This is a genomic window from Pseudomonas putida W15Oct28 (genome assembly GCF_000708715.2).
In the GTDB taxonomy this organism is placed as follows: domain Bacteria; phylum Pseudomonadota; class Gammaproteobacteria; order Pseudomonadales; family Pseudomonadaceae; genus Aquipseudomonas; species Aquipseudomonas putida_R.
The window spans coordinates 55684-111162 of sequence record NZ_JENB01000013.1 but is presented as its reverse complement, the minus strand read 5'-3'; the positions used below and the strand labels follow the sequence as shown (position 1 = coordinate 111162).

Sequence of the window (55479 nt, the reverse complement as noted above, 5' to 3'; positions counted from 1 at the left end):
TACGCACATTACCCTGCGTGTACCGGGCCCCGACCGGCACTTTCTGATCAACCGCTACGGCGTGGCGTTCGAGAAGATGCGTGCCAGCGACCTGGTGCTGATCGACCTTGACGGCAACGTGGTCGACAGCCATTTCAACGGTGGCAAGGTCAATGCGGCCGGCTTCGTCATCCACTCGGCGATCCACGAGGCGCGCCCGGACCTGCACTGCATCATCCACACCCACACGGCAGCGGGTATGGCGGTGGCAGCACAACGTGACGGCCTGCTACCACTGACCCAGCACGCGCTGAAGTTTTACGGCAACCTGGCGTATCACACCTACGAAGGCATTGCGCTGTCACTGGAAGAACGCGAACGGCTGGTCGCCGACCTTGGCGCGCACAAGGCGATGATCCTGCGCAACCATGGGCTGTTGGCCGCAGGCAGCAACGTGGCGGCAGCGTTCCACGAGATCTATTTCCTGGAGCGCGCCTGCCAGGCACAAATCCAGGCGATGTCTGCCGGCGTGGCGTTGAACATCCCCAGTGAGGAAGTGTGCCGGCACACCGCCGCACAGTTCGGGCGCGATGGCATCGACGGTATCATCGACATGGCCTGGCAGGCCGCGCTCAGCCTGATCGACGCGCAGCGCAGCGAGTGGTGCAGCTGACATGGCCAGCCTCGTATTGCTTTGCCAGAACCCGGCGCTGAGTGACTGGCTGGCCGCGCTGTTCGCCAAACACGCCCCGCAGCTGAACGTGTTGCGCCCGGACGATGCCAGCGCACAGCACGCCGAAGTGGCCGTGTGCTGGTTCCCGCCCGAAGGTAGCCTGGGCCGCTTGCCAAACCTGCGCCTGGTGCACTCGATCGGCTCGGGGATCGACCACCTGGGCCAGGACAGCTCACGCGATGCGTCGCTGCCCGTGTGCCGGGTGGTCGACCCTGACCACACCCAGGGCATGAGCGAGTACGTGCATTGGGGCGTGCTGCACTTTCACCGGGGCTTCGACCGGGTGATCGCCGGCAATGCCAGCCAGCACTGGCAGCGCCCGGTGCAGCGCAAGGCAGGCGACTTCCGGGTCGGCGTGATGGGCCTGGGCGCGATTGGCGCACCGGTAGCGCAGCAGCTGGCGGCGGCGGGTTATGACGTGCGCGGCTGGGCCCGCACGCCGCGCCAGCTCGGTGGCGTAACCACCTTCGAAGGCGCAGCTTCGCTGCATGACTTCCTCACCGGGCTGGATGTGCTGGTCAACCTGCTGCCCCTCACCGCCAGCACGCATGGCGTACTGAACCATGCCGTATTCCGGCACATGGCCGAAGGCAGCGCCCTGATCAACTGTGGTCGTGGCCAGCACCTCAACCCGGACGACCTGCGCCAGGCGCTGGCCAGCGGGCAGTTGCGCGGCGCCTTGCTCGATGTGTTCGAACAGGAGCCATTGCCTGCCGATTCGCCGCTGTGGCACACGCCCGGGGTGTGGGTGACACCGCACATGGCGTCGGCCGCGTCCGACCTGTGCATCGCCCGGCAAGTGGCCGACAACGTGTCGCGCCTGAGTGCCGGGCTGGAACTGAACAATCTGGTCGATCCCGAACTGGGCTATTGATCGCACGCGTTACCAAGAGGTGATCCATGAAAGCGTTTTTCCATCCTGCTCAACGCCTGCACCACCCCCGCTCCTACCTGTCGCGTGGCCAGATGCGCCAACCGCAGGAAGTGCCGGCACGCATCGACCCGCTACTGGCCGTGGTCGAAAAGCTCGGCTACCCGCTGCTCGAACCCGCCGACCACGGCCTGGCTCCGCTGGCGGCCGTGCATGGCCAGCCGTATCTGGACTACCTGGGCAGCGCCTACCAGCAGTGGCACGAAGTGCCGGAAGACTGGGGCGATGAGGTGATGTCCAACATCTACATCCGCGAAGGCAACCCCTTGCGCGGCATCCTCGGCAAGACGGCCCGCTACCTGGCCGATGGCAGCTGCCCGATCGGCGAGCACACCTGGCAGGCCGCCTACTGGTCGGCGCAAAGCGCGGTGGCCGCGGCACATGCGGTAATCGAAGGCGACCAGGCCGCTTATGCCCTGTGCCGGCCACCAGGGCACCATGCCCGCGCCGAAGCGGCAGGTGGGTTCTGCTTTCTGAACAACGCCGCAATCGCCGCCCAGGTGCTGCGTGGCAAGTTCGGCAAAGTGGCAGTGCTCGACACCGACATGCACCACGGCCAGGGCATCCAGGAAATCTTCTACGAGCGGGACGATGTGTTGTACGTGTCGATTCATGGCGACCCGACCAACTTCTACCCGGTGGTCGCCGGTTTCGATGATGAGACCGGGGCTGGTGCAGGGGCTGGCTTCAACCTGAACCTGCCCATGGCACACGGCGCCAGCGAAGCGGACTTTTTCGCCTGCATGGATGAGGCAGCAGCGGCGCTGCGCGCCTTCGCGCCGGACGTGCTGGTGCTGTCGCTGGGCTTTGACATCTACGAAAACGACCCGCAGTCCAAGGTCCACGTCAGCCATGAAGGGTTCCGCCTGCTGGGGCAGCGGATCAAGGCGCTGGGCCTGCCTTGCGTGGTGGTCCAGGAGGGTGGCTACGACATTGCGACCCTGGATGAAAATGCCTCGCGCTTCTTTGCCGGCATGACTGCCTGAGGCAAAACCCGATGTGCTCCGGGTTGCCATGGGCAACCCGGCCTACCGAGCAATACAACAATAAAGAGCGCAACTTGCCGCAACCGCAAGTTAGCGATCAGGCCCCCGGCTGCCCGCCGCAGGCGCAGGGGCAATAACAATAAATCTTCACGCTGCCGTTCTTAATCTGGCAATAAGGAAGTCTTCATGTCGCTCAAAAATTTCACCTTGGGGATGGCAGGCGCGAGTGCCTGTCTGTTTGGCTCGATTGCCTGCGCGGCTGAATCGGACCATGGTTTCATTGAAGACAGTACCACCACGGTCGGCTTGCGAAACTTCTACTGGAACGCTGACAACCGCAACGGCAGTTACCTCAACCCGGCGGGCGAGCGACAAAGTTATCGCCAGGAATGGGCGCAAGGCGTACTGGCCAAGTTCAATTCCGGATATACCCAGGGGCTGGTTGGGTTCGGCCTCGACCTGCATTACATGGGTGCGGTAAAGCTTGACGGCGGCAAGGGCCGGGTTGGCGACGGGATCGGCAATGGCGGCATCGTCGCGCGCGACAACCAGGGCGACCCCAAGCAGGAATACTCCAAGGCCGGTGGCGCGGTAAAGATGCGGGTTGGCAGCACTGACCTGGCCTACGGCGACCTGTTCCCTGATTCGCCAGTACTCAAATACGGTGATATCCGCCTGCTGCCGCAAACGCTCCGAGGCTGGAACATTACCGATCGTACCTTCGCCGGGCTGGCCCTTAATGCAGGGCGTTTCACCTCCAGCAGCGACCGGGCAGCAACCAATCACGGCGGCAAGCTGGGTACCGCTTACGGTGGCCGCCAGGCCGACAGTGAGTTTGTCAGTTATTACGGTGGCATCTACACCGGCGTCGACAATGTGAAGGTCAAGCTGTTCGGGTCGGAACTGGACAATATCTGGAACCAGCAGTTTGCCTCCATCGAATACCGTGTGCCTTTGAAGGTGGGTGGTGTGTTCAATACCGGCGCCAATTACTACCGCACGCGTGACACCGGCACCTCGCTGCTTGGCGATATTCGCAACGATGCCTGGAGTGCCCGGGTGGGCTACGCACTGGGCGGCCACAAGTTCGAAGTTGCCTATACCCGCATTGATGGCGACCAGCCTTTCGACTATGTCTGGAACAGTTTCGACATCGAACTGGATGCGGCCTCCCAGGCCAGCGACTTCAACAGCCCCAACGAAAGAGCCTGGAGTGCACGCTACGACCTGGACGCCGTCATCTTTGGCGTACCCGGGCTGAGCTTCACGGCGCGCTACATACGCGGTACCGATATTGATGGCCGCGATGCCGGCGGTGCCTATTCACGGTTCCAGGCGGTCCGCGACGGGTCGCAATGGGAACGGGACCTGTGGGTGAAATACGTGGTGCAGTCGGGGCCTGCGAAAAACCTGTCCCTGCGGCTGCTGCATGCGTCGATGCGCACGGGCGGCGATTACGGCGCAATCGCCAATGACCTGGACCAGACCCGGATCATTCTGGACTACCCACTGGACCTGAACTTTCTGAAATAGCCCGGCAAACCTGCGCGGGGCTATCGGAGCAACGGTCTTGCACCATCACTGCGGCTAACGCATCAACCTGTAGGAGCAGCCTTGTGCTGCGAAGAGGCCGGTAAGGCTGAAGATTATCTTCGCCTGCAATGACCTCTTCGCAGCACAAGGCTGCTGCTACAGGGCTTGTGTTTGCTTTGAGAAAGGAGGATGCCGATAAAACGCAGGCATAAAAAAAGAGGCCCGAAGGCCTCTTCTTTTTTGATCCCGGCGACGCACCGAGGATCGAATTTGGAGCGGGAAACGAGACTCGAACTCGCGACCCCGACCTTGGCAAGGTCGTGCTCTACCAACTGAGCTATTCCCGCGTCGTGATGGGTGCCATTCTAGCGATTTCTAAAACAGCGTCAACCCCTTGATTCAAAAAAAGTTTTATTTCTGCTCAGAGCCTTCGCGCAGGTGCGGCCAGGCGGCCAGCAGGTAGTGCACCATCGACCACAGCGTCAGCCCCGCCGCCACCAGCAGCAGCCCGTAGCCAAGAATGACCCAGAAGGTTACCGCTGGCGGGTTGGCCAGCAGAATCACCAGCGCCAGCATTTGCGCTGCAGTCTTCCACTTGCCAAGGTTGGACACCGCCACGTGCGCCCGCGCGCCCAACTCGGCCATCCACTCGCGCAGTGCCGACACCACTATTTCGCGGCCGATAATGACCGCGGCCGGCAGGGTCAGCCAGAAGTTGGCGTGGGTCTGCACCAGCAGCACCAGGGCCACCGCCACCATCAGCTTGTCGGCCACCGGGTCCAGGAAGGCACCGAACGGCGTACTCTGCTGCAGGCGACGCGCGAGGTAGCCGTCCAGCCAGTCGGTGGCGGCGGCAACGGCAAACACGCTGCTGGCTGCCATATAGCTCCAGTGATAGGGCATATAGAACAGCAGGATGAAGCACGGAATGAGCAGGACGCGTAGAACGGTGAGCAGGTTTGGAATATTCATCGGTACGACTGGCTGCAAGTTGAGCCCGGCATTCTACTCGCTATGCAGGCTGGCATAAATCGACTCGGCAAGCTTTTTACTGATGCCGGGCGCTTTGGCGATTTCATCGATACTGGCGCGGTTGAGCTCCTGCAGGCCGCCGAAATGTTTCAGCAGGTCGCGCCGGCGCTTTGGCCCTACTCCGGCTACATCCTCCAGACTAGACACCCGGCGGGCCTTGCCGCGGCGGGCGCGGTGGCCGGTAATGGCGAAACGGTGGGCTTCGTCGCGGATCTGCTGGATCAGGTGCAGGGCCGGTGAATCACCTTTCAGGGTGAACTCGTGGTGCACGTCGTTCAGGTAAAGGGTTTCAAAACCGGCCTTGCGGGTGACGCCCTTGGCCACACCGAGCAGGGTCAGGTCGGTGAAGCCCAGTTCCTGCATCACATCGCGGGCCATGTTCAACTGGCCCTTGCCGCCGTCCACCAGCAACACGTCGGGCAGCTTGCCCTCACCGTCCTTGATACGCCCGTAACGGCGGGTCAGGGCCTGGTGCATGGCGGCGTAGTCATCGCCAGCAGTGACGCCTTCGATGTTGAAGCGCCGATAGTCGGACTTCAGCGCGCCTTCGGGGCCGAATACCACGCAACTGGCCACGGTGGCTTCGCCGCTGGAATGGCTGATGTCGTAGCATTCCAGGCGCTGCGGCACTTCGTCCAGGCCCAGCACTTCGGCCAAGGCCTCGAAGCGTGCAGCCATGTGCTGGCGGTTGGCCAGGCGGGCATTCAGCGCCTGCTCGGCATTGGTGACTGCCAGCTGCTGCCAGCGGGCGCGGGTGCCACGTACCCGGTGGCTGATGGTCAGCTCGCGGCCCCGCAGTGTGTGCAGTGCTTCGGTGATGGCGTCGAAGTCTTCGTGCACAACATTGACGATCAACTCGCCGGGCAGTTCGCGCTCTGCGTTGCCCAGGTAGTACTGGGAGAGGAATGCGGCCATGACCTCGGCCACCTCCTCCTCGATGCCCACCTGCGGGAAGAAGTTCTTGCTGCCCAGCACCCGGCCGCCGCGCACGCTGATCAGGTGCACGCAGGCGCCACCCGGGTTGACGAAGGCGGCGATGACATCGACGTCACCAGTGCCGCCCTCGATGTACTGCTGGTCCTGCACGCGGCGCAACAAGGCGATCTGGTCGCGTAACTCGGCAGCCTTCTCGAAGTTGAGGGCCATGGCGGCCTTCTCCATCTCGGCATTCAGCTCGTTGCCCAACTGCTGGCTACGGCCTTCAAGGAACATCACCGAGTGGCGCACGTCGTCGGCGTATTCCTCGGCGGTGACCAGGTCGGTGCAGGGCCCTTTGCAGCGTTTGATCTGGTACTGCAGGCACGGGCGGGTGCGGTTGGCATAGTAGCTGTCTTCGCACTGGCGCACCGAAAAGGCCTTTTGCAGCAGGCTGAGGCTTTCACGGATGGCCCCGGCGCTGGGGTATGGGCCAAAGTAGCGGCCCTTGGCCTTTTTCGCCCCACGGTGAATGCCCAACCGCGGAAACTCTCCGTCGGACAGGAACACGTAGGGGTAGGATTTGTCGTCGCGCAGCAGGATGTTATACGGCGGCCGCCATTCCTTGATCAGGTTCTGCTCCAGCAGCAACGCCTCGGTTTCGTTGGCGGTGATGGTGGTTTCAACCTGGGCGATGCGGGCTACCAGCGCGGCGGTCTTGGGCGCCAGGCCGGTTTTGCGGAAATAGCTGGCCAGGCGTTTCTTGAGGTTCTTGGCCTTGCCCACGTAAAGCAGCCGGGCTTCGGCGTCGAACATCCGGTAAACGCCCGGGCGACCACTGCAGGTCGCCAGGAATGCGCTGGCATCAAAAGCTTGGGACATGAGGTTTTACAGGCTTGCGTCGACCATACCGTGGCGAACGGCCAGCAAGGTCAGTTCGACGTCGCTGGTGACCGAGAGTTTTTCAAAGATCCGATAACGGTAAGTATTGACGGTCTTGGGCGAGAGACACAACTTGTCAGAGATGATCTGCACTTTCTGGCAGCCGACGATCATCAGGGCAATCTGGATTTCCCGCTCCGACAGTGTGTCGAACGGTGACCCCTGCGGCTGGAACGGCTTCAGCGCCAGCTGCTGGGCGATTTGCGGGCTGATGTAGCGCTGGCCGGCAAACGCCAGGCGGATGGCCTGGACCATTTCATCAAGGCCTGCGCCTTTGGTCAGGTAACCGGCCGCACCGGCCTGCAACAGGCGCGTGGGGAACGGGTCTTCCTCGCACACGGTGACGGCCACTACCTTGATGTCCGGGTGGCTGCGCAGCAATTTGCGGGTGGCCTCCAGGCCGCCGATGCCGGGCATTTTCACGTCCATCAGCACCACGTCCGGCTTCAGCTCACGGGCCAGCTTGAGCGCGGACTCGCCCGAGTCACCCTCACCCACCACCTGCAGGCCATCGATGTCGGCCAGCATGCGGGTAATACCGGTTCGTACCAGATCGTGATCGTCGACCACTAAGACCCTAATCAAGCACACACCTCGTCAACAGGGCGATTGGATCCCGCCACCTTAACAAAATTTTTCCAAACGGGTCTAACGCATTGCTTCTGTAAGAAACGACTGACGCTCAACAGTGACAGACCTCACTGTTTGCCTGGGCTTTCTATCGCTGCTCAAGCGGCCCAGCAGGTGCCAGATGGCCGCCTGGTCGTCGATGGGCAATTGCCGGAAGGCGCCCAGCAGCCCCGACTCATCCGTACTCAAGCCCTCCAGCGGGGCCGGCGTGCGAATACCGCTAAGCACGTACAGTGCATCCACCCCCCTGGCCGACAGGGCTGCCAGGTAATCGACCCGTGGCGTGCGCTCGCCGCTTTCGTACTTGCCCTGGGCATTGGGTTCGACCCCACCGATATCGCCAAACACGCGCTGGGTCATGCCCAGGCGCTCACGCTCTTCCCGCAGTCGCGGACCAATCCCGTTCATTGTGGGCTTCTCCTTATCCCCTGATCACGCTCATCCCCCGCCGCCCCGTCTGCGGGCGACCGTGAGCGCCTGGGTTTACTATGCCCCTGCGCTTCGGTCGCGACAAGCCATCATTGCGCTACTAGCCAATCGTGCGCTGCATGCGCACAAAGCACGCGTCCTCACCCATTTCGACAAAGCCGTGGCGCTGGTACAACCCGCGCGCCGGGTTGCTGCGAAACACCATCAACCTCAGCAACGGCAGGCGCCGCTGCCCGGCCCACAGCGCCAGCTCCTCCAACACCCAGCTGCCGACACCGCGCCCGCGATGCTCGGGCAACAGGTGCAACTCGCGGATAAACAGTGCCTGGCGGTCCTGACTGAGGCTGCAGAAACCTAACAGGGTGTCGCCTTCGCTGATCAGCCATTGCTCGCGCCAACCCCAGGCCTGGTCGAAGGCGTCCTCGATCCAGAGCAGGTCAAATTCACGGTAGTACGGCAGCATGGCGCGCCGCGTGAGGTCGCGGGCAAACGTACGGTGGCTGTCGTTGGCGGCAATCAGTTGCAGGGGCATCACCACATCACTCATTGGGCATAGCACACGGGTGAACTGCCAGGCCCACGCCGGTCCAGTTCGCTTTCCAGCCATTCGGCCAGCACCCGGGCATTGTTGTGCTCGGTGTCCTTGCCTGCATAAAGCAGGGTCAGCGTGCCTTTCTCGGCCAGGCCCAGCAGCGGGTACCAGTACTCGGGACGGGCAGCCAGTTCATGCTGGTAGCGCTGGGTAAAACCGGCAAAGTCGACGTCCCCCTGGTGAAACGCCTTACGCAAATCATCCGAGGGTGCCACTTCGCGCAACCACTGCCCGTGCAGGTCTTCCTTGCGCTTGTTGCGCGGCCACAGGCGGTCGACCAGCACTCGCTGGCCATCGTCGCCCGTGACCGCATCGTAGACACGCTTGCAGCGGATCATGGGTTTCTCCTGCATTTACCGTCCGTCTTGAGCCTAGATAATTCATTGATCGAGGTCACGGTCGGGTTACGAATTGTTTCTATGCTCAAGGCCTTCGGCAACTTGCCCAACGCCAACCGGAGCCATCATGGCAACCCCGTCACTGGCCAGCCAGCCGCACCTGGCCCAGCGCGACGCCCGCCCGCAGCTTGCCCACAAGCCTGGGCGCGCCACCCTCGTGTTGTTCTTCGGCCTGCTGCTGGCCGGTATCGCCTACACCGCCTGGAGCCTGAAACAGGATGTAAACGCCAGCGGCACGGTGATCACTACGGTCACGCCGTTTCTGCTGCTGGGCCTGGCACTGTTGATTGCCCTGGGCTTCGAATTCGTCAATGGCTTCCACGACACCGCCAACGCGGTGGCCACGGTGATCTACACCAACGCGCTGCCGGCACCGGTTGCAGTGGTGTGGTCCGGGCTGTGCAACTTCCTCGGCGTGCTGCTCTCCAGTGGCGCGGTGGCATTCGGCATCATCGCCCTGCTGCCCGTGGAACTGATTCTACAGGTGGGCTCCTCGGCCGGCTTCGCGATGGTTTTTGCCCTGCTGCTGGCGGCGATCATCTGGAACCTCGGCACCTGGTGGCTGGGGCTGCCGGCGTCATCCTCGCACACCCTGATCGGCTCGATCATCGGTGTGGGTGTGGCCAATGCGCTGATGCATGGGCGCGACGGCACCAGCGGCGTGGACTGGGGCCAGGCCAGCAAAGTGGGTTACGCCCTGCTGTTCTCCCCCCTGATCGGCTTTGCCTGCGCCGCCTTGCTGTTGCTCGCCCTGCGTGCGCTGGTCAAGCGTCAAGCGCTATACCAGGCGCCGCAAGGCCAGACACCGCCGCCTTGGTGGATTCGTGGCGTACTGATCCTGACGTGCACCGGGGTGTCCTTCGCCCACGGTTCCAACGACGGCCAGAAAGGCATGGGCCTGATCATGTTGATTCTGGTCGGCACACTGCCAATGGCGTACGCGCTGAACAAGACCATGCCTAATGAGCAGGCCCTGCAGTTTTCTGCCGTTGCCGAAGTGACCCGCCAGGCGCTGGTGCGCAGCGACCCGCAAGCGGCCCCGGCTGACCCGCGCCAGACGCTGACCGCGTTCATTGGCGAACCCAAGGCCAGCCCGCAACTGGTACCGGCGCTGGCGGCGCTGACCGGGATGATTGGTGAAGAGGTCAAAGGCTACGGCTCGCTCAAGCGCATACCCGCCGAAGCCATGGCCAACGTGCGCAATGACATGTACCTGACCAGCGAAGCCATTCGCCTGATCGAGAAAAACCGCCTGGTGGCATTCGATGCCGCCACCCGCAGCCATGTGCAACTGTTCAAGGCCCAACTGGACGACGCCACCCGCTACATTCCGCTATGGGTCAAAGTGGCGGTGGCCATCGCGCTGGGGCTGGGGACCATGGTTGGCTGGCGGCGCATCGTGGTGACCGTGGGCGAGAAGATCGGCAAGACCCACCTGAGCTACGCCCAAGGCGCCTCGGCGGAGGTGGTTGCCATGTGCACCATTGGCGCAGCGGACATGTTCGGGTTGCCGGTGTCGACCACCCACGTGCTGAGCTCGGGGGTGGCGGGGACCATGGTGGCGAATGGGTCGGGGATTCAGAAGCGCACGCTGTTCAACTTGCTGATGGCCTGGGTGCTGACCCTGCCGGCAGCGATGCTGTTGGCCGGCAGCTTGTACTGGCTGCTGAGCCACGTCTTCTGAACCCGTACTGCGCCCTCTGTAGGAGCGGCCTTGTGTCGCGATAGGGCCGCAAAGCGGCCCCGGGGTTTCAGCACTGACGCATAAATTGCCGGGGCTGCTTTGCAGCCCTTTCGCGACACAAGGCCGCTCCTACAGGGGCCGGTGTCCAGGGCTGGTTCTGCGTTATCAGCCCGGGATTTTCAAGCCGCGCTGCACCGCCGGCCGTTCGAGGAACGTGGCCAGCACCCGCTGCACTTCCTTGAACTGGTCAAAACCCACCAACTCCCGCGCGTTGTAGCGATCTACCAGGTTGCGCACCCAAGGGAAGATGGCAATGTCGGCAATGCTGTACGCGTCCACCATCCACTCCCGGCCTTTCAGATGCCGGTCCAGCACACCCAGCAGCCGCTTGGACTCGTTGACGTAGCGGTCACGCGGACGCTTGTCTTCATATTCCTTGCCAGCAAAGAAATGGAAGAACCCGACCTGGCCGAACATCGGCCCGATGCCACCCATCTGGAACATCAGCCACTGCAGGGTCTGGTAGCGCTGGGCAGGGTCCTGGCTGAGCAGTTGCCCACTTTTCTCCGCCAGGTACTGCAAGATCGCCCCGGATTCAAACAGCGGCAACGGCTGCCCGCCCGGGCCGTTGGGGTCCAGGATGGCGGGGATCTTGTTGTTGGCGCTGAGCGAGATGAATTCGGGGCTCAACTGGTCGTCGTTGTCGAAGCTGACCTTGTGCGCCTCGTAGGCCAGGCCGATTTCTTCGAGCATGATCGACACCTTGACGCCGTTGGGCGTCGGCAGCGAATACAGCTGCAGGCGTTCGGGGTGTTTGGCGGGCCACTTGCGGGTAACAGGGAAAGCACTGAGATCGGTCATGATCAACCTTGCCTGGGGAATGAGCCTTTCACTCTAGAGACATCCCCGGCCGCTGACCACCACCGACCGCTCATCAGCGCTGGCAACTCAGGCCTGGCCGTGGGCCTTGAGTTTGAGCTTTTCGGTATCGACACGGACAAACACCGAGTCGGCCGTCACGGTCAGCACATCGTCAGCCCAGACTTCGCAAATCACCCGGCTCTTGCGCCCCACATCCCCTTCCACCCGGGCCTTGAGCAACAGCTCGACGCCCATCGGCGTAGGTTTCAGGTAGGTCAGGTTGAGGGTGCCGGTAACGCAGTCGATACGCGGCAGGGTGCCCGGCTCGCGGCCTTCGTTGCGGTAGTGGTAGGCCATGGCCGTCCAGTTGGAATGGCAGTCGACCAGCATCGCCAGCAGGCCGCCATAAACCAGGCCGGGCCAGCCGATGAAGGTGCTGTCGGGCGAGTGCCGGCACAACAGGTGAACGCCGTCGGCGTCCCAGTGGCTTTGCAGGTGCAGGCCGCTGGGGTGGGAGCAACCGCAGCCGTAGCAGGTGCCGTCGGGTGCCGCGAGGGCCTGAAGGGAAAGAGGTTGATCGCTCATACGCTTCCTGTGCTTATTGATATGGGGGCGCGCAACGCCCCCATTAAAGCAGATACGTCAGGCGGTCTGGGCAACTACCTTGGCGCGCCGCTGGGTCAGCGAAACCAACAGGATGAATGCTGTCACACCAGCGGTCATCAGGGTTTCGTAGCGGTAGGCATCGCTGAACAGCATGTAGCCCAGCACCATGACGATGGTGCCGATCACCAGCCAGGTCAGCCATGGGAACAGCCACATCTTCAGCTCCAGCGGGCGCCCTTCACGGTCAGCACGGGCACGCATGCGCAGCTGCGACACGGCAATCACCAGGTACACCAGCAAGGCAATGGCGCCGGTGGTGGACAGCAAGAAGCCGAAGACCTTGCCCGGGAACACATAGTTGACCAGGCACCCGGCAAAACCGGCCAGCGTCGAGAAGATGACCGCCACCGTCGGTACACCCGAACCGGAGATGCGCTTGGTCACGCTCAGTGCCTGGCCGCGGGCGCCCAGCGAATAGAGCATGCGTGACGCGGTGTACAGGCCCGAGTTCATGCAACTGGTCACCGCCACCAGTACCACCAGGTCGACCAGCAGCTTGGCGCCCGGCACGTTCAGCACTTCCAGCACGCGCTGGAACGAACCGACCGCTTTCAGCGCAGGGTCGTTCCAGGCCACCAGCGACACCACCAGGAAGATCGAGGCCAGGTAGAAGATGGCAATGCGGTACACCACCAGGTTGGTGGCACGGCGGATCTTGTCTTTCGGGTTGGCGGTTTCGTCAGCCGCAATGGTGACGATTTCGGCGCCGAAGAACGAGAAAATGGTAATCAGCACGCCACCGAGCACAGTGCCGAACCCGTTGGGCATGAAGCCTCCTTTGTCCCACAGCCGGCTGACCCCGGACACCTCGGCCAGCGGCCAGAAGCCGAACACCGCCAGGGTGCAGACGCCGATGAAGCCGATGATCGCCACCACCTTGACCAGTGCGAACCAGTACTCGAAGGCGCCGAAGTTCTTCACGCTGATCAGGTTGGTACACGACAGCAACAGCATGATCAGGAAGGCGAACAACCAGGACGGTACCCCCGGGAAGTAAGCATGCAGGATGTCGGCGCCAGCAATGGCCTCGACCGGAATGATCAGCACCCAGAACCACCAGTACAACCAGCCGATGGTAAAGCCCGCCCAAGGGCCGATGGCCTCGGAGGCATAGGTGGAGAACGAGCCGCTGTTAGGGTTGGCGATGGCCATTTCGCCCAGCATGCGCATCACCAGCAACACCAGCAAGCCGGTCATGGCATAGGAAATGAGGATGGCCGGGCCGGCCGTGGCGATGGCGTTTGAGGAACCGATGAACAAGCCAGCGCCGATGATGCCGGCAATGGAGATCATGGAAACCTGACGGGACGTCAGGCCGTGCTGCAGGGAACGCTGTTTCTTGTTGTCTTGCGAAGCCATGAAGAACCCTCGAATGGGTCGGCCGCTTTGAGGCGGCTGAAGGTCGGAGCAGAATTCTTATAAATTTCTGACAGTCGTTGTTGTTGTTTTGCAGATGCCGGAAGCGGGTACTGACCTCCTCTTCACATGACCGGTTGTAATCGTTGATCCAGGTCAGTATTAATCTATAGGCCGGGGTCAACAAACGACCTTTTCGAACCACATGATTCCGCTTTGGAATGAACTCTTTCCTTTTTTGCTCGGTATTTGCCCGTCATGTCCAAACGCCTGATGCCTTCGACCACCGCCCTTCAGTGCTTCGAAGCGGCCGCCCGCCACCTCAGCTTCACCCGCGCGGCGCAGGAACTGCACCTGACCCAGAGCGCCGTCAGCAAGCAGGTGGCGCAGCTCGAAGACATGCTCTCGCACTCGCTGTTCCAGCGCATTCGCCGGCGCCTGCACCTGACCCCCGCCGGTGCGCTGTACCTCACCGAAGTGAACAAGATCCTCACCCAGATCGACATTTCCAGCCGCTACATCCTCAGCTACGGCGACGAAACCGAAGTGCTGCGCATCGCCACCCAGCCCACCTTCGGCGCGCGCTGGCTGGTGCCCAAACTCAAGGGTTTCGGCGACCGCTACCCGCGCATCCACCTGGACGTGCGCAACGAACTGGAGCCATTCGACCTGGTGCAGGCCAAGGCCGACGTTGCCTTTTTCTTCGGCCAGGGCACCTGGCCTGGGGCAACCTGCATCGAGTTGTTCAGCGAAGAAGTGGTGCCGGTGTGCAGCCCGCAGTTGCTGGCCAACCACCCTTTCGACAGCGCCCAGGCGCTGACCGAGCACCGCCTGCTGCAGTGCGTGTCGCGGCCGGAGGCCTGGCATGAGTGGTTCCTGGGGCTGGGGCTGCACAGCCAGAACAGCTACCACGGGCCGCGTTTCGACACGTTCTACCTGTGCATTCGCGCGGCGATTGCAGGCTGCGGTATCGCCCTGATTCCGCGCTACCTGGTGGCCGAGGAGCTGAGCGAGGGCAAGTTGGTGGTGGCCTGGGACCACCCGGTGGCGAGCAATGGCCGGCACTTCATTGCCCATGCCGAGCATGCGGCCGAAGTGCCCAAGATCAGGGCCTTTGTGCAGTGGATTCGCGAGCGGGTGGCTGAGGGGGATTGATTTAACCTGTGCCGGCCTCTTCGCGGGCTTGCCCGCTCCCACAGGACCACCACAGGTTCGAATACTGTGCAGTACCTGTGGGAGCGGGCAAGCCCGCGAAAGGGCCGACACAGGCAACAAGAATTCCGGCCAGATCACGAATCCAGGGAATGATCGCAATCGAATAATTCGTTTGCGGAATAACCCCTCGACACGCTTGGATAATAAGAAATTCGAACACAGGTCCCGCGTGCCCATGAACCAGGAAAGTATCAGCCAGTCCATCGCCATCGTTCACCCGATCACACTTTCCCATGGCCGCAATGCCGAAGTCTGGGATACCGACGGCAAACGTTACATCGACTTTGTCGGCGGTATCGGCGTGCTCAACCTGGGCCACTGCAACCCTGCCGTGGTCGAGGCGATCCAGGCCCAAGCCACCCGCCTGACCCACTATGCCTTCAACGCCGCCCCCCATGGCCCGTACCTGGCGCTGATGGAGCAACTGAGCCAGTTCGTACCGGTCAGCTATCCGTTGGCGGGCATGCTCACCAACAGCGGTGCGGAAGCGGCAGAAAACGCCCTGAAAGTGGCCCGTGGTGCTACAGGCAAGCGCGCCATCATTGCCTTCGACGGCGGCTTCCACGGCCGTACCCTGGCCACCCTGAACCTCAACGGCAAGGTGGCCCCGTACAAGCAACGGGTCGGCGAGCTGCCCGGGCCGGTGTACCACTTGCCCTACCCTGGCGCCGATACCGGGGTTACCTGCGAACAGGCACTCAAGGCCATGGAGCGGCTCTTCAGCGTGGAGCTGGCCGTGGAAGACGTGGCAGCGTTCATCCTCGAACCGGTGCAGGGCGAAGGCGGCTTTCTCGCCCTTGACCCGGCCTTCGCCCAGGCCTTGCGCCGCTTCTGCGACCAACACGGCATCCTGATCATCATCGACGAGATCCAGTCCGGCTTTGGCCGCACCGGCCAGCGCTTCGCCTTCCCGCGCTTAGGGATCGAACCCGACCTGCTGCTGCTGGCCAAGAGCATTGCCGGCGGCATGCCGCTGGGTGCGGTGGTCGGGCGCAAGGAGTTGATGGCAGCACTGCCCAAGGGCGGCCTCGGTGGCACCTATTCGGGCAACCCGATTGCCTGTGCGGCGGCGCTGGCCAGCCTGGCGCAGATGACCGACGAGAACATCGCCACCTGGGGTGAGCGCCAGGAGCAGGCCATCGTCAACCGCCACCAGCGCTGGAAGGCTTCGGGCCTGAGCCCGTACATCGGCCGCCTAACTGGCGTGGGCGCCATGCGCGGCATCGAATTCGTCAATGCCGACGGCAGCCCGGCGCCGGCGCAACTGGCCAAGGTAATGGAGTCGGCACGGGCCAAGGGCTTGCTGCTGATGCCCAGCGGCAAGGCGCGGCACATCATCCGCCTGCTGGCCCCGTTGACCATCGAAGCCGAGGTGCTCGAGGAAGGGCTGGATATCCTCGAGCAGTGCCTGGTGGAGCTGAACTGAGGCTTACAGGCCCAGTTCTTCGGGGGTGAGCATGTCGGATTCGAAGGCGATCCAGCCGCCTTCGAGTTCGGCATGGCCGTTGACGATCGGGCCGTAGTAGGTCAGGCCGTTCTCCAGGGTCACGCAGATGTGCGTGGCCGTCTTCTCAGGGGCCGCGAGCGTACCGACGAAATGCACCTTCTTCAGGGTTTCGGTCACCGCTTCCAGGCCAACGCGCATCTTGGGGTTTTCCGATGCCTCGGTATCTCCGCCACGGTCTTCGGCGCTGATGGTCACGGTGGCGGTGTACGGGTACTTGGTGCTCAAGCGGGGTTACCTCAGTGGGTGTGTAGGCGTAAGGGCGCGTAGAGTACGGCAGGCGGTCTCTGTTGTCTCTACTGGCCTCTTCGCGGGCACGCCCGCTCCCACAGGGATCGCATGTACGGCCACTGTGGGAGCGGGCGTGCCCGCGAAGAGGCCGGGCCTGCAAAAGGTGATCTGGTGGGCCCGATCTGTTAGGGTGCCCGCCGATGCACGCCACACCACACGAGGATCCCGAGTGAGCGCCGAAGAACCCCTGATCGCCGACCTGTTCGATGTCGACAAACGCCTGTCCCTCAAGCCCGTCGTGGAATTCAACAGCTACCTGCGCAACGCCTTCGGCGAAGGCCCGTGCCGCTGCCACCGCTGCACTGAAGGTGGCGACGAAAGCACCTATAGCCACGCCCACACCTTTACCTTCGAAAGCCGCCAGTGGCACCGTCGCTTCGCCAGCACCTCGGGCAGCGATGTCGCCCAGGTACTGAAAAAGGCCTGGCTCTCGTACACCAAGGCCGACCTCAACCTGGTCGGCACACTGGACCTTGCCACCCTCAAGACCTTCACCGAAGCAGCCTTGCACCCACGCCTGCTGGCCCTGCTGGCGGCCAGTGGCGTTGCCCGCGAAGTGGAAGGCCAGTGGATGCTGCAAGCCCAGGCCGACTGACGGCCCGGCGGCAGGGCAGGATTCCACCGGTCTGCTAACGTGGGGGAATCCGCCCACCCGCAGGTAGTCCGCCATGGCCCGTACAACGCCCATCGAGCTGTACCGCAATATCGGCATCGTCGCCCACGTGGACGCCGGCAAGACCACCACTACCGAGCGGATCCTGTTCTACACCGGGGTCAACCACAAGATGGGCGAGGTGCACGATGGCGCCGCCACCATGGACTGGATGGCCCAGGAGCAGGAACGCGGCATCACCATCACCTCGGCGGCGACCACCGCGTTCTGGCAAGGCTCGACCAAGCAATTCCCCGACAAATACCGCTTCAACATCATCGACACCCCCGGCCACGTCGACTTCACCATCGAGGTGGAGCGCTCGTTGCGCGTGCTCGATGGCGCGGTAGTGGTGTTCAGCGGCGCTGACGGGGTAGAGCCACAGTCCGAGACGGTCTGGCGCCAGGCCAACAAATACCATGTGCCACGCCTGGCCTACATCAACAAGATGGACCGCCAGGGCGCCGACTTCCTGCGCGTGGTCAAGCAGATCGACAAGCGCCTGGGGCATCACCCGGTGCCGATCCAGCTGGCCATCGGCAGCGAAGAGAACTTCATCGGCCAGATCGACCTGGTGAAGATGAAGGCCATCTATTGGAATGATGCCGATCATGGCACCAGCTACCGCGAAGAAGAAATCCCCGCCGAGCTGCAGGCACTTGCCGACGAATGGCGTGCGCACATGATCGAGGCAGCGGCCGAGGCCAATGATGAACTGACCATGAAGTTTCTCGACGGTGAGGAACTGAGCATCGAAGAGGTCAAGGCGGCCCTGCGCCAGCGCACTATCGCCAACGAGATCGTGCCAACCATCCTTGGCTCATCGTTCAAGAACAAGGGTGTGCCGCTGATGCTCGATGCCGTCATCGACTACCTGCCCGCCCCGTCCGAAATCCCGGCGATCAAAGGCACCCACCCGGATGACGAAGAAAAACACCTGGAGCGCCACGCCGACGACAAGGAACCCTTCTCGGCATTGGCCTTCAAGATTGCCACTGACCCGTTCGTCGGCACCCTCACTTTCGCCCGCGTGTATTCAGGTGTGCTCAGTTCCGGCAATGCCGTACTCAACTCAGTCAAAGGCAAGAAGGAGCGTATCGGCCGCATGGTGCAGATGCACGCCAACCAGCGCGCCGAAATCAAAGACGTGTGCGCCGGCGACATCGCCGCACTGATCGGCATGAAGGATGTGACCACCGGCGACACCCTGTGCGACATCGACAAACCGATCATCCTGGAGCGCATGGATTTCCCCGACCCGGTGATTTCCGTGGCCGTGGAACCGAAGACCAAGGCCGACCAGGAAAAAATGGGTATTGCCCTGGGCAAGCTGGCCCAGGAAGACCCGTCATTCCGCGTACGTACCGATGAGGAAACCGCCCAGACCATCATCTCGGGCATGGGCGAGTTGCACCTGGACATCATCGTCGACCGCATGCGCCGCGAGTTCAACGTCGAAGCCAACATCGGCAAGCCTCAGGTGGCCTACCGCGAAAAAATCCGCAATACCTGCGAGATCGAGGGGCGCTTCGTTCGCCAGTCCGGCGGGCGCGGGCAATATGGCCACTGCTGGATCCGCTTTGCGCCTGGCGATGAGGGCAAAGAAGGCCTGGAGTTCGTCAACGAGATTGTCGGCGGCGTAGTGCCGCGCGAGTACATCCCGGCAATCCAGAAAGGCATCGAGGAACAGATGAAGAACGGCGTGCTCGCCGGTTACCCGTTGATCAACCTCAAAGCCGCGGTGTTCGACGGCTCTTACCACGACGTCGACTCCAACGAAATGGCCTACAAGATCGCCGCTTCGATGGCCACCAAGCAGCTGTCGCAGAAAGGCGGCGCAGTGCTGCTGGAGCCTGTGATGAAGGTCGAGGTGGTTACGCCCGAGGAGTATCAGGGCGACATCATGGGCGACCTGAGCCGGCGCCGAGGGATGATCCAGGACGGCGACGAGACGCCTGCTGGCAAGGTCATTCGCGCCGAAGTGCCACTGGGGGAGATGTTCGGCTATGCCACCTCAATGCGCTCGATGACCCAAGGGCGAGCAAGCTACACGATGGAGTTCACCCGCTATGCCGAGGCACCGGCGAGCATTGCCGATACCATCGTCAAAAAGAGCCGCGGTGAGTAAAAAGCTTAGTGGCTCTTGTGGGAGCGGGCATGCCCGCGAAGAACCCGGCGCGGTGGATGGCACCGGCTTCGCCGGTGTTCGCGGGCACGCCCGCTCCCACAGGTACTGCATTTACCTTGAGCCCTGTGGTGACCCTGTGGGAGCGGCTTTAGCCGCGAAGAGGCCAGCACAGGCGACCACCAAGCCTCAGTGCTGCTCGCCAGCCCGCTTCAACAGCTTCTTGCACCGCTCGGACAAATGCACCACGCGCAAATGTTTACCCGCCTTGGCATACCGCTCACGCAGGGTTTTCAGCGCCGCAATCGCCGAGTAATCGACAAAGCTCAAATGCTGGCAGTCCAGCGTGACCTGGGCCGGGTCCTGGGCCGTGTCGAACTGGTTGAGGAACGAGGCGGTCGAGGCAAAGAACAGCGTGCCGTGTACCTGATAACGCTTGCCGCCTTCCGCGTCTTCATGGCTGTCGGCATACAGCTCCCGCGCATGCTGCCAGGCAAAGTTCAGCGCCGCGATGATGATGCCGAACAGCACCGCCATGGCCAGGTCGGTAAACACTGTGACCACGGTCACTGCAATGATCGCCAGCACATCGTTCACCGGCACCTTGTGCAGCACGCGCAGCGACGCCCAGGCGAAGGTCTGCTGGGCCACCACGAACATTACCCCGACCAGCGCCGCCAGCGGAATACGCTCGATCAGCGGCGAGAGGAACAGCACGAACAGCAAGATCATCACCCCGGCCACCACCCCCGACAACCGGCCACGGCCATTGGAGCTGAGGTTGATCACCGTCTGGCCGATCATTGCGCAACCGCCCATGCCGCCGCACAGGCCCGAAACCATGTTCGCCGCGCCCAAGGCCACGCACTCGCGGTCCGGGAAGCCACGACTCTCGGTCACTTCATCGGTCAGGTTGAGGGTGAGCAAGGTTTCCAGCAGGCCGACCATGGCCATCAGTACGGCGTAGGGGGCGATGATCCTCAGGGTTTCCAGGTTCCAGGGCACATCCGGCAGGGCCAGCCCCGGCAGGCCACCGGCGATGTGCGCCATGTCACCCAGGGTGCGGGTGGGCAGCCCCAGCAGGTACACCAGCAGGCCCACGCCGAGGATCGCCACCAGCGCCGGCGGCACCGCACGGGTCAGTTTCGGCAGCACGTACACTACCGCCATGGTCAGCGCCACCAGGCCGATCATCAGGTACAGCGGCGCGCCACTGAGCCAGTGCTCACCGTCCTTGAAATGCTCCAGCTGGGCCATGGCAATGACAATGGCCAGGCCGTTGACGAAGCCGAGCATGACCGGGTACGGCACCAGGCGCACCAGCTTACCCAGCCGTAGCAGGCCGAACAGGATCATCACCACGCCACCCAGCAAAACCGTGGCCAGCAGGTATTGCGCGCCGTGCTGCACCACCAGTGCGACAATCACCACTGCCATGGAGCCAGCAGCGCCGGAGATCATCCCGGGCCGCCCGCCGAACAGCGCAGTCAGGGTACAGATGATGAACGCGCCATACAGGCCCATCAGCGGGTTGAGGTGGGCCACCAGGGCAAAGGCGATGCACTCGGGCACCAGGGCGAACGAGGTGGTCAGGCCGGCGAGCAGGTCGGCGCGTAGTCGGGCGGGTTTCATGGGAATCCTGTGGGGCAGTCCGGGCGAGCGTTACAAAAACGAGGGGCGCGATGTTACGGAATTTGTCTGACAGCGACCACCGCAAAGCGGGCTAGCGCCCGGCGCGAGTCAACCATTCGGCCATGGACGAATCCTCCAGCGCGTACTCTCCACGATTGGCCTTCCATACCAGTTCCTTGTCGCGCAAGGCATCGAGGGCCTTCTGTACGTTAGGCGTGCTGGCGTTGACTTCTGCCTGGGCCTGCTCCAGCTTGCGCCTGATGTCCACCAAGGTCTGCTCAGTGAACGGCGAGAACGGATGTCGGCCCAGCGTGCGCTCTGCCATGACCTCAAGCACTGCCTGTTGCAAGGGTGAGAGTTCGTTCCAGGCACTTTCGTAGTCACTCCACACACCCGCCTGATGGTTGAGTGCCCCGGTGCGCAGCAGATCACCCAAGTTGCCCGCCTCACCCAGGCCAACGCTGACTTCGGCCAACAGTTTGTTGAGCATTTCCGGGCGCCGGCCGACCAGCTCGAAAGCGTACGCCAGGTCCTCTACCTTGAACTGGTTGTTATCGGCCAGGCGCCGGTTCCACAAGTCCGTGATGAATTCGACATATTCACGCCCCAGCAATGGAAATGGCGTGATGCTGGCACCGAAGAACGGCTGCTTGCTCTTGAGCACCAGGTTGGCCAACTTGTCGCGACTGGAGCCGGTGAACACCAGGCGCAAGCCGTCCGGACGGTCACCACGGTTGAGGTGGTCACGCGCAGCTTTCAGCGCAAACATCGCATTCAGGCCATCTTCGCTGTTCAGGGCGTGCTGGGCCTCGTCGATGATCAGCACCACCATCTGCCCTGATACCTCATGCAACACGGCAAGGGCCTGGGCCAGCGTAGTGCCTGCGGGGAGTTGCGGGCGGGTGAAATTCCAGCTGAGGGTGCGCAGCAGGTTTATCTTGTCGATACCGGCTTTCTTCGCAGTCCTGGCCAGCGCCCCTTCGAAGCTGCCCAGTGCAGTACCGATGGCGCCACTGATGAGTTCAGCCGGGGCAGCATCGCGGTCCGACCACAGGTCGAGGTAGACCGGTAGCCAACCTCGCTGTATGCACTCTGGAATGAGGTCGTTGTTGAGGAAGGTGCTCTTGCCCGTACGCCGGGGTGCGGCAAGGAACATACCCGAGCTGTAGTCGACCAGCGACTCGCCGGCCAGGTCTTGGGCCAGCGCGTTTGCCAACTGATCACGACGTAAGAGCGGGCGAACGGGAGACATGTAATTATCCTCAATTATCTTGCTGACTATAATTTATAGCCTACAAGATAAAATCCGATAAATCACCCAGTCATGCCACATCGCCGGCGTGACCCAGGTCCGGCAAGAAGCCAATAAATTTGCCATCATGTTGATTCCACCTGCGGAGATCATGGACATGCCGCTACGCCCCCTTTTCGCCTCCCTGCTGCTGGTTGCCAGCCTCGCCGCCCAGGCCGCCACCGAGGTGTTGCCACTGCAGCACCGCGCCAGCGCCGAACTGTTGCCTGCGGCACAGGCATTCATCGGCAAGGACGGCACGGTCAACGCCTTCGAGAACAAGCTGATCGTCAACGCCAGCCCCGAGCGCATCGACGACCTGCGCGCGTTGCTGCAGCAACTGGATACCGCCCCCAAACGCCTGCTGATCAGCGTCGACAACAACGACAGCAACTTTCAGGACAACCGCGGCAACGCACGCGTCATCCACTACGGCACCAGCAACCGTGACGGCGGCATGCAGCAGGTGCAGGCCAGCGAAGGCCAGCCTGCGCTCATTCAGGTTGGCCAGAGCATCCCTATCACCAGTACCAGCACCGACGGCTACGGGCGCATCCAGAGCAACACCGAATACCGCAACGTGACCCAGGGTTTCTACGTCACGCCAAGCCTGAGCGGTGACACGGTTCGTCTGCAAATAAGCACCAATAAAGACAGGATCAGCCAGGAACGTGCAGATGTAGTGAAAGTGCAAAGTACCGACACGACCGTCACCGGCAAGCTCGGCGAATGGATCACCCTGGCCGGCTACAACCAGCAGAGCCAAGCCGACCGCAGCGCGTCAAGCCGCAGTTACAGCACCCAGCGCGGTGAAAACATGACTTTGCGGGTAAAAGTCGACCTTCTCGACTGAACCCAGGCAACTCAAGGCCTCGACCAAAGGCCTGTAAACTGACCGCCAAGTCGCATTAGACCAAAGATGTAGTAAGTTAAAAAAGCCACTACAAAACATTTGACAGGGTCTTTTTCCCAAGGGCATGATGGCCTCGCTCCCGCTAATCAGGGGCCCTGGCAAGGGCCTTCGAGGCGTGCTCCTCCCACCCCTGGAGGCGCCTCGTGTCTATACGGCCCACAAGGCGGTTCGACGGGATTGCGACTGCAACGAAGAAGTTGTCCCGAGGGACGGAAGCGCATCACCGCAGTACTGGCAATCGCGTCGCACCGCAGCAAGGCAACCACGAGCCGACCTGCCGGAGCACACCTTCGCCTGACCTGCCCACCCTTCCCCCTTCGAGCCTTCGCGTTCGCCGCCGCACTCCTGCGAACAGGACAGCCGCCAAGCGCCCTGATCTGCACCCGAGCATCAGCACAATTAACCCAAGATCGATGCGACGAGGTTTATTTCCATGGCACTGACACGCGAACAGCAAATTGCAGCCCTCGAGAAAGACTGGGCCGAGAACCCGCGCTGGAAAGGCGTGACCCGTACCTACACCGCCGCTGATGTCGTTCGCCTGCGTGGCTCCCTGCAGCCAGAGCACACCCTGGCCCGCCAGGGCGCAGAAAAACTGTGGAAGCTGGTCACCCAAGGTGCCCACCCGTCCTTCCGCCCAGAAAAAGATTTCGTCAACTGCATGGGCGCCCTGACCGGCGGCCAGGCAGTACAGCAGGTAAAGGCTGGCATCCAGGCCATCTACCTGTCCGGCTGGCAAGTTGCCGCCGACAACAACTCGGCCGAGTCGATGTACCCTGACCAGTCGCTGTACCCGGTCGACTCGGTACCGACCGTGGTCAAGCGCATCAACAACTCGTTCCGCCGCGCCGACCAGATCCAGTGGAACGCCGGCAAGAACCCGGGCGACGAAGGCTACATCGACTACTTCGCACCGATCGTGGCGGACGCCGAAGCCGGTTTCGGTGGCGTACTGAACGCCTACGAGCTGATGAAGAACATGATCGAAGCAGGCGCCGCCGGCGTGCACTTCGAAGACCAGTTGGCCTCGGTTAAAAAATGCGGCCACATGGGCGGCAAGGTGCTGGTACCGACCCAGGAAGCCGTACAGAAGCTGGTGGCCGCGCGCCTGGCAGCTGACGTGTCGGGCGTACCGACCATCATCCTGGCCCGTACCGACGCCAACGCTGCCGACCTGCTGACCAGCGACTGCGACCCGTACGATCAGCCGTTCGTGATTGGCGAGCGTACCCGTGAAGGTTTCTACAAGGTCCGCGCCGGCCTCGACCAGGCCATCTCCCGCGGCCTGGCCTACGCGCCATACGCCGACCTGATCTGGTGCGAAACCGCAAAACCAGACCTGGACGAAGCCCGTCGCTTCGCCGAAGCAATCAAGAAGGAGTACCCGGACCAGATCCTGTCGTACAACTGCTCGCCTTCCTTCAACTGGAAGAAGAATCTGGACGACGCCACCATCGCCAAGTTCCAGCGTGAGCTGTCGGCCATGGGCTACAAGCACCAGTTCATCACCCTGGCTGGCATCCACAACATGTGGCACGGCATGTTCAACCTGGCGCACGACTACGCCCGCAACGACATGACCGCCTACGTGAAGCTGCAAGAGCAGGAATTCGCTGACGCCAGCAAAGGCTACACCTTCGTGGCGCACCAGCAGGAAGTGGGTACCGGTTACTTCGATGACATGACCACCGTGATCCAGGGTGGCGCTTCGTCGGTAACTGCCCTGACCGGCTCGACCGAGGAAGAGCAGTTCCACTGATAGTGGCTTGCTGCCGAACAACGGCCCAAGGCTCTCGCGAGCCTTGGGCCTTTCTCTTTGCTGATACCAGACCGACCAGGAATACACGGAACCTGCAGGAGCGGCCTTGTGTCGCGAAAGGGCTGCGCAGCAGCCCCAAGGTTTCGGCGCAGATGCACAAATTGCCGGGGCTGCTGCGCAGCCCTTTCGCGACACAAGGCCACTCCTACAGGGGTGATCGTGCAGGCCTGCGGTATGTCAGTGCTTCATGCCCAGCTCTGCGTCATCCATCAGCGCCTTGGCCATTGCACTCAGGTAGTGAGCAGCCCAGATCATCATGGGCTTTTCCTCCATCAGGCCAGTGATGGTCAGCTCACGGACATAGCCCATCAACTCCGACGACTGCTCACGGGCATCGCGGCAGGGAATGCCGGGTTCGATTCGGAACAGTGGGTGGGTGCCATTTTCGCCTTGATAGAAAGTGGTCTTGCCAACCGTGAACTGGGTGTCTTCTGCTGTCATTGTTCAATCCCCTGAAAATCCTCTAATGCCTGGGCCGGCCCTTTCGCGGGCTCGCCCGCTCCCACAGGTACTGTGCAAGTCTTGAGGCCTGTGGTGATCCTGTGGGAGCGGGCGTGCCCGCGAAGGGGCCGGCCCTGACAACACATTGATCCGCCTTAGTGCGAAGTCCTGGGCTCTGCGGGCATCTGCACCTGAACCAATGCCGACTCCAGCAAAGCCCGCAGCGCCTCCAGTTCATGCATGGAGGTCATCATCAGGATCGAAGCCGGTGATCTGGGCTGAAGCAGCAACGCCTGATGCACCACGGTGGCCGCGCACAGTGCGTAGTCGGTGGCCTGGATCAGGGTGTCTTCGAGGGAATGGGGGTTGTGGGGTGGGTCGGGGACAATTTTCAGCATGACTCGCTCCTTTCTTTCCTGTTTGGCTGTCATCCGCCTGCTGTCAAACGGTTGGGTGGCAGCTATGCGCGGGTTGACAGACCGGTGGAAAGAAAGAAAGACCGGCGCACGCGAACGTGCCCACACGCACAGCCGCCATTGAGGCAAAGCGAGTGCACCTTCTTTCAATTCCGGCCTGTCAAAGCCGTGTCGTTGATGTGCAACGACAGGCCGAGACTAGAGCGCTGCCAGAGGGGCCGCAATGGAAAAAAGGCGGCAAGAGTATGTTTGGGAAATGGCCTACAGGGAAGGGGTTAAATCCGACATTTCAGGTGTTCTGCGCCCGATAGCATCAGGGCGGCGAGGTGATCGGTTTGGATTTTGCGGTGCTGCGGAGATCGAGCGCCGCCCGCGCGGCGCTTCGCGGCACAAGGCCGCTCCCACATCTGTTTCGGGCCAGTCACTCCTGTGAGGCTACCGCTGCCCGCCTTGTCTGTCCCCTTCGATATTGAAGGTTGCATCGCTGCTCCTATCAATCTCCAGCCATGCACCCAGGGTCCGCGCGCCTATGGCACAGGAATAATTGGCCCGAAACAGATGTAGGAGCAGCCTTGTGCTGCGAAGCGCCGCGCGGGCGGCGCCCGGTCTCACAGGCGCCGCATTCCTTTCGCCAAGCCCATGGCAGCCCTGACACAACCCAAAGAGCAAATCCCAGGATCAGGTCTATGCTTGAGGCAGCACAGTAGCAAGGACCGCCCATGCCTCGTCCAAGCCACCTGATGATTCTCGCCCTGGCCGCCGCTGCCCTCTATCTATATGCACTGGCCAGCAACAACACCTTGCTCGCCCTGCTGGCCAAGCCCGTTCCCGTCCTGGCGCTTATCGCCTGGCTGCGCGGCGCCCCCGCCACACCGTATGGCAGGTGGATCTCGATCGGCCTGGGCTTCTCGGTCGTCGGCGACATACTGCTGGCTGTCCCTGCCGACCTGTTCGTGTTCGGCCTGGCCGCCTTCCTCTGTGCCCACCTGGCCTACCTGCGCGCCTATTGCGGCATCACCCTGCGCCCTGCCCTGCCCGCACTGATAGCCAGCGCCATCACCGGCATCTTGCTGCTCGGCGTACTTGCCAGCCACGGCCTCGGCCCACTGCTGATCCCGGTCGCACTGTATGCCCTGGCCATCAGCGCCATGCTCTGGCGCGCCCTGGCCTGTGGCGGGCTGGCCGCAATCGGCGCCGGCCTGTTCGTGCTCTCAGACAGCCTGATCGGCATCGACCGCTTCGTCAGCCCGTTCGCCGCCGCGCCGTACCTGATCATCCTCACCTACTGGCTCGGCCAGTGGGCGATTGCTTCATCAGCCAGTCACCGCTCAACCGATAAAGTATTGACCCAGAGCGGTGCGCGCAGTGTCGGAAGCTGCTAGAACAGGAGTCTTTCGCATTTGCAAGTAGGGGGACTCGCCAGATGAACTTTACAAGGTACAGAACAGCCAAATTACATGGCATCAGGTCAAATGATATTAATTATCATTCCGAAACTTGTAATTCGTTACCAGTCGCAAGAAACATAATTAACAAAATCGCACGCAATGCCCGAATTTCAAGGCTTTCAGCCATTTACGAGTGCCTTTTGTTCTTAATCCTACGAATAAATTTGCGACAGAAATTTTACTTGCACCAGGTTTACCCATAAAATCAGCGCGATTGATTCAGCTGCGACATTTGGTCACTGCACCTGCGACACCACGTCGCCGCTTTACTTATTTCAGACTGCAGAGCTGGGTCTCTGTGTATAAGGATCTTTAGCATGTCCGATTCGGCAGGACTCATCGCCCACAACTGGGGCTTTGCCATCTTCCTCCTGGGTGTCGTCGGCCTGTGTGCCTTCATGCTCGGCCTGTCCAGCCTGCTCGGTAGCAAGGCCTGGGGCCGCGCCAAGAACGAACCCTTCGAATCCGGCATGCTGCCCGTCGGCAGCGCCCGCCTGCGCCTGTCCGCCAAATTCTATCTGGTCGCGATGCTGTTCGTGATCTTCGATATCGAAGCCCTCTTTCTCTTTGCATGGTCTGTGTCCGTCCGCGAAAGCGGCTGGACCGGGTTCGTCGAAGCTCTCGTTTTCATAGCAATTCTGTTGGCAGGTCTTGTCTACCTATGGCGCGTCGGTGCTCTTGATTGGGCTCCCGAAGGTCGCCGCAAGCGGCAAGCGAAGCTGAAACAATGAGGCTTTGGCAATGCAATACAATCTCACCAGAATCGATCCGGATGCGCCTAACGAGCAGTACCCGGTAGGTGAACGGGAAACCGTCACCGATCAGCTGCTAGAGGACCAGGTCCACAAGAACATCTACATGGGGAAACTCGAAGATGTGCTGCGTGGCGCGGTCAACTGGGGGCGCAAGAACTCCCTCTGGCCGTACAACTTCGGCCTGTCCTGCTGCTACGTGGAAATGACCACGGCCTTCACGGCGCCCCACGACATCGCCCGCTTCGGCGCCGAAGTCATCCGGGCATCGCCGCGTCAGGCCGACTTCATGGTCATCGCCGGTACCTGCTTCATCAAGATGGCGCCGATCATCCAGCGCCTGTATGAGCAGATGCTCGAGCCGAAATGGGTCATCTCCATGGGTTCGTGCGCCAACTCCGGTGGCATGTACGACATCTACTCGGTCGTTCAGGGGGTCGACAAGTTCCTCCCCGTGGACGTCTATGTGCCTGGCTGCCCGCCACGCCCTGAGGCTTTCCTGCAAGGCTTGATGCTGTTGCAGGAGTCGATCGGCCAAGAACGACGCCCGCTTTCCTGGGTTGTTGGTGATCAAGGTATTTACCGTGCCGAGATGCCAGCCCAGAAAGACCTGCGTCGTGAGCAGCGCATTGCAGTAACCAACCTGCGCAGCCCCGACGAAGTCTGATCCAGCGACCTGCCGCCCGCTCCCCTGGAGCCGGCGGCCTGGCTTCATTCTTAACGTTGACCCAAAGCGACCGAGACCATGACAGCGGACAACGCTATTTTTATTCCGCCCTACAAGGCTGACGACCAGGATGTGGTCGTCGAACTGAACAACCGTTTTGGCGCCGAAGCATTCGTCGCCCAGGAAACCCGCACCGGCATGCCCGTGCTGTGGGTCAAGCGCGCCCAGCTCAAAGAGGTGCTCAGCTTCCTGCGCGGTGTCGCCAAGCCTTACAGCATGCTGTACGACCTGCACGGCGTCGACGAACGCCTGCGCACCCAGCGCCGTGGCCTGCCGGCCGCCGACTTCAGCGTGTTCTACCACCTGATGTCGATCGAGCGTAACAGCGATGTGATGATCAAGGTGTCGCTGAGCGAAGGCGACCTGAACCTGCCGACCGTGACCGGTATCTGGCCAAACGCCAACTGGTACGAGCGCGAAGTGTGGGACATGTTCGGCATCGACTTTGCCGGCCACCCGCACCTCAGCCGCATCATGATGCCGCCCACCTGGGAAGGTCACCCGCTGCGCAAGGACTACCCGGCCCGTGCCACCGAGTTCGATCCCTACAGCCTGACCCTGGCCAAGCAACAGCTTGAAGAAGAGTCGGCGCGTTTCAACCCGGAAGCCTGGGGCATGAAGCGTCAGGGCGCCAATGAGGACTACATGTTCCTCAACCTCGGCCCCAACCACCCTTCGGCGCACGGTGCGTTCCGTATCGTCCTGCAGCTGGACGGTGAAGAGATCGTCGACTGCGTACCGGACATCGGCTACCACCACCGTGGCGCCGAGAAAATGGCCGAGCGCCAGTCCTGGCACAGCTTCATCCCCTACACCGACCGTATCGACTACCTCGGCGGGGTGATGAACAACCTGCCGTACGTACTGGCAGTGGAAAAGCTGGCAGGCATCAAGGTGCCGCAGAAGGTCGACGTGATTCGCGTCATGCTGGCCGAGTTCTTCCGGATCACCAGCCACCTGCTGTTCCTGGGTACCTACATCCAGGACGTGGGCGCCATGACCCCGGTGTTCTTCACCTTCACCGACCGCCAGCGCGCCTACACCGTAATCGAAGCGATCACCGGTTTCCGCCTGCATCCGGCCTGGTACCGCATCGGTGGCGTCGCCCACGACCTGCCGCGCGGCTGGGAAAAACTGGTCAAGGACTTCGTCGATTGGCTGCCAAAGCGCCTCGACGAGTACACCAAGGCTGCCCTGCAGAACAGCATCCTCAAGGGCCGTACCATTGGCGTTGCCGCGTACAACACCAAGGAAGCCCTGGAATGGGGCACCACCGGTGCCGGCCTGCGCTCTACCGGTTGCGATTTCGACCTGCGCAAAGCCCGCCCTTACTCCGGCTACGAAAACTTCGAATTCGAAGTACCGCTGGCCCACAACGGCGATGCCTATGATCGCTGCATGGTCCGTGTCGAGGAGATGCGCCAGAGTATCCGCATCATCGACCAGTGCCTGCGCAACATGCCGGAAGGCCCGTACAAGGCGGATCACCCGCTGACCACGCCGCCGCCGAAAGAGCGCACCCTGCAGCACATCGAGACCCTCATCACGCACTTCCTGCAAGTCTCGTGGGGCCCGGTCATGCCGGCCAACGAGTCGTTCCAGATGATCGAGGCGACCAAGGGCATCAACAGTTACTACCTGACGAGCGATGGCGGCACCATGAGCTACCGCACCCGGATCCGTACCCCGAGCTACCCGCACCTGCAGCAGATCCCTTCGGTGATCAAAGGCAGCATGGTCGCCGACCTCATTGCGTACCTGGGCAGTATCGACTTCGTTATGGCTGACGTGGACCGCTAAGCATGAACAGCACGCTTATCCAGACAGACCGTTTCGCCCTGAGCGAAACAGAGCGCTCGGCCATCGAGCACGAGATGCATCACTACGAGGACCCGCGCGCGGCGTCCATCGAAGCCCTGAAGATCGTCCAGAAGGAACGTGGCTGGGTGCCGGACGGCGCCATCCACGCCATCGGCGAGGTGCTGGGCATTCCGGCCAGCGACGTCGAGGGTGTAGCCACCTTCTACAGCCAGATCTTCCGCCAGCCGGTCGGCCGCCACATCATCCGCGTGTGCGACAGCATGGTCTGCTACATCGGCGGCCATGAATCGGTCGTCAGCCAGATCCAGAGCGAGCTGGGCATCGGCCTCGGCCAGACCACCGCCGACGGCCGCTTCACCCTGCTGCCCGTGTGCTGCCTGGGCAACTGCGACAAGGCCCCGGCGCTGATGATCGACGACGACACCTTTGGCGACGTGCAGCCCGCTGGCGTCACCAAACTGCTGGAGGGTTACGTATGACCATTACTTCCTTCGGCCCGGCCAACCGCATTGCGCGTTCGGCCGAAACCCACCCGCTGACCTGGCGCCTGCGTGACGACGGCGAGCCGGTATGGCTTGCCGAGTACCAGGCCAAGAACGGCTACGCCGCTGCCCGCAAGGCACTGAGCGAGATGTCGCAAGACGACATCGTGCAGAACGTCAAGGACTCCGGCCTCAAGGGCCGTGGTGGCGCAGGCTTCCCCACTGGCGTGAAGTGGGGCCTGATGCCCAAAGACGAATCCATGAACATCCGCTACCTGCTGTGCAACGCGGACGAAATGGAGCCGAACACCTGGAAGGACCGCATGCTGATGGAGCAACAGCCCCATCTGCTGGTCGAGGGCATGCTGATCAGCGCCCGCGCCCTGAAGGCCTACCGTGGCTACATCTTCCTGCGTGGCGAATACACCACCGCAGCGAAAAACCTCAACCGCGCCATCGATGAAGCCAAGGCCGCCGGCCTGCTGGGCAAGAACATCCTGGGCTCCGGTTTCGATTTCGAGCTGTTCGTGCACACCGGTGCCGGCCGCTACATCTGCGGTGAAGAAACCGCACTGATCAACTCGCTGGAAGGCCGCCGCGCCAACCCGCGCTCCAAGCCGCCCTTCCCTGCCGCCGTGGGCGTATGGGGCAAGCCGACTTGCGTGAACAACGTCGAAACCCTGTGCAACGTACCGGCCATCGTCGCCAACGGCAACGACTGGTACAAGTCGCTGGCCCGCGAAGGCAGCGAAGACCACGGCACCAAACTGATGGGCTTCTCCGGCAAGGTCAAGAACCCGGGCCTGTGGGAGCTGCCGTTCGGCGTCACCGCCCGCGAGCTGTTCGAAGACTACGCCGGTGGCATGCGCGACGGCTTCAAGCTCAAGTGCTGGCAGCCAGGCGGCGCCGGTACCGGCTTCCTGCTGCCCGAGCACCTCGACGCGCAGATGTACGCCGGTGGCATCGCCAAGGTCGGCACCCGTATGGGTACTGGCCTGGCCATGGCGGTGGACGACAGCGTCAACATGGTCTCGCTGCTGCGCAACATGGAAGAGTTCTTCGCCCGCGAGTCGTGCGGCTGGTGCACGCCATGCCGTGACGGCCTGCCGTGGAGCGTGAAAATGCTGCGCGCACTGGAAAACGGGCAAGGCCGCGCCGAAGACATCGAGACGCTGCTGGGCCTGGTCAACTTCCTCGGCCCGGGCCGTACCTTCTGTGCTCACGCACCGGGTGCCGTCGAGCCGCTGGGCAGTGCCATCAAATACTTCCGCTCCGAGTTCGAGGCCGGTGTCGCCCCAGCCAGTGCTGCCGACGCCCTGCGCCCGAACCTGGCCAAGCCAGTGCCGAGCGGGCCGATCGTGGTCGGCGCATAACAAGATGAGCTGCGGGTGGTCCGTGCCACCCGCCAACCTGCAGGCCGGCCCGAATGATTCGCGGCGGGCCGCAGGCGTACAGATTTCCATTAGCCACGCCCGCTCACGCGGGCCAACGAAGAACTTTGAACAATGGCCACTATCCACGTAGACGGCAAAGCGCTCGAAGTCAACGGTGCAGACAACCTGTTACAGGCGTGTCTGTCGCTAGGCCTCGACATCCCTTATTTCTGCTGGCACCCGGCGCTTGGTAGCGTTGGCGCCTGCCGGCAGTGCGCGGTCAAGCAGTACACCGACGAGAACGACACCCGTGGTCGTATCGTCATGTCCTGCATGACCCCTGCCTCCGACGGCACCTGGATTTCCATCGAAGATGACGAGTCCAAGGCGTTTCGCGCCAGCGTCGTCGAATGGCTGATGACCAACCACCCGCACGACTGCCCGGTGTGCGAGGAAGGCGGTCACTGCCACCTGCAAGACATGACGGTAATGACCGGCCACAACGAGCGCCGCTACCGTTTCACCAAACGTACCCACCAGAACCAGGACCTCGGCCCGTTCATCTCCCATGAGATGAACCGCTGTATCGCCTGCTATCGCTGCGTGCGCTACTACAAGGATTACGCCGGTGGTACCGACCTGGGCGTCTACGGCGCCCACGACAACGTGTACTTCGGCCGCGTCGAAGACGGCGTGCTGGAAAGCGAATTCTCCGGCAACCTGACCGAGGTCTGCCCCACCGGTGTGTTCACCGACAAGACCCACTCCGAGCGCTACAACCGCAAGTGGGACATGCAGTTCGCCCCAAGCATCTGCCACGGCTGCTCCAGCGGCTGCAACATCAGCCCGGGCGAGCGCTACGGCGAACTGCGTCGTATCGAAAACCGCTTCAACGGCTCGGTCAACCAGTACTTCCTGTGCGACCGCGGCCGCTTTGGCTACGGCTACGTCAACCGCAAGGACCGCCCACGCCAGCCACACCTGGCCGACGGCACCAAGCTGGGCCTGGACGCTGCCCTGGACAAGGCTGCCGACCTGCTGCGCGGCCGTACCATCGTCGGTATCGGCTCGCCACGCGCCAGCCTCGAAAGCAACTACGGCCTGCGTGAGCTGGTCGGCGCCGAGTACTTCTACTCCGGCATGGAAGCTGGCGAACTGGCCCGCGTGCGCCTGGCCCTGAACGTGCTGAACAACAGCCCGCTGCCGGTGCCGACCCTGCGCGACATCGAAGACCACGACGCCGTGTTCGTGCTCGGTGAAGACCTGACCCAGACCGCTGCCCGCGTCGCCCTGGCTGTACGCCAGGCCACCAAAGGCAAGGCCGAGGCCATGGCCGAAGCGATGAAAGTGCAGCCGTGGCTCGACGCCGCGGTGAAGAACATCGGCCAGCACGCGCTGTACCCGCTGTTCATCGCCTCCCTGGCTGAAACCAAGCTGGACGACGTCGCCGAAGAATGCGTGCACGCCGCCCCGGCCGACCTGGCCCGCATCGGTTTCGCCGTGGCCCACGCCATCGATCCGAGCGCACCTGCCGTTGCCGGCCTGGACGACGAAGCCAAGGCCCTGGCCCAACGCATCGCCGACGCCCTGGTCGCCGCCAAGCGCCCACTGGTTGTAGCCGGCACCTCGCTGGCCGACCCGGCGCTGATCGAAGCCGCCGCCAACATCGCCAAGGCCCTGAAGCTGCGCGAGAAGAACGGCTCGCTGAGCCTGGTGGTGCCTGAGGCCAACAGCATCGGCCTGGCCATGCTCGGTGGCGAGTCCATCGATGCCGCGCTGGACGCGGTCATCAGCGGCAAGGCCGACGCTATCGTCGTGGTGGAAAACGACCTGTACGCCCGCGTATCGGCCGCCAAGGTCGACGCTGCCCTGGCTGCGGCCAAGGTGGTGATCGTTGCCGACCACTCCAAGACCGCGACTGTCGACCGCGCCCACCTGGTACTGCCGGCGGCCTCGTTCGCCGAAGGCGACGGTACCCTGGTCAGCCAGGAAGGCCGTGCCCAGCGCTTCTTCCAGGTGTTCGACCCGCAGTACCTGGACAGCAGCATCCAGATCCACGAAGGCTGGCGCTGGATGCACGCCCTGCGTGCCACCCTGCTGAACAAGCCGGTCGACTGGACCCAGCTGGACCACGTCACCAGCGCCTGCGCCGAAGCCGCCCCGCAACTGGCCGGCATCGTCAACGCCGCACCAAGCGCCGCGTTCCGCATCAAGGGCATGAAGCTGGCCCGTGAACCGCTGCGTTACTCCGGCCGTACTGCCATGCGCGCCAACATCAGCGTGCACGAGCCGCGTACCCCGCAAGACAAGGACACCGCGTTCGCCTTCTCCATGGAAGGTTACTCGGGCTCCGCCGAACCGCGCCAGCAGGTGCCGTTCGCCTGGTCGCCGGGCTGGAACTCGCCGCAAGCCTGGAACAAGTTCCAGGACGAGGTCGGTGGCCACCTGCGTGCCGGTGACCCGGGCGTGCGCCTGATCGAATCGCAAGGCGACCGCCTGAGCTGGTTCAGCGCCATTCCGGGTGCCTTCAGCCCGGCCCGTGGCACCTGGACTGCCGTGCCGTTCTTCCACCTGTTCGGCAGCGAAGAAAGCTCCTCGCGCGCCGCCCCGGTGCAACAGCGCATCCCGGCTGCCTACGTGGCCCTGGCCAAGTCCGAAGCCGACCGCCTGGGTGTCAACGAGGGTGCTCTGCTGAGCCTGAACGTTGCCGGTGTGGCCCTGCGCCTGCCGCTGCGCATCAATGAAGAGCTGGGCGCTGGCCTGGTCGCGCTGCCGAAAGGCCTGGCCGGCATTCCGCCTGCCATCTTCGGTGCATCCGTCGAAGGCCTGCAGGAGGCAGCACAATGAGCTGGTTCACCCCCGAAGTGATCGATGTGATCATCCAGGTCGTCAAGGCTATCGTGGTGCTGCTGGCCGTGGTGGTCTGCGGCGCCCTGCTCAGCTTCGTCGAGCGCCGCTTGCTGGGCTGGTGGCAGGACCGTTACGGCCCGAACCGGGTCGGCCCGTTCGGTATGTTCCAGATCGCTGCCGACATGCTGAAGATGTTCTTCAAGGAAGACTGGAACCCGCCCTTCGTCGACAAGATGATCTTCACCCTGGCGCCGGTCGTGGCCATGAGCGCCCTGCTGATCGGCTTCTCGATCATCCCGATCACACCGGGCTGGGGCGTTGCCGACCTGAACATCGGCCTGCTGTTCTTCTTCGCCATGGCCGGCCTGTCGGTCTACGCGGTGCTGTTCGCCGGCTGGTCGTCGAACAACAAGTACGCCCTGCTGGGCAGCTTGCGTGCTTCGGCACAGACCGTGTCGTACGAAGTGTTCCTGGGCCTGGCGCTGATGGGCGTGGTGGTGCAGGTGGGTTCGTTCAACATGCGCGACATCGTCGAGTACCAGGCGCAGAACCTGTGGTTCATCATTCCGCAGTTCTTCGGCTTCTGCACCTTCTTCATCGCTGGCGTCGCCGTGACTCACCGTCACCCGTTCGACCAGCCGGAAGCAGAACAGGAACTGGCCGACGGCTACCACATCGAGTATGCCGGCATGAAATGGGGCATGTTCTTCGTCGGTGAGTACATCGGCATAATCCTCATCTCGGCGCTGCTGGTAACCCTGTTCTTCGGTGGCTGGCACGGCCCGTTCGGCATCCTGCCGCAAGTGCCGTTCCTGTGGTTCGCCCTGAAGACCGCGTTCTTCATCATGCTGTTCATCCTGCTGCGCGCCTCAATCCCGCGCCCGCGCTATGACCAGGTGATGGACTTCAGCTGGAAGTTCTGCCTGCCGCTGACCCTGATCAATTTGCTGGTGACCGCTGCGATCGTGCTTTACAACACGCCAGCCGTCGCGGCCCAGTGAGGATTTGACCCATGTTCAAGTATATCGGCGACATCGTTAAGGGCACCGGCACTCAGCTGCGCAGCCTGGCAATGGTGTTCTCCCACGGGTTCCGCAAGCGCGACACCCTGCAGTACCCCGAAGAAGCTGTGTACCTGCCGCCGCGCTACCGCGGCCGCATCGTCCTCACCCGCGACCCCGATGGCGAGGAGCGCTGCGTAGCGTGCAACCTCTGCGCGGTGGCCTGCCCGGTTGGCTGCATCTCGCTGCAGAAGGCCGAGACCGAGGATGGTCGCTGGTACCCGGAATTCTTCCGCATCAACTTCTCGCGTTGCATTTTCTGCGGCCTGTGTGAAGAAGCGTGCCCGACCACCGCGATCCAGCTGACTCCGGATTTCGAAATGGCCGAGTTCAAGCGTCAGGACCTGGTGTACGAGAAAGAAGATCTGCTGATCTCCGGCCCCGGCAAAAACCCTGACTACAACTTCTACCGTGTTGCGGGCATGGCAATCGCTGGCAAGCCGAAAGGCTCTGCGCAGAACGAAGCCGAACCGATCAACGTGAAGAGCTTGCTCCCATAAGGACAGAAAGATGGAATTCGCTTTCTACTTCGCATCCGGGATCGCCGTGGTCTCCACCCTTCGGGTGGTGACCGGCACAAACCCCGTGCACGCCTTGCTTTACCTGATCATTTCGCTGATTTCCGTGGCCATGATCTTCTTCGCCCTGGGTGCGCCGTTCGCCGGCGCCCTGGAAGTGATCGCCTACGCCGGCGCCATCATGGTGCTGTTCGTGTTCGTGGTGATGATGCTCAACCTGGGGCCGGCTTCGGTCGCCCAGGAGCGCGGCTGGCTCAAGCCCGGTATCTGGGCAGGGCCGGTGATCCTCGGCACCCTGCTGCTGCTGGAACTGCTGTACGTGCTGTTCGTGACCCCGAGCGGCGCTGGCATCAGTGGCACCACCGTGGGCCCGAAAGAAGTGGGCATCAGCCTGTTCGGCCCGTACCTGCTGGTGGTCGAACTGGCCTCGATGCTGCTGCTGGCTGCAGCCGTCACCGCCTTCCACCTGGGCCGCAACGAGGCGAAGGAGTAAATCATGGGTGCTATCCCTCTCGAACATGGCCTGGCGGTCGCCGGTATCCTGTTCTGCTTAGGTCTGGTTGGCCTGATGGTCCGCCGCAACATCCTCTTCGTGCTCATGAGCCTGGAAGTCATGATGAACGCCTCTGCCCTGGCGTTCGTCGTCGCCGGCGCCCGTTGGGTCCAGCCCGACGGCCAGGTGATGTTCATTCTGGTGATCAGCCTGGCAGCCGCCGAGGCCAGCATTGGCCTGGCCATCCTGCTGCAGCTGTATCGCCGCTTCCACACTCTCGACATCGATGCTGCCAGTGAGATGCGCGGATGAACCTTATCTTCCTGACTTTCGTCTTCCCCCTGATCGGCTTCCTGCTGCTGTCGTTCTCGCGCGGGCGGTTCTCGGAGAACCTGTCCGCCCTGATCGGCGTCGGCTCGGTGGGCCTCTCGGCCGCCACCGCCGCCTACGTCATCTGGCAATTCAACGTCGCACCGCCTGAAGGCGGCGCTTACAGCCAGTTGCTGTGGCAGTGGATGTCGGTGGACGGCTTTGCGCCGAACTTCACCCTGTACGTGGACGGCCTGTCGGTCACCATGCTCGGCGTGGTCACCGGTGTCGGCTTCCTGATCCACCTGTTCGCGTCCTGGTACATGCGTGGCGAAGCCGGCTACTCGCGCTTCTTCTCGTACACCAACCTGTTCATCGCCAGCATGCTGTTCCTGATCCTTGGCGATAACCTGCTGTTCATCTACTTCGGCTGGGAAGGCGTGGGCCTGTGCTCGTACCTGTTGATCGGTTTCTACTACAGCAACCGCAACAACGGTAACGCGGCACTCAAGGCGTTCATTGTCACCCGCATCGGCGACGTGTTCCTGGCCATCGGCCTGTTCATCCTGTTTGCCCAGCTGGGCACGCTGAACGTGCAGGAACTGCTGGTGCTGGCACCGCAGAAGTTCCAGGCTGGCGACACCTGGATGGTGCTGGCAACGCTGATGCTGCTGGGCGGTGCGGTCGGTAAATCGGCCCAGCTGCCACTGCAGACCTGGCTGGCCGACGCCATGGCGGGCCCGACCCCGGTTTCGGCACTGATCCACGCTGCAACAATGGTGACCGCGGGCGTATACCTGATCGCCCGTACCAACGGCCTGTTCCTGCTGGCGCCAGACATCCTGCACCTTGTAGGTGTGGTCGGTGGCGTGACCCTGGTACTGGCTGGCTTCGCCGCCCTGGTACAGACCGACATCAAGCGTATCCTCGCCTACTCGACCATGAGCCAGATCGGCTACATGTTCCTGGCCCTTGGCGTTGGCGCCTGGGACGCGGCGATCTTCCACCTGATGACCCACGCCTTCTTCAAGGCCCTGCTGTTCCTTGCCTCCGGTGCGGTGATCGTTGCCTGCCACCACGAGCAGAACATCTTCAAGATGGGCGGCCTGTGGAAGAAACTGCCACTGGCCTACGCCAGCTTCGTGGTCGGTGGTGCTGCCCTGGCCGCCCTGCCGATCGTGACCGTGGGCTTCTACTCCAAGGACGAGATCCTCTGGGAAGCCTTCGCCAGCGGCAACACCGGCCTGTTGTACGCCGGCCTGGTCGGTGCATTCATGACCTCGCTGTACACCTTCCGCCTGATCTTCATCGCCTTCCACGGCGAAGCCAAGACCGAAGCTCACGCAGGCCACGGCATCAGCCACTGGCTGCCGCTGGGCGTGCTGATCGTGCTGTCGACTTTCGTTGGTGCCTGGATTCACCCACCACTGGCAGGCGTACTTCCGCAAAGCGCCGGCCACGCCGGTGGCGAAGCCAAGCACGCGCTGGAGATCACCTCCGGTGCCATCGCCATCGCCGGTATCCTGCTGTCGGCCCTGCTGTTCCTGGGCAAGCGCACCTTTGTCAGCGCGGTTGCCAACAGCGGCATCGGTCGTGTCCTGTCGGCCTGGTGGTTAGCCGCCTGGGGCTTCGACTGGATCTACGACAAGCTTTTCGTCAAACCGTACCTGCTGATCTGCCACATCCTGCGCAAGGACCCGGTAGACCGCAGCATCGGCCTGATTCCCCGGATGGCGCGTGGCGGCCATGTCGCCATGAGCAAGACCGAGACAGGCCAACTGCGCTGGTACACCGCCTCTATCGCCGTCGGTGCCGTGCTGGTACTCGGCGCCGTGCTGGTGGCTGCGGTATGACACTGAATCTTGCGACTTTGCCAAAGGAAACCAACCCGTCATGATTTTGCCTTGGCTGATCCTGATCCCCTTCATCGGCGGCTTCCTGTGCTGGCTGGGTGAGCGCTTCGGCGCCACCTTGCCGCGCTGGATCGCGCTGCTGACCATGTCCCTGCTGCTCGGCATCGGCCTCTGGCTGTGGGCGACCGGCGACTACACCCTCGCCCCCGCTCCGGGCGCCGAGCCTGCCTGGGCCCTGGAATACAAACTCCAGTGGATCCAGCGCTTCGGCATCAGCATCCACCTGGCCCTCGACGGCCTGTCGCTGCTGATGATCCTGCTCACCGGCCTGCTCGGTGTGCTGTCGGTACTGTGTTCCTGGAAAGAGATCCAGCGCCACGTCGGCTTCTTCCACCTCAACCTGATGTGGATCCTCGGCGGCGTGGTCGGTGTGTTCCTGGCCCTGGACCTGTTCCTGTTCTTCTTCTTCTGGGAAATGATGCTGGTGCCGATGTACTTCCTCATCGCGCTCTGGGGTCACAGCTCGGCAGACGGCAAGAAGACCCGGATCTACGCGGCGACCAAGTTCTTCATCTTCACCCAGGCCAGCGGCCTGATCATGCTGGTGGCGATCCTTGGCCTGGTGCTGGTCAACTACAACACCACCGGCGTGCTCACCTTCAACTACAGCGACCTGCTCAAGGCCGAGCTGCCAGCCGGTGTCGAGTACGTGCTGATGCTGGGCTTCTTCATCGCCTTCGCGGTGAAGCTGCCGGTAGTGCCGTTCCACTCCTGGCTGCCTGACGCTCACGCCCAGGCACCGACCGCAGGCTCCGTGGACCTGGCCGGTATCTTGCTGAAGACAGCGGCCTACGGCCTGCTGCGCTTCGCCCTGCCGCTGTTCCCGAACGCCTCGGCCGAGTTCGCGCCGATCGCCATGACCCTGGGCCTGATCGGTATCTTCTACGGTGCCTTCCTGGCCTTTGCGCAAACCGACATCAAGCGCCTGATCGCCTTCTCCAGCGTCTCGCACATGGGCTTCGTGCTGATCGGCATCTACTCCGGCAGCCAGCAGGCCCTGCAAGGCGCGGTGATCCAGATGCTGGCCCACGGCCTGTCGGCTGCGGCACTGTTCATCCTGTCCGGCCAGCTGTACGAGCGCCTGCACACCCGTGACATGCGTCAGATGGGCGGCCTGTGGCACCGCATCGCCTACCTGCCGGCCATCAGCCTGTTCTTCGCCGCAGCGTCGCTGGGCCTGCCGGGTACCGGCAACTTCGTCGGCGAGTTCCTGATCCTGATCGGCAGCTTCGCGCATGTACCATGGATCACCGTGATCGCCACCACCGGCCTGGTATTCGGTTCGGTCTACTCGCTGATCATGATCCACCGCGCCTACTTCGGCCCGGCCAAGGCCGACACCGTGCTGGCTGGCATGGACGGCCGCGAGCTGATCATGGTGCTGGGCCTGGCGGTACTGCTGATCCTGCTGGGCGTGTATCCGCAGCCGTTCCTCGACACCTCTGCCGCCACCATGAGTGGTGTGCAGCAGTGGCTCGGTTCCGCTTTCACTCAACTCGCTTCGGCCCGGTAAGAGCGCTATGGAATTCACCACTCAACACTTCATCGCATTGGCGCCGATGCTGATCACCACCATCACCACGGTGGTGGTGATGCTGGCGATCGCCTGGAAGCGCAACCACTCGCAGACCTTCCTGCTGTCCACCGTGGGCCTGAACCTGGCCCTGCTGTCGATCCTGCCGGCGCTGAAGGTCGCGCCGCTGGCGATCACCCCGCTGATTACCATCGACAAGTTCGCCTGCCTGTACATGGCGATCATCCTGGTGGCGACGCTGGCGTGCGTCACCTTGGCCCACGCCTACCTCGGCGAAGGCTCCAAGGGCTTCCCGGGCAACCGTGAAGAACTGTACCTGCTGCTGCTGATGTCGGCCCTCGGTGGCCTGGTGCTGGTCAGCGCCAACCACCTGGCCGGCCTGTTCATCGGCCTGGAGCTGCTGTCGGTACCGGTCTACGGCCTGGTGGCGTATGCCTTCTTCAACAAGCGATCACTGGAAGCCGGCATCAAGTACATGGTGCTGTCGGCCGCAGGCTCGGCCTTCCTGCTGTTTGGCATGGCCCTGCTGTACGCCGATGCCGGTAGCCTGAGCTTCGACCAGATCGGCAAAGCCCTGGCTACCACCAGCATGCCAAGCCTGGTGGCCCAGCTGGGCCTGGGCATGATGCTGGTCGGCCTGGCGTTCAAGCTGTCGCTGGTACCGTTCCACCTGTGGACCCCGGACGTGTACGAAGGCGCCCCGGCGCCGGTCGCCGCGTTCCTGGCAACCGCCAGCAAGGTGGCAGTCTTCGCCGTGGTCGTGCGCCTGTTCATGCTCTCCCCTGCTGCCAGCAGCGGCGTGCTGAGCACCGTACTGGCGGTGATCGCCGTGGCCTCGATCCTGGTCGGTAACCTGCTGGCGCTGACCCAGAGCAACCTGAAGCGCCTGCTGGGTTACTCGTCCATCGCGCACTTCGGCTACCTGGTCATCGCGCTGGTTGCCAGCAAGGGCCTGGCCATGGAAGCCATGGGCGTGTACCTGGTCACCTACGTGATCACCAGCCTGGGTGCCTTCGGCGTCATTACCCTGATGTCCTCGCCTTACGGCGGCCGTGATGCCGATGCCCTGTACGAGTACCGCGGCCTGTTCTGGCGCCGTCCGTACCTGACCGCGGTACTGACCGTGATGATGCTGTCGCTGGCGGGTATCCCGCTGACCGCCGGCTTCATCGGCAAGTTCTACATCATCGCCACCGGCGTCGAGTCGCACCTGTGGTGGCTGGTCGGCGCCCTGGTGATCGGTAGCGCCATCGGCGTTTACTACTACCTGCGCGTCATGGTCACCCTGTACCTGGTCGAACCAAACCTGCGTCGCCACGATGCCCCGCTGAAGTGGGAACAGCGCACCGGCGGCGTCATGCTGCTGGCCATCGCCATTGTTGCCTTCGTGCTCGGCGTCTACCCGCAGCCGTTGCTGGAACTGGTCCAGCAAGCCGGCCTGCAACTGATCGGCTGATCGCCCCGGCAACACAAAACACCCCGCCTATGCGGGGTGTTTTTTTATCTGCGCATTTTTTTGCCTGCCCCCTATGACGCCTCACTCAACCGGGCTGGCCTGGCCGGCCCCAGGCAGGGCGGCCTTGCGCAAATCGCCATTGGCCGAAGGCAGGTACACTTCCGGATTGGGCATCCCGCTGGGGGAGAGTTCATGGGTCATTTCGAATTCGGCGCGTACTGACCAGCCGCACGCCTCGGTGGTGCATTGCAAATAAGCGATACGCAGGAAAATATGGCGCCCTTCGCTGGTGCGTATGCGCATCCGGCTATGGCAATGCGGGCAAACCAGCTTGTAAGTACTCACGGCAAGTACCTGCTAGCATTGCCCAGGCCAACTTGTGTGTCAGTATTGGCTGCAACTGTGGGTGTATTCTTCAATTTGATGGTTCTCATTGCAGAAGTGCTCCTTAAAACGCAGGGCTGTATTCATAACGAGTAGTTTAAGCCCATGGAATATCATTAAACCAGTCATGGATATTTGTTATGAGTACTCACGTACTTGCTTCGGTGCTCACGCGCCTCAAGCTTCTGACCGGCGCCCAGTCCGATGCCGACTTGTCACGCGCACTGTCGGTCAGCCCGCAAACGCTCAGCAGCTGGAAGGTGCGCGACAGCATCCCGTACTCACTTTGCATAGACATGGCCAGGCAGCACGCATGCTCGCTGGACTGGTTGCTATTGGGCGAAGTGGAACAGCACCAGGCGCGCCAAGGTGAAGCAGGCTGGGAGTTCGACATGCTCGAGCGGCTGCGCACATTGTCGCCAGCTGATCGCCAGGCCATCCTGCTGCTCATCAAGGACAAGCAACGCATCCAGCACCTGGAACAGCAATTGAGCGAACTGACCAGCCACTTGCCCAAAGCCGCCAGCGGCTAACCTCGGCGGCGCCAGCGCTGGATGAGTTCGCGCGGGTCGAGCGTATCCAGCCAGACCATGACCTTGAGGCTGATGGGGATCACCACCACGGCGGCCACGAATGCCGCCATGCCGCGGGTCAACAAGGGCGCCAATGACGAAACCAGCGGCTCGAACAGGTGGCCGACACCCACGGTCACGAACACCAGCAACAGCTTCTTGCCCAGCGTCAGGCGCCTGGTCGCACTGGTGATCAACCGGTCGCGCGCCGCGCCCACCAGCAAAGCCCCCAGAAGCGCGGCAAACAACACACTGCCATCCACACTCAGCAGCTCAATCAGCCCCGGGGCCCAGCGGTCGACAACAGATTCCTCATGCATGAGCCGTCCCCCGACGCGCAGCGGGCAGGTAAGCGCTTGCGCCCAGGCTGTACAGGACCGCGGCTTCAACAAAGCGGATGTAGCACACCCGCAATGCGCGCCCTTGGTCATGCCCGGCCACATCCTCCAGGCGCTTGTAGCCCCGCTCTCGCAGCACCGCCCGCCAGCGTGCAAATTCCCGTGCGGCATCAATGGCGGCACAACGTGCGGCCACTTCCAGGGCGGCCTCACTGACCGGCCACGGCAGGTTCAGGCGCTCACGCAGCCTGCCAAGGTCCACCCGTGGCCAGAATGGGTCATGGCTGTCGGCATAACGCGGTAACCGAGGGTCGTTGCTCATACCTCACCCCCTCATTGCTCGGCCAGCATGCCGTAGCGAATGGCCTTGATCACTGCCGCCACCCGGGTAGGCACATCGAACTTGCGCAGGATGTTGGACACGTGGAAGTTCACCGTCGACTCCTTGCATTCCAGGATCCGGCCGATCTCCCACGAGCTCTTGCCGTAGGCACACCACAACAGCACTTGCCGTTCACGGGGCGTCAGGCGAACCGGGGCGTCCGCCGAGGGTTGCTGCGGGTGTAGTGCGTTGTCAGTCATGCTGGTACTCCACGGGTGATTGAGCGAGGCATCGCTGCCGATCTGCAGTCACCTTACGAAGCCCATGGCGCCTGGCTCCACCGCTGCGGCTTGTAAAGAACTTTCGTACAAAACCGTCTGACAAAAGTTACGCAAGATTTGCTGGCTTTCTGCGTGCTCCAAGCGGCATTTCGCTCGTCTCAACGCCGTTGTCCATTCGTCTTTCGCCTGGAGTCGTACAATGCGTTCCGTTTTTTCCCCATCGTCCTGCCTTGGCCTGCTAGCTGCCTTTGCTGCCGCCCAGCCCGCCCTGGCAGCATCCTCGGTCGAATTGGGCCAGGTGCTGATCACCGATGAGGAGCAGAACGACCTGACAGCTGCCAGCGAACGCCTGCGCGAGGTGCCAGGCGCCAGCAACCTGGTGGACATGCAACGCGTGGGGCAAGGCCGAGTGGCCAGCAACCAGGACGTGCTGGCCTACCAGCCCGGCGTATTCGCCCAATCGGCGGGCAACGATGGCATCAAACTGTCGATCCGCGGCTCGGGCATCAACCGCGCACCGGGTGCCCACGGCTCCGGGGTGTACACGATGTTCGACGGCCTGCCGCTGACTGGCCCGGGCGGTACACCCTACGAGCTGTTCGAGCCGCTGTGGCTGAGCCGTGCCGAAGTGCTGCGCGGCGCCAATGGTTTCGACCAGGGTGCCCTGGCGCTGGGCGGTGCGATCAACTACGTCACCCACACCGGCTACGACGCCGCGCCGCTGCAGGTGCGCTACGAGGTGGGCAGCCGCGGTTACCAGCACCGGCACATCAGCTCGGGGCAAGTGCTGGGCAACCTCGACTACTACGTGGCCCTGACCGACTCGGAATATGACGGCTATCAGGCGCACAGCAGCGGCAGCGCCAAGGGCATTGCCGCCAACGTCGGCTACCGCTTCAACCCGAACCTGGAAACGCGCTTCTACCTGCGCTACCGGGAAACGGAAAACGAACTGGCCGGGCGCCTGACCAAAGACCAGATCAAGCACCACCCGCGCGCAGCCAACCCGGCCTATCTGGCCCGCGACGACAGCCGCCCGCAACCAGGCAGCACCTGGGTGGGCAACAAGACCACCTTCTACCTCGACGACGATGCGCGCGTGGAAGCCGGCCTGGTCTATCACGACTACCCGATGGACCTGCGTGAAGGCCCGATGCGCCTGAAGGTCGCCTATACCGATGTCAGCGGCACGCTGAACTATTTCCGCCGCGACACGCTGCTTGGCCACGAAAGCAAGACCACCATCGGCTGGCGTACTACCAAGCACCTGCCCAACAGCGGCGCGTCACAATTTGCCCGCAATGGCGATGTATTCGGCGCGCGTACCCGTGACTTCACCTACCAGGGCTCGGACACCGTGCTGCATGTCGGCAACGACCTGGAACTGGTCCCCGACCTGTGGCTGACCACGGGCCTGGCGATGATCTACACCCGCCGCGAAAGTGACGTGACCTACCCGGCCGAAGGCGGCAAGGTGAGCATGCATGACTGGGACTATGCACCACGCCTGGGCCTGCGCTACGACATCCGCCCGGACCTGCAGGTGTACGGCAACCTCAGCCGCTCGGTAGAACCGCCCCACCCGTGGTCGCTGATCTGGAGCGCGCCCAGCACAGGCGGCAAGCAGATCCAGCCGATCGAGATGCAGAACCAGACTGCCACTACCCTGGAGCTGGGCGCGCGTGGCGACTCGGCACTCGGCCGCTGGGACCTTGCCTGGTACTACTCGCAAGTGCGCCACGAACTGTTGGCCGTGGAAGTGGTGCCGAACTTCACCTCGGAGTTCAACGCCAGCGCGACCGTGCACCAGGGCGTGGAGGCCGGCCTCGAAAGCACCCTGTGGGAACGCGCCGGTACCGGCAAGCTGAGCTTGCGCCAGGCCTATACCTTCAGCGACTTCCACTACCGTGATGACGACACGTTTGGCGACAACCGCCTGCCCGGCATCCCCATGCACTACTACCAGGCCGAACTTCGCTATGACTGGCCGAGCGGATTCTACGCCGGGGTCAACACGCAGATGGCCTCCAAGGTGCAGGTGGACTATGCCAACAGCTACCACGCCGATGAATATGCCTTGCTCGGCGCGCGCCTAGGCTGGGATTCACCGAAACAGGACTGGCAGACCTGGCTGGACCTGCGCAACCTGACCAACAAGCGCTATGCCGCGACGGTGACGCCGACCTACAACGACGCCGGCAAGGACAACGCCCGCTCGACGCCGGGTGAAGGGTTTGGCGTATACGCAGGGGTTTCCTACAGCTTCCGCTAACCCTTGCGATGCGCCGACCTGTAGGAGCGGCCTTGCGGCCCGGTACGGTGTACGTCGAACGCCAGCCGGTCTATTACGGGCCGCCGCCGGTCTACGTGCAACCGCCGCCACAGCCGGTGTACTACCAGCCGTACTACGCACCGGCGCCACCGCCCCCAGGCTACCGCACTTATTACGGCCCGCCCCCGGTGTACTACGGCCCGCCACGCTGGTAACGGTTGATAGAACTAATGACCACTATCGAGGAAGTTGATTTCAAACCGCCCGGGCTGCTGCGTATGGTAGAGCCATGTTTCACAGGAGGTCCTCATGGCCACTATCCAGATCATGTCCGTCGTCGGCAGCGCCGTCCCCACTCCACTGCGTGAGCAGGGCCTGCTGGCGTGCTGGTACCTGGTGCGCAACGGCGAAGCCGTGAGCGGCCCGATGCCGACCCTTGCCTCGGCCCAAGCCCTGGTTGAGCAGTTGCGACCCGGCACCCTCGTCGCCTGACCCGAATTTGTTGTGCGTTGCTCCCTACGCCCTTATGGCCCGCCAATCTGGTGGGCTTTTTTTTGCCCGGCCCTGTCACCTCAGCGTTGCCTCAGCGATGGGAGCTACGGCCCAGCTGGCTGGTCAGCGCCAGCACTTTGCCTTGCAACCGCCCTACGGTCAGCACCAGCTCGTTGCGCTCCGTGGCGAACTGATCAGCTTTGGCCTCTGCCTCTCTGCGGGCGTCCCGCTCAATGTCCAGCAGTTCGGTCAGGCGGCGGATGACTGCAATGTCTGCGCTGTCCATCGCTCGCTCGGCTGCATCCCGGGACAACCACTTGCGCAGCCACAGAAATGCACCCAGCAACACAGTGCCCGTACCGCTCAGCCAAGTGACTGTGCCCGGGCCGAGGTCGGTCGGATCCATGTGAACCTCATTACAGGTGATGATGTGACGAGCCCTGGACAAAAATGCCTCACGGGCTTTCCTTGTTGATGGATTTAATTTAGCCTACAGCTAACATTGTCACAAGAGCTAATTTAGCCATGCGCATATTTAGCAGCAAGCTAAACACTGGCATGCTTCGCCCTATGGACATCTACGACATTCGCAAGCACAACCTGGTCAAGCTCATCGGCAGCCAGAGAAAGGGATCCTGCGCAGAACGCTGGGGGATGGCGCCTGCACACCTGAGCCAGATCCTTTCCGACAAGACCGCGAAAAACCTGGGCGATGACGTGGCCCGCAGAATCGAGGGCATCGAAGGTTTGCCACGGGGTTGGTTCGACGCACTGTCGGCAGGCGACCCCGTGCAGGCGGCGGTCGAAGCGGGCGAAGGCAAGCTTTCGGCGGCCGACCTGGTCAAGCAGATGCTTGCCCGAAGCGGCAAGGGTATCTCTGAGGAAACCCGGCAAAGGTTGCTGGCCGCTGCAGAAGAACCGCAGGATGCCACGCTGATAAAGGCTGACCTGGTTCGCCCTGGCCTGGTTGGTGACGAAGTGTGGATTGCCCACTACGATGTGCGGGCCGCCATGGGCGGTGGCCAGATCCCCCACGACTACCCCGAGATGTTCAAGGACGTTCGCGTCAGCCCCAGCCATCTGCGCGAACTGGGTGTGGCGTTCACTGAACACCACCACCTGAAGATGATCACGGGTTGGGGCCAGTCGATGGAGCCGACCATCAAGCACCGGGACCCGCTGATCGTCGATGTCAGCATCCGCGAGTTTGTCGGCGATGGCATCTACTTCTTGTCCTGGGGCGACCACATCTACATCAAGCGATTGCAGATCGCTGACGATGACCACTTCGAGATGATTTCCGACAACTCGCGGCACAAGGACCGCATGATTCGCCGGGAAGAAACCTACATTCAGGCCAGGGTGCTGCTGGTGTGGAATGCGCACCTGGTATGAAGCCGAAGCCCGCCACCCAGGCGGGCTTTGCATAACGCTCAGAAAGGCGCTGGCGCTTCAACCTCCTCCTTGCTGTACGGCTCAACGATAAAATCGTCACGCTCCTCCACACTGCTGCGCTGCCAGCGCACGGTGACGCTTTCGTCGTCGTTGAACGTCAGGTCCAACTCGGGCGTGTCGGACAGCAGGCCCATCACCTCCTCCCATTCGGCATCACCGTCGGTATCCAGGCGATGCACAACGACCCAGCGCTGCGTCTGTGCGAGCGGGTGGTTGATCATCGATGACACCCGCAGGCCAAGCCGCTCTACGCCGGTCATTACCTGGTGCTGCCGGGGTGCTGCCTTCATGTGCTTAGACATATTCTCATCCTGATAGCTGTATATTCGTACAGTATTCAAGGAAAGCTTATCTCACCGCCAAATCCAGCGTAAAGCCCTGCCGCGGAAAAATTTCGCCAGCAGGTAATTTGTCTCAAAGCGAAATTTATTTAGCGCTTCGCTATTGACCAATTTTTAGCTTGAGGCTAACTTTCAATTCGGCAGCCAGATGCAAGGCTGCTGGAACGGTTCGTCATTCAAGCCACTTTTTTGTCAGGAGCCCCCATGGCCGTAGACATCAGCAACCTCACCCTCGCCACCCCGGTGGCGGTCTCCTCAACCAACCCTGTAGCACTCGAACTCAACGGTGCCGAAGCGATCGCCCGGTTGCCGAATGTGGTAAAGGTGCTCAGCGATGGCTCGATCCAGCTTTCAGCCCCCACCAAAGGTGCTTCGAGCAAAAGCACCCACAGGACCCGCTGCGAGTGGACAGAAACCGAAGACTGGACACTGGCCAGCGCCCAGGACCACTGGAATCGCCAAACCATGACGCTGACCAAGGTCAACGCGGCGCAAAAGGTGGTGATCGCCCAGATGCACGTGCGTGGGGATGACAGCCCGCCGGTAAAGGTGTTCTGGAACAAGGGCAACATTACCTTGGGGTTTCGGCGGACCTACAACCAGACCGACCCGGTAAACTCGACCGTGCTCAAAGGGGTGCCTCTGGGGGCGAAGTTCAACGTAAGCATCCACACCACGTCTGCAGGCGTGGTGAATGTAACGGCCAAATGCAACGGGGTGACCGGCGCATCCGGCGATTTACAGCTCGACAGCACCTGGGCGTCGCGCCTGTTCGAATTCCACGGTGGCATCTACAACCAGGTTGACTACACCGATGCAACACCGGCCGATGACGGCTCGGTCTGCATCATCAGCGAACTCTCGCTGATCCATCGCTGAGCGTCGAAAGCCGACCACACATCCCGATGCCCCCCACAGGTTGCATCGGGATGCCGGGTGACCAAAAGCGCAGGGTTGACATGTGTGACACGCCACGCCATTGATTAGTCTCGATGAGTCATATTGTTGCCTTCCCGTTCTCAGACTAATAATGAGCTATCTGCCTGGGGAGGCGCGAAACATGCAAGCAAGATTCGTTATCGTTCCTGCAGTGCCAGTGGAAGGCGAGTCCTTCCGCATTGGCAACCGGTTCTATGCCGCTACCACTTCGGGCGGCTTCGATATCTACGACAACCAGGAGAAACAGCGGCTCAAGCGCGGCTTTATCAACAAGTCCGAGGCTGCGACTGCATGCCGGTTGATGAACGCCGAATCACGCAATCCCGCAGAGCAGTTCCCGATATTGCGGACAGATTGATGTGCGGTATCACGCTTCCTGAAGGCTAGCGCCAACAGAGCACCAGCTCGCCCGCTGAAGGTGCATGAAAGAGGCGCCCAAAAGGGCTTGCCGTATCCTGTCGCCGTGCCGTAAATTTGCCCGATCCTGTCATTCCTGCTGGTGTTAAGGAGTGACGCTGAAGCCCAACACGCTGTTGGGCTTTTTCGTTTTTAGCGACAGGGCCATTTTTCATGGGTGTGCCGATTGTTGCGATTCATTAAAAGATTCATTAAAAGAAAGTTCTCCCGAGTGCTGCGAAAGTGGTTTGTCTACCTCGCGGTTGCAGGGCTGGCGGGCAACTACAGCCGATTGTTCGATCATCTTTCAATCTGGAAGCCTTGGCGCTTGGCCAAGGGCGTAGCGGCGTACCTGATCGCTTCCTGATGCGCCTTTCACCAAGCGCAGGATTAAATTTCGTTCACCTTGCGCCCTTTAGTCATAAGGCATTCGACAGCAATTCAGCCATACTCCAGAATGCAGCGGTTTTGGGGGAAAACCCTTGCACAGCCAACGACATACCAACTTTTAGTGAGCCTCAACGTGAAAACATCCCTGTCCATCCTCAGCCTGCTGCTGTTGCTCACAGGTACCGCGACCCTTCCGTCGACTGCTGCTGCACAACCCCCGGCTCAAGTCCAACGTGACCCGTCCAAGCTGCATCTGGCTTCAGGCAGCGCGCTGCTGATCGACCTGAATACCAACCAGGAGTTGTATTCGAGCCACGCCGACCGTGTGGTGCCGATCGCCTCGGTAACCAAGCTGATGACAGCGATGGTGGTACTGGATGCCAAGCTGCCCATGGATGACATGCTCACCATGACCATTGCCAACAACCCGGAAATGAAAGGCGTGTATTCGCGCGTGCGCCTGGGCAGCCAGCTCGACCGCCGCGAGACCCTGCTGATTACCCTGATGTCGTCGGAAAACCGTGCCGCCAACAGCCTGGCCAACGCCTACCCCGGGGGCTACCCGGCGTTCATCAAGGCGATGAATGCCAAGGCCCGTAGCCTGGGTATGGCACATACCCGCTACGTTGAACCGACCGGCCTGTCGACGCAGAACGTGTCCACCGCCCGCGACCTGGCCAAATTGCTGATGGCTTCGCGCAAGTACCCGATGCTGAGCGAGCTGTCGACCACCCGCGAGAAGACCGTGGCCTTCCGCAAGCCCAACTACACGCTGGGCTTTCGTAACACCGACCACCTGGTGAACAAGAGCAACTGGGACATCAAGCTGACCAAGACCGGCTTCACCAACGAAGCCGGTCACTGCCTGGTGCTGCTGACCCGCATGGACAACCGCCCGGTGGCCATGGTCATTCTCGATGCCTTCGGCAAGTACACCCACTTCGCCGATGCCAGCCGCATGCGCCAGTGGCTGGAGACCGGTGCCGCCAAGCCTGCACCGGCAGTGGCCATGCAGTACAAGACCGACCGGAGCAAGGGGCGGCTGGTAGCCGAGTAAGGCACTGGCGCTACGCGGTCCCCTGTAGGAGCGGCCTTGTGTCGCGAAGGGCCGCAAGGCGGCCCCAGGATTTCAGCTTCGTCGCATAGATTGCCGGGGCCGCTTTGCGGCCCATCCGACCGGTCCGGCGCCCCGGCAAGGCCGCTCCTTGTATCTCGACTTTGGCCTCCCAAAAGGCCAAAGTTCTCGACTGATCATCGAGGGAAGGTCTTGAAGCGGAGCCGCTCCGAGGGCATCGAGCCCGCACTGTAGATAACGCTCTGGCCTTCCAACCCCACTCGACTAGTTCGAACGGTATCTAGTGCCCGCCCCCGGCGTGAGCACGCATTAACAAGGTTGAACTGAGTGTAGGGTGATCGACTTTCGTTGTTTGAAGGAGAAGATCATGTCCGTTTTTGTTGGCGTTGATGTCGCCAAAAAATCTTTCGACATTGCCACCCCGCAGCCCAACGGCAAGATGCGCACCAAAGCCAAGCTGTTCAATGATCCTGGAGGGTTCAAGCAGTTCAGCGACTGGCTTGAGCGCCATGCCGAACCAGACGCCTGGATCGTTATGGAGGCTACAGGCACCTACCACGAAGCGCTGGCCGAGCATTGTCACAACCAAGGTTATCGGGTGTGCATTCTGAACCCCGCGGTAATCGCAAAATTCGCTGACGTGGAGCTTCGACGAGTCAAAACCGACAAGGCTGACGCCAAAGTCATTGCTGCCTATGGCCAACAAAAGGCTGTCTCGCTTCGCCAGTGGGAGCCTGAGCCCCCTGCACAGCGCCGCTTGCGTGCTCTAGTGCGGCGACTGGACGACCTCAAAGAAATGCGCCAGATGGAGAAGAATCGTTTGGATGTCGCACAAGATGCGGTACAGCAGTCGATTCAAGACGTAATCGGGCACATTACCGAAGAGCTGGAAAAGACCAGGAAGGCCATCGACCAGACGATCGATGATGATCCAGACCTACGCAAACGACGTGACCTGATTACCTCGATTGATGGTTTGGGTGAAACCACTGCTACGTTGCTGCTCGCCGAACTGGGCGATCCGCTGAAATACCAAAGCCCTTCTGCAATTGTCGCGTTCTCAGGCCTAAACCCGGTAGTGCAGCAATCGGGAGAGTTCATAGGTCAGAGCACAATCTCGCGTACAGGCGCCTCAAGGCTGCGTGCGGGCTTGTGGATGTCAGGCACTGTCTCAATCAGGCACAACCCTGTCGTGAAGGAACTGGCAGAGCGGTTGAGCAGCCGGCACAAAGCCTACAAACAGATCGTCTGCGCGGCGATGCGCAAGCTGCTGCACCTGGTTTACGGGGTGGTGAAGTCGGGGATACCGTTTGACCCCAAAATCCCTCTTGCGGGGTGAGGGTCAAGACGGTATCTACAGGTACTGCGCGGTCTGGAGGATTGCGTAAGACAATCAGGCCGTAGCGCTGACCATCCCGCCCGAACTGCTGCCACCCTCTTGCTGCAACAGCTCCAGCAGCTGCGCCGTGGCAGCCATGATCTGCCCGTTGATGGTGGCAATGCTTGCCTGCTTGGCGCCCACCGCCGCCGTCTTGGCAGCTTCATCCATCTTGCTGTTCTGCAACGCGGCCAGCTGTTTCTGCTCCTCGACAAGCTGCTTCTGCAGGTCCTTGATCAGCTGACGCAGCTCTTTTACGGCCTCAGACTCACCACTGTCTTCGCTGTCCGTAGGTTGCGCCTGGCTACCCGCAGAAACTTTCATGCTGTCGCTACTGATGCTCAAGGGGCCCAGTGCCTCGCCTGCCTGTTTTGCCTGTTCGCGTTCAGTCGTTGCGTTCGCGCTCAGCGTCTGCGCTGAAACGCCATTGATCATCAGGTTGCTTGCCGTGATTCCGCTCATGTCATTCCCTGCCGAAAGATAGGTCCTTGCCGTAACCACCCTATCGGCCCCCCCTCGCAGTTCTTTAGCCCACTTAAATTCCCCCCCGACTGGCTCGTTCCAACTCATGTACTTGCGCAGGAGCCGGAGCCCCGGCGGGCGTCCACATTCGACCATTCAGGGAATCGCAACCATGAGCCAGGCCTTACAGCAGGAAACCATCAAAGATCTGATCGGCGTGGGCTTCGGCCCTTCCAACCTGGCCTTGGCCATTGCCCTGGAAGAACTCGCCGAATCTCAGGGCCACGCCCTCGACGCGCTGTTCATCGACAAGCAGCAGGACTACCGCTGGCACGGCGAAACCCTGGCCACCCAGAGCGAGCTGCAAATCTCGTTCCTCAAGGACCTGGTGTCGTTGCGCAACCCCACCAGCCCCTACAGCTTCGTCAACTACCTGCACCAGAAGCAGCGCCTGGCCGACTTCATCAACCTCGGCACCTTCTACCCCTGCCGCCTGGAGTACAACGACTACCTGCGCTGGGCCGCCGAACATTTCGCCACCCAGGCGGTGTATGGCCAGGAAGTGCTGCGCATCGAGCCGGAAGTGCAGGCGGGCCGGGTCGAGCACCTGCGCCTGGTCTCGCGCGACGCCCAGGGCCGGGAATACAGCCGCCGCACCCGCTCGGTGGTGGTCGGCAGCGGCGGCACACCGAAAATTCCGGAAAAGTTCGGTGCCTTCAAGGACGACCCGCGGGTATTCCATCACTCCCAGTACCTGAGCAGCCTGAACACGCTGCCGTGCACCGCCGGCAAACCGATGCGCATCGCAGTGATCGGTTCGGGCCAGAGCGCCGCCGAGGCATTCATCGACCTCAACGACAGCTACCCGTCGGTCAAGGTCGACATGATCCTGCGTGGCTCAGCCCTCAAACCCGCCGACGACAGCCCGTTCGTCAACGAGATCTTCTCGCCGGACTACACCGACCTGGTCTACAACGAACCGGCCGACCAGCGCAGCAAACTGCTGGGCGAATACCACAACACCAACTACTCGGTGGTGGACCTCAACCTGATCGAACGCATCTACGGCATCCTCTACCGTCAGAAGGTCGCCCACCAGCACCGTCACAACGTGCTGTGCCGCCGCCAGGTGGAAGCCGTGGTGGCCACCCGCGAAGGCCTGGAACTGACCCTTCGCGACCTCGCCACCGGCCAGCAACAAACCCACCGCTACGACGCCGTGATCCTCGCCACCGGCTACGAGCGCCGCTCGCACCGTGACCTGCTGGCGCCACTGGCCGGTTACCTGGAAGACTTCAACGTCGACCGCAACTACCGCGTACTGGCCAGCCCCGACCTGCAGGCCTCGGTGTACCTGCAGGGCTTCTGCGAGAACAGCCACGGCCTGAGCGACACACTGCTCTCGGTGCTGCCGGCCCGCGCTGCGGAAATTGGCCGTGCGCTGTACCAGGACCTGGCGCAGTTGCACGGCAAACCGCAACCGGCTGTGGCCCTGACCCGCGCCTGACCCCTTTTGCGACACGCCCCTTCAAGGCCGGCCTGACGCCTCGCGCGCAGGCCGGCCTTGCGCTTAGAAACATTTGCTTGCATTTAAATCGGCAGGATTTCAATTCTCATTCGTCCTTATCAGTACAGCCCTCTTTGGTTGGGCATACGCTCGACCACCCAATGCAGAAGAC

The 55479-nt window shown here is 62.2% G+C and carries 56 protein-coding genes and 1 tRNA gene (1 of these 57 only partly in view); 35 read left to right on the top strand and 22 right to left on the bottom strand.

All coding sequences use genetic code 11. From position 1 onward, the window contains the following. The 4 genes from AK81_RS11590 to AK81_RS11575 form a co-directional block, all read left to right on the top strand. Positions 1–652 carry the 3' portion of a class II aldolase/adducin family protein gene (locus tag AK81_RS11590; protein WP_043199176.1) on the top strand. It extends 104 nt beyond the left edge of the window, so 652 of the gene's 756 nt are visible here — the last part of the coding sequence; its start codon lies beyond the left edge, outside the window; its stop codon occupies positions 650–652. Position 653: 1 nt separating this feature from the next. Continuing rightward, on the top strand, positions 654–1586 hold the full coding sequence (locus tag AK81_RS11585) for a 2-hydroxyacid dehydrogenase (RefSeq protein WP_043199173.1): 933 nt from the start codon (positions 654–656) through the stop codon (positions 1584–1586). Positions 1587–1612: 26 nt separating this feature from the next. After that, complete coding sequence (locus tag AK81_RS11580; RefSeq protein ID WP_043199170.1) at positions 1613–2629, top strand: histone deacetylase family protein; 1017 nt, start codon at positions 1613–1615, stop codon at positions 2627–2629. Between the two features lie 186 nt (positions 2630–2815). Beyond that, positions 2816–4162, top strand: coding sequence for an OprD family porin (locus AK81_RS11575; RefSeq protein WP_050491867.1), 1347 nt, complete (start codon positions 2816–2818; stop codon positions 4160–4162). A 271-nt stretch (positions 4163–4433) separates the two neighbouring features. Here AK81_RS11575 and AK81_RS11570 read toward each other — a convergent pair. From AK81_RS11570 to AK81_RS11540, 7 genes are all read right to left on the bottom strand, one after another. Continuing rightward, a tRNA-Gly gene (locus AK81_RS11570) sits at positions 4434–4509 on the bottom strand. A gap of 64 nt (positions 4510–4573) precedes the next feature. Next, positions 4574–5134: a CDP-diacylglycerol--glycerol-3-phosphate 3-phosphatidyltransferase gene (gene pgsA / locus AK81_RS11565; RefSeq protein ID WP_016498771.1), complete on the bottom strand. Its 561-nt coding sequence runs from the start codon at positions 5132–5134 to the stop codon at positions 4574–4576. Between the two features lie 33 nt (positions 5135–5167). Continuing rightward, positions 5168–6991, bottom strand: coding sequence for an excinuclease ABC subunit UvrC (uvrC, locus tag AK81_RS11560; RefSeq protein WP_043199168.1), 1824 nt, complete (start codon positions 6989–6991; stop codon positions 5168–5170). A gap of 6 nt (positions 6992–6997) precedes the next feature. Beyond that, the gene (gene gacA, locus AK81_RS11555; RefSeq protein WP_023047491.1) at positions 6998–7636 is read right to left on the bottom strand and encodes a response regulator transcription factor GacA; all 639 of its coding nucleotides are present in this window, start codon (positions 7634–7636) and stop codon (positions 6998–7000) included. Positions 7637–7699: 63 nt separating this feature from the next. Next, complete coding sequence (locus tag AK81_RS11550) at positions 7700–8089, bottom strand: helix-turn-helix domain-containing protein (protein WP_043199167.1); 390 nt, start codon at positions 8087–8089, stop codon at positions 7700–7702. A 121-nt stretch (positions 8090–8210) separates the two neighbouring features. Beyond that, entirely contained in the window at positions 8211–8642 is a 432-nt protein-coding gene (locus AK81_RS11545) for a GNAT family N-acetyltransferase (RefSeq protein WP_043199166.1), read from the bottom strand. Between the two features lie 11 nt (positions 8643–8653). Beyond that, positions 8654–9040 (bottom strand): DUF488 domain-containing protein, encoded by a 387-nt coding sequence (locus tag AK81_RS11540; protein WP_043199164.1) that lies wholly within the window; start codon positions 9038–9040, stop codon positions 8654–8656. Positions 9041–9167: 127 nt separating this feature from the next. Between AK81_RS11540 and AK81_RS11535 the strand changes: the two genes are divergently transcribed. Further along, positions 9168–10784 carry an inorganic phosphate transporter gene (locus tag AK81_RS11535; RefSeq protein WP_043199163.1) on the top strand — a complete coding sequence of 539 codons (1617 nt, stop codon included), beginning with the start codon at positions 9168–9170 and terminating at the stop codon, positions 10782–10784. A 165-nt stretch (positions 10785–10949) separates the two neighbouring features. Here AK81_RS11535 and AK81_RS11530 read toward each other — a convergent pair whose 3' ends face one another. The 3 genes from AK81_RS11530 to AK81_RS11520 form a co-directional block, all read right to left on the bottom strand. Then, on the bottom strand, positions 10950–11645 hold the full coding sequence (locus tag AK81_RS11530) for a glutathione S-transferase N-terminal domain-containing protein (RefSeq protein WP_043199161.1): 696 nt from the start codon (positions 11643–11645) through the stop codon (positions 10950–10952). 87 nt (positions 11646–11732) lie between these two features. Further along, on the bottom strand, positions 11733–12230 hold the full coding sequence (locus AK81_RS11525; RefSeq protein WP_043199160.1) for a PaaI family thioesterase: 498 nt from the start codon (positions 12228–12230) through the stop codon (positions 11733–11735). Between the two features lie 57 nt (positions 12231–12287). After that, complete coding sequence (locus AK81_RS11520) at positions 12288–13670, bottom strand: amino acid permease (protein ID WP_043199158.1); 1383 nt, start codon at positions 13668–13670, stop codon at positions 12288–12290. 255 nt (positions 13671–13925) lie between these two features. Between AK81_RS11520 and gcvA the strand changes: the two genes are divergently transcribed. Both gcvA and AK81_RS11510 read left to right on the top strand, forming a co-directional pair. After that, positions 13926–14822 (top strand): transcriptional regulator GcvA, encoded by an 897-nt coding sequence (gene gcvA / locus AK81_RS11515; protein ID WP_043199157.1) that lies wholly within the window; start codon positions 13926–13928, stop codon positions 14820–14822. Positions 14823–15057: 235 nt separating this feature from the next. Continuing rightward, a complete protein-coding gene (locus AK81_RS11510; protein ID WP_043199155.1) occupies positions 15058–16308 on the top strand; it encodes a 2-aminoadipate transaminase in 1251 nt (416 codons plus the stop codon). 3 nt (positions 16309–16311) lie between these two features. Here the strand turns inward: AK81_RS11510 and AK81_RS11505 are convergent, their stop codons facing one another. Next, positions 16312–16614: a hypothetical protein gene (locus AK81_RS11505; protein ID WP_043199154.1), complete on the bottom strand. Its 303-nt coding sequence runs from the start codon at positions 16612–16614 to the stop codon at positions 16312–16314. 232 nt (positions 16615–16846) lie between these two features. Between AK81_RS11505 and AK81_RS11500 the strand changes: the two genes are divergently transcribed. Beyond that, entirely contained in the window at positions 16847–17272 is a 426-nt protein-coding gene (locus AK81_RS11500; RefSeq protein ID WP_043199153.1) for a hypothetical protein, read from the top strand. Between the two features lie 73 nt (positions 17273–17345). Continuing rightward, positions 17346–19457 (top strand): elongation factor G, encoded by a 2112-nt coding sequence (fusA, locus tag AK81_RS11495; RefSeq protein WP_043199151.1) that lies wholly within the window; start codon positions 17346–17348, stop codon positions 19455–19457. Positions 19458–19643: 186 nt separating this feature from the next. On the opposite strand, the gene AK81_RS11490 is transcribed toward fusA, so the two are convergent. Both AK81_RS11490 and AK81_RS11485 read right to left on the bottom strand, forming a co-directional pair. Continuing rightward, a complete protein-coding gene (locus AK81_RS11490) occupies positions 19644–21086 on the bottom strand; it encodes a SulP family inorganic anion transporter (protein WP_043199150.1) in 1443 nt (480 codons plus the stop codon). 91 nt (positions 21087–21177) lie between these two features. Continuing rightward, the gene (locus AK81_RS11485; RefSeq protein WP_043199149.1) at positions 21178–22338 is read right to left on the bottom strand and encodes a hypothetical protein; all 1161 of its coding nucleotides are present in this window, start codon (positions 22336–22338) and stop codon (positions 21178–21180) included. Positions 22339–22465: 127 nt separating this feature from the next. Here AK81_RS11485 and AK81_RS11480 point away from each other — a divergent pair, with 127 nt between their 5' ends. Continuing rightward, positions 22466–23230 (top strand): secretin N-terminal domain-containing protein, encoded by a 765-nt coding sequence (locus AK81_RS11480; RefSeq protein ID WP_193393757.1) that lies wholly within the window; start codon positions 22466–22468, stop codon positions 23228–23230. A gap of 493 nt (positions 23231–23723) precedes the next feature. Beyond that, positions 23724–25049: an isocitrate lyase gene (gene aceA, locus AK81_RS11475; RefSeq protein ID WP_043199148.1), complete on the top strand. Its 1326-nt coding sequence runs from the start codon at positions 23724–23726 to the stop codon at positions 25047–25049. Positions 25050–25286: 237 nt separating this feature from the next. Here aceA and AK81_RS11470 read toward each other — a convergent pair whose 3' ends face one another. Together AK81_RS11470 and AK81_RS11465 are read right to left on the bottom strand one after the other, a co-directional pair. Beyond that, positions 25287–25550, bottom strand: a complete 264-nt coding sequence (locus tag AK81_RS11470; RefSeq protein ID WP_043199147.1) for a DUF3077 domain-containing protein — start codon at positions 25548–25550, stop codon at positions 25287–25289. A gap of 155 nt (positions 25551–25705) precedes the next feature. Beyond that, positions 25706–25948, bottom strand: a complete 243-nt coding sequence (locus AK81_RS11465; RefSeq protein ID WP_043199144.1) for a hypothetical protein — start codon at positions 25946–25948, stop codon at positions 25706–25708. A 737-nt stretch (positions 25949–26685) separates the two neighbouring features. On the opposite strand from AK81_RS11465, the gene AK81_RS11460 reads away from it, so the two are divergent. The 14 genes from AK81_RS11460 (at position 26686) to nuoN (ending at position 42703) form a co-directional block, all read left to right on the top strand. After that, the gene (locus AK81_RS11460; RefSeq protein WP_043199142.1) at positions 26686–27348 is read left to right on the top strand and encodes a lysoplasmalogenase; all 663 of its coding nucleotides are present in this window, start codon (positions 26686–26688) and stop codon (positions 27346–27348) included. Positions 27349–27731: 383 nt separating this feature from the next. Further along, a complete protein-coding gene (locus AK81_RS11455) occupies positions 27732–28145 on the top strand; it encodes an NADH-quinone oxidoreductase subunit A (protein ID WP_003251427.1) in 414 nt (137 codons plus the stop codon). 10 nt (positions 28146–28155) lie between these two features. Beyond that, positions 28156–28833 (top strand): NuoB/complex I 20 kDa subunit family protein, encoded by a 678-nt coding sequence (locus tag AK81_RS11450; protein WP_012313769.1) that lies wholly within the window; start codon positions 28156–28158, stop codon positions 28831–28833. A 78-nt stretch (positions 28834–28911) separates the two neighbouring features. After that, positions 28912–30693 carry an NADH-quinone oxidoreductase subunit C/D gene (gene nuoC, locus AK81_RS11445; protein ID WP_043199139.1) on the top strand — a complete coding sequence of 594 codons (1782 nt, stop codon included), beginning with the start codon at positions 28912–28914 and terminating at the stop codon, positions 30691–30693. Between the two features lie 2 nt (positions 30694–30695). Beyond that, on the top strand, positions 30696–31193 hold the full coding sequence (nuoE, locus tag AK81_RS11440) for an NADH-quinone oxidoreductase subunit NuoE (protein WP_012273294.1): 498 nt from the start codon (positions 30696–30698) through the stop codon (positions 31191–31193). After that, positions 31190–32569 carry an NADH-quinone oxidoreductase subunit NuoF gene (gene nuoF, locus AK81_RS11435; RefSeq protein WP_043199137.1) on the top strand — a complete coding sequence of 460 codons (1380 nt, stop codon included), beginning with the start codon at positions 31190–31192 and terminating at the stop codon, positions 32567–32569. Before nuoE ends, nuoF begins: the two co-directional genes overlap by 4 nt. 132 nt (positions 32570–32701) lie before the next feature. After that, a complete protein-coding gene (gene nuoG, locus AK81_RS11430; protein ID WP_043199135.1) occupies positions 32702–35416 on the top strand; it encodes an NADH-quinone oxidoreductase subunit NuoG in 2715 nt (904 codons plus the stop codon). Then, entirely contained in the window at positions 35413–36420 is a 1008-nt protein-coding gene (nuoH, locus tag AK81_RS11425; RefSeq protein ID WP_012273297.1) for an NADH-quinone oxidoreductase subunit NuoH, read from the top strand. Before nuoG ends, nuoH begins: the two co-directional genes overlap by 4 nt. A gap of 11 nt (positions 36421–36431) precedes the next feature. Further along, on the top strand, positions 36432–36980 hold the full coding sequence (nuoI, locus tag AK81_RS11420) for an NADH-quinone oxidoreductase subunit NuoI (protein ID WP_027592814.1): 549 nt from the start codon (positions 36432–36434) through the stop codon (positions 36978–36980). 10 nt (positions 36981–36990) lie between these two features. Beyond that, positions 36991–37491 (top strand): NADH-quinone oxidoreductase subunit J, encoded by a 501-nt coding sequence (gene nuoJ, locus AK81_RS11415; RefSeq protein WP_012313764.1) that lies wholly within the window; start codon positions 36991–36993, stop codon positions 37489–37491. A 3-nt stretch (positions 37492–37494) separates the two neighbouring features. Then, a complete protein-coding gene (gene nuoK, locus AK81_RS11410; RefSeq protein ID WP_003251446.1) occupies positions 37495–37803 on the top strand; it encodes an NADH-quinone oxidoreductase subunit NuoK in 309 nt (102 codons plus the stop codon). Then, on the top strand, positions 37800–39653 hold the full coding sequence (nuoL, locus tag AK81_RS11405; RefSeq protein ID WP_043199129.1) for an NADH-quinone oxidoreductase subunit L: 1854 nt from the start codon (positions 37800–37802) through the stop codon (positions 39651–39653). The genes nuoK and nuoL overlap by 4 nt, the downstream gene beginning before the upstream one ends. A gap of 40 nt (positions 39654–39693) precedes the next feature. After that, the gene (gene nuoM / locus AK81_RS11400) at positions 39694–41226 is read left to right on the top strand and encodes an NADH-quinone oxidoreductase subunit M (RefSeq protein ID WP_016498748.1); all 1533 of its coding nucleotides are present in this window, start codon (positions 39694–39696) and stop codon (positions 41224–41226) included. Between the two features lie 7 nt (positions 41227–41233). Continuing rightward, on the top strand, positions 41234–42703 hold the full coding sequence (nuoN, locus tag AK81_RS11395) for an NADH-quinone oxidoreductase subunit NuoN (protein ID WP_043199126.1): 1470 nt from the start codon (positions 41234–41236) through the stop codon (positions 42701–42703). An 81-nt stretch (positions 42704–42784) separates the two neighbouring features. Here nuoN and AK81_RS11390 read toward each other — a convergent pair whose 3' ends face one another. After that, entirely contained in the window at positions 42785–43048 is a 264-nt protein-coding gene (locus AK81_RS11390; protein ID WP_019470481.1) for an ogr/Delta-like zinc finger family protein, read from the bottom strand. Positions 43049–43227: 179 nt separating this feature from the next. Between AK81_RS11390 and AK81_RS11385 the strand changes: the two genes are divergently transcribed. Further along, positions 43228–43620, top strand: a complete 393-nt coding sequence (locus AK81_RS11385) for a helix-turn-helix domain-containing protein (RefSeq protein WP_043199123.1) — start codon at positions 43228–43230, stop codon at positions 43618–43620. Here the strand turns inward: AK81_RS11385 and AK81_RS11380 are convergent. Genes AK81_RS11380 through AK81_RS11370 form a run of 3 tightly spaced genes read right to left on the bottom strand, consistent with a single transcriptional unit; the run spans position 43617 to position 44579 of the window. Beyond that, entirely contained in the window at positions 43617–43979 is a 363-nt protein-coding gene (locus AK81_RS11380; RefSeq protein ID WP_043199121.1) for a hypothetical protein, read from the bottom strand. The two genes, AK81_RS11385 and AK81_RS11380, sit on opposite strands and share 4 nt — an antisense overlap. Next, entirely contained in the window at positions 43972–44319 is a 348-nt protein-coding gene (locus tag AK81_RS11375) for a head completion/stabilization protein (protein ID WP_043199118.1), read from the bottom strand. The genes AK81_RS11380 and AK81_RS11375 overlap by 8 nt, the downstream gene beginning before the upstream one ends. 11 nt (positions 44320–44330) lie before the next feature. After that, positions 44331–44579, bottom strand: coding sequence for a helix-turn-helix domain-containing protein (locus AK81_RS11370; RefSeq protein ID WP_043199116.1), 249 nt, complete (start codon positions 44577–44579; stop codon positions 44331–44333). Positions 44580–44799: 220 nt separating this feature from the next. On the opposite strand from AK81_RS11370, the gene AK81_RS11365 reads away from it, so the two are divergent. From AK81_RS11365 to AK81_RS11355, 3 genes are all read left to right on the top strand, one after another. Continuing rightward, positions 44800–46872 (top strand): TonB-dependent receptor family protein, encoded by a 2073-nt coding sequence (locus AK81_RS11365; protein ID WP_043199115.1) that lies wholly within the window; start codon positions 44800–44802, stop codon positions 46870–46872. A gap of 32 nt (positions 46873–46904) precedes the next feature. Then, the gene (locus tag AK81_RS11360; RefSeq protein WP_154100767.1) at positions 46905–47087 is read left to right on the top strand and encodes a hypothetical protein; all 183 of its coding nucleotides are present in this window, start codon (positions 46905–46907) and stop codon (positions 47085–47087) included. A gap of 94 nt (positions 47088–47181) precedes the next feature. Then, positions 47182–47364: a hypothetical protein gene (locus tag AK81_RS11355; RefSeq protein WP_043199114.1), complete on the top strand. Its 183-nt coding sequence runs from the start codon at positions 47182–47184 to the stop codon at positions 47362–47364. 91 nt (positions 47365–47455) lie between these two features. Here AK81_RS11355 and AK81_RS11350 read toward each other — a convergent pair whose 3' ends face one another. Further along, positions 47456–47770, bottom strand: a complete 315-nt coding sequence (locus tag AK81_RS11350) for a hypothetical protein (protein ID WP_043199113.1) — start codon at positions 47768–47770, stop codon at positions 47456–47458. Between the two features lie 164 nt (positions 47771–47934). Between AK81_RS11350 and AK81_RS11345 the strand changes: the two genes are divergently transcribed. Then, a complete protein-coding gene (locus AK81_RS11345) occupies positions 47935–48759 on the top strand; it encodes a S24 family peptidase (RefSeq protein ID WP_043199112.1) in 825 nt (274 codons plus the stop codon). Between the two features lie 38 nt (positions 48760–48797). Here AK81_RS11345 and AK81_RS11340 read toward each other — a convergent pair whose 3' ends face one another. After that, entirely contained in the window at positions 48798–49121 is a 324-nt protein-coding gene (locus AK81_RS11340; protein WP_043199111.1) for a DUF1654 domain-containing protein, read from the bottom strand. A 243-nt stretch (positions 49122–49364) separates the two neighbouring features. Here AK81_RS11340 and AK81_RS11335 point away from each other — a divergent pair, with 243 nt between their 5' ends. The 4 genes from AK81_RS11335 to AK81_RS11320 all read left to right on the top strand — a co-directional run bounded on the left by AK81_RS11335 (position 49365) and on the right by AK81_RS11320 (position 53299). After that, positions 49365–50039: a polysaccharide lyase family 7 protein gene (locus tag AK81_RS11335; protein WP_043199109.1), complete on the top strand. Its 675-nt coding sequence runs from the start codon at positions 49365–49367 to the stop codon at positions 50037–50039. Positions 50040–50220: 181 nt separating this feature from the next. Further along, positions 50221–50457: an Arm DNA-binding domain-containing protein gene (locus AK81_RS11330; RefSeq protein ID WP_043199106.1), complete on the top strand. Its 237-nt coding sequence runs from the start codon at positions 50221–50223 to the stop codon at positions 50455–50457. Positions 50458–51018: 561 nt separating this feature from the next. After that, positions 51019–51942, top strand: a complete 924-nt coding sequence (pbpG, locus tag AK81_RS11325) for a D-alanyl-D-alanine endopeptidase (RefSeq protein WP_043199104.1) — start codon at positions 51019–51021, stop codon at positions 51940–51942. 385 nt (positions 51943–52327) lie between these two features. After that, positions 52328–53299, top strand: a complete 972-nt coding sequence (locus AK81_RS11320) for an IS110 family transposase (protein WP_043199103.1) — start codon at positions 52328–52330, stop codon at positions 53297–53299. 54 nt (positions 53300–53353) lie between these two features. Here the strand turns inward: AK81_RS11320 and AK81_RS11315 are convergent, their stop codons facing one another. Continuing rightward, positions 53354–53800: a hypothetical protein gene (locus AK81_RS11315; RefSeq protein ID WP_043199101.1), complete on the bottom strand. Its 447-nt coding sequence runs from the start codon at positions 53798–53800 to the stop codon at positions 53354–53356. 172 nt (positions 53801–53972) lie between these two features. Between AK81_RS11315 and AK81_RS11310 the strand changes: the two genes are divergently transcribed. After that, positions 53973–55307: a lysine N(6)-hydroxylase/L-ornithine N(5)-oxygenase family protein gene (locus tag AK81_RS11310; protein ID WP_043199099.1), complete on the top strand. Its 1335-nt coding sequence runs from the start codon at positions 53973–53975 to the stop codon at positions 55305–55307. Positions 55308–55479: the final 172 nt, after the last annotated feature.

What these genes read in the sequence shown, in the direction of transcription:
- gcvA (WP_043199157.1), top strand. Translation starts at nt 13,926, where the DNA reads ATGTCCAAACGCCTGATGCCTTCGACCACCGCCCTTCAGTGCTTCGAA.
- AK81_RS11485 (WP_043199149.1), bottom strand. Translation starts at nt 22,338, where the DNA reads ATGTCTCCCGTTCGCCCGCTCTTACGTCGTGATCAGTTGGCAAACGCG.
- nuoF (WP_043199137.1), top strand. Translation starts at nt 31,190, where the DNA reads ATGACCATTACTTCCTTCGGCCCGGCCAACCGCATTGCGCGTTCGGCC.
- AK81_RS11355 (WP_043199114.1), top strand. Translation starts at nt 47,182, where the DNA reads ATGGCCACTATCCAGATCATGTCCGTCGTCGGCAGCGCCGTCCCCACT.
- nuoH (WP_012273297.1), top strand. Translation starts at nt 35,413, where the DNA reads ATGAGCTGGTTCACCCCCGAAGTGATCGATGTGATCATCCAGGTCGTC.
- nuoJ (WP_012313764.1), top strand. Translation starts at nt 36,991, where the DNA reads ATGGAATTCGCTTTCTACTTCGCATCCGGGATCGCCGTGGTCTCCACC.
- AK81_RS11370 (WP_043199116.1), bottom strand. Translation starts at nt 44,579, where the DNA reads ATGACTGACAACGCACTACACCCGCAGCAACCCTCGGCGGACGCCCCG.
- AK81_RS11525 (WP_043199160.1), bottom strand. Translation starts at nt 12,230, where the DNA reads ATGAGCGATCAACCTCTTTCCCTTCAGGCCCTCGCGGCACCCGACGGC.
- AK81_RS11480 (WP_193393757.1), top strand. Translation starts at nt 22,466, where the DNA reads ATGTTGATTCCACCTGCGGAGATCATGGACATGCCGCTACGCCCCCTT.
- AK81_RS11540 (WP_043199164.1), bottom strand. Translation starts at nt 9,040, where the DNA reads ATGATCCGCTGCAAGCGTGTCTACGATGCGGTCACGGGCGACGATGGC.
- AK81_RS11380 (WP_043199121.1), bottom strand. Translation starts at nt 43,979, where the DNA reads ATGCATGAGGAATCTGTTGTCGACCGCTGGGCCCCGGGGCTGATTGAG.
- AK81_RS11345 (WP_043199112.1), top strand. Translation starts at nt 47,935, where the DNA reads ATGGACATCTACGACATTCGCAAGCACAACCTGGTCAAGCTCATCGGC.
- aceA (WP_043199148.1), top strand. Translation starts at nt 23,724, where the DNA reads ATGGCACTGACACGCGAACAGCAAATTGCAGCCCTCGAGAAAGACTGG.
- AK81_RS11385 (WP_043199123.1), top strand. Translation starts at nt 43,228, where the DNA reads ATGAGTACTCACGTACTTGCTTCGGTGCTCACGCGCCTCAAGCTTCTG.
- nuoM (WP_016498748.1), top strand. Translation starts at nt 39,694, where the DNA reads ATGATTTTGCCTTGGCTGATCCTGATCCCCTTCATCGGCGGCTTCCTG.
- nuoL (WP_043199129.1), top strand. Translation starts at nt 37,800, where the DNA reads ATGAACCTTATCTTCCTGACTTTCGTCTTCCCCCTGATCGGCTTCCTG.
- AK81_RS11550 (WP_043199167.1), bottom strand. Translation starts at nt 8,089, where the DNA reads ATGAACGGGATTGGTCCGCGACTGCGGGAAGAGCGTGAGCGCCTGGGC.
- uvrC (WP_043199168.1), bottom strand. Translation starts at nt 6,991, where the DNA reads ATGTCCCAAGCTTTTGATGCCAGCGCATTCCTGGCGACCTGCAGTGGT.
- AK81_RS11490 (WP_043199150.1), bottom strand. Translation starts at nt 21,086, where the DNA reads ATGAAACCCGCCCGACTACGCGCCGACCTGCTCGCCGGCCTGACCACC.
- AK81_RS11535 (WP_043199163.1), top strand. Translation starts at nt 9,168, where the DNA reads ATGGCAACCCCGTCACTGGCCAGCCAGCCGCACCTGGCCCAGCGCGAC.
- AK81_RS11310 (WP_043199099.1), top strand. Translation starts at nt 53,973, where the DNA reads ATGAGCCAGGCCTTACAGCAGGAAACCATCAAAGATCTGATCGGCGTG.
- AK81_RS11375 (WP_043199118.1), bottom strand. Translation starts at nt 44,319, where the DNA reads ATGAGCAACGACCCTCGGTTACCGCGTTATGCCGACAGCCATGACCCA.
- nuoI (WP_027592814.1), top strand. Translation starts at nt 36,432, where the DNA reads ATGTTCAAGTATATCGGCGACATCGTTAAGGGCACCGGCACTCAGCTG.
- AK81_RS11510 (WP_043199155.1), top strand. Translation starts at nt 15,058, where the DNA reads ATGAACCAGGAAAGTATCAGCCAGTCCATCGCCATCGTTCACCCGATC.
- nuoG (WP_043199135.1), top strand. Translation starts at nt 32,702, where the DNA reads ATGGCCACTATCCACGTAGACGGCAAAGCGCTCGAAGTCAACGGTGCA.
- nuoE (WP_012273294.1), top strand. Translation starts at nt 30,696, where the DNA reads ATGAACAGCACGCTTATCCAGACAGACCGTTTCGCCCTGAGCGAAACA.
- AK81_RS11520 (WP_043199158.1), bottom strand. Translation starts at nt 13,670, where the DNA reads ATGGCTTCGCAAGACAACAAGAAACAGCGTTCCCTGCAGCACGGCCTG.
- AK81_RS11330 (WP_043199106.1), top strand. Translation starts at nt 50,221, where the DNA reads ATGCAAGCAAGATTCGTTATCGTTCCTGCAGTGCCAGTGGAAGGCGAG.
- fusA (WP_043199151.1), top strand. Translation starts at nt 17,346, where the DNA reads ATGGCCCGTACAACGCCCATCGAGCTGTACCGCAATATCGGCATCGTC.
- pgsA (WP_016498771.1), bottom strand. Translation starts at nt 5,134, where the DNA reads ATGAATATTCCAAACCTGCTCACCGTTCTACGCGTCCTGCTCATTCCG.
- AK81_RS11530 (WP_043199161.1), bottom strand. Translation starts at nt 11,645, where the DNA reads ATGACCGATCTCAGTGCTTTCCCTGTTACCCGCAAGTGGCCCGCCAAA.
- AK81_RS11320 (WP_043199103.1), top strand. Translation starts at nt 52,328, where the DNA reads ATGTCCGTTTTTGTTGGCGTTGATGTCGCCAAAAAATCTTTCGACATT.
- AK81_RS11340 (WP_043199111.1), bottom strand. Translation starts at nt 49,121, where the DNA reads ATGTCTAAGCACATGAAGGCAGCACCCCGGCAGCACCAGGTAATGACC.
- AK81_RS11365 (WP_043199115.1), top strand. Translation starts at nt 44,800, where the DNA reads ATGCGTTCCGTTTTTTCCCCATCGTCCTGCCTTGGCCTGCTAGCTGCC.
- AK81_RS11315 (WP_043199101.1), bottom strand. Translation starts at nt 53,800, where the DNA reads ATGAGCGGAATCACGGCAAGCAACCTGATGATCAATGGCGTTTCAGCG.
- AK81_RS11460 (WP_043199142.1), top strand. Translation starts at nt 26,686, where the DNA reads ATGCCTCGTCCAAGCCACCTGATGATTCTCGCCCTGGCCGCCGCTGCC.
- AK81_RS11350 (WP_043199113.1), bottom strand. Translation starts at nt 47,770, where the DNA reads ATGGATCCGACCGACCTCGGCCCGGGCACAGTCACTTGGCTGAGCGGT.
- nuoK (WP_003251446.1), top strand. Translation starts at nt 37,495, where the DNA reads ATGGGTGCTATCCCTCTCGAACATGGCCTGGCGGTCGCCGGTATCCTG.
- AK81_RS11580 (WP_043199170.1), top strand. Translation starts at nt 1,613, where the DNA reads ATGAAAGCGTTTTTCCATCCTGCTCAACGCCTGCACCACCCCCGCTCC.
- AK81_RS11545 (WP_043199166.1), bottom strand. Translation starts at nt 8,642, where the DNA reads ATGCCCCTGCAACTGATTGCCGCCAACGACAGCCACCGTACGTTTGCC.
- AK81_RS11575 (WP_050491867.1), top strand. Translation starts at nt 2,816, where the DNA reads ATGTCGCTCAAAAATTTCACCTTGGGGATGGCAGGCGCGAGTGCCTGT.
- nuoC (WP_043199139.1), top strand. Translation starts at nt 28,912, where the DNA reads ATGACAGCGGACAACGCTATTTTTATTCCGCCCTACAAGGCTGACGAC.
- nuoN (WP_043199126.1), top strand. Translation starts at nt 41,234, where the DNA reads ATGGAATTCACCACTCAACACTTCATCGCATTGGCGCCGATGCTGATC.
- AK81_RS11470 (WP_043199147.1), bottom strand. Translation starts at nt 25,550, where the DNA reads ATGACAGCAGAAGACACCCAGTTCACGGTTGGCAAGACCACTTTCTAT.
- AK81_RS11455 (WP_003251427.1), top strand. Translation starts at nt 27,732, where the DNA reads ATGTCCGATTCGGCAGGACTCATCGCCCACAACTGGGGCTTTGCCATC.
- AK81_RS11465 (WP_043199144.1), bottom strand. Translation starts at nt 25,948, where the DNA reads ATGCTGAAAATTGTCCCCGACCCACCCCACAACCCCCATTCCCTCGAA.
- AK81_RS11335 (WP_043199109.1), top strand. Translation starts at nt 49,365, where the DNA reads ATGGCCGTAGACATCAGCAACCTCACCCTCGCCACCCCGGTGGCGGTC.
- AK81_RS11450 (WP_012313769.1), top strand. Translation starts at nt 28,156, where the DNA reads ATGCAATACAATCTCACCAGAATCGATCCGGATGCGCCTAACGAGCAG.
- AK81_RS11585 (WP_043199173.1), top strand. Translation starts at nt 654, where the DNA reads ATGGCCAGCCTCGTATTGCTTTGCCAGAACCCGGCGCTGAGTGACTGG.